The 55,695-nt window shown below is 73.9% G+C and carries 51 protein-coding genes and 1 pseudogene (2 of these 52 running past the window's edge); 36 read left to right on the plus strand and 16 right to left on the minus strand.

All coding sequences use genetic code 11. From position 1 onward, the window contains the following. The 12 genes from ACZ5FU_RS10225 to ACZ5FU_RS10280 all read left to right on the plus strand — a co-directional run. Positions 1-156, plus strand: the 3' end of a protein-coding gene (locus ACZ5FU_RS10225; protein ID WP_451527837.1) for a phage tail sheath subtilisin-like domain-containing protein. Its footprint begins 1,437 nt before the window's first position; the window shows 156 of its 1,593 coding nt (coding positions 1,438-1,593); its start codon lies off the left edge, out of view; its stop codon occupies positions 154-156. Between the two features lie 52 nt (positions 157-208). Then, positions 209-652 carry a phage tail protein gene (locus ACZ5FU_RS10230; protein WP_356773890.1) on the plus strand — a complete coding sequence of 148 codons (444 nt, stop codon included), beginning with the start codon at positions 209-211 and terminating at the stop codon, positions 650-652. After that, positions 652-1,122: a hypothetical protein gene (locus ACZ5FU_RS10235; RefSeq protein ID WP_451527838.1), complete on the plus strand. Its 471-nt coding sequence runs from the start codon at positions 652-654 to the stop codon at positions 1,120-1,122. Before ACZ5FU_RS10230 ends, ACZ5FU_RS10235 begins: the two co-directional genes overlap by 1 nt. Then, positions 1,119-1,271, plus strand: coding sequence for a DUF6760 family protein (locus tag ACZ5FU_RS10240; protein ID WP_167534914.1), 153 nt, complete (start codon positions 1,119-1,121; stop codon positions 1,269-1,271). Before ACZ5FU_RS10235 ends, ACZ5FU_RS10240 begins: the two co-directional genes overlap by 4 nt. Positions 1,272-4,451: 3,180 nt before the next feature. After that, the gene (locus tag ACZ5FU_RS10245) at positions 4,452-5,024 is read left to right on the plus strand and encodes an extensin (RefSeq protein WP_468834157.1); all 573 of its coding nucleotides are present in this window, start codon (positions 4,452-4,454) and stop codon (positions 5,022-5,024) included. Positions 5,025-5,120: 96 nt separating this feature from the next. Next, on the plus strand, positions 5,121-5,546 hold the full coding sequence (locus tag ACZ5FU_RS10250; RefSeq protein WP_451527840.1) for a phage tail protein: 426 nt from the start codon (positions 5,121-5,123) through the stop codon (positions 5,544-5,546). A 62-nt stretch (positions 5,547-5,608) separates the two neighbouring features. Beyond that, positions 5,609-6,334 carry a CIS tube protein gene (locus ACZ5FU_RS10255; protein ID WP_468834154.1) on the plus strand — a complete coding sequence of 242 codons (726 nt, stop codon included), beginning with the start codon at positions 5,609-5,611 and terminating at the stop codon, positions 6,332-6,334. Continuing rightward, positions 6,334-8,235: a VgrG-related protein gene (locus tag ACZ5FU_RS10260; protein WP_469045200.1), complete on the plus strand. Its 1,902-nt coding sequence runs from the start codon at positions 6,334-6,336 to the stop codon at positions 8,233-8,235. The genes ACZ5FU_RS10255 and ACZ5FU_RS10260 overlap by 1 nt, the downstream gene beginning before the upstream one ends. Before the next feature lie 49 nt (positions 8,236-8,284). Continuing rightward, positions 8,285-8,728, plus strand: a complete 444-nt coding sequence (locus tag ACZ5FU_RS10265; protein ID WP_451527843.1) for a GPW/gp25 family protein — start codon at positions 8,285-8,287, stop codon at positions 8,726-8,728. After that, the gene (locus ACZ5FU_RS10270) at positions 8,728-10,686 is read left to right on the plus strand and encodes a putative baseplate assembly protein (protein WP_451778355.1); all 1,959 of its coding nucleotides are present in this window, start codon (positions 8,728-8,730) and stop codon (positions 10,684-10,686) included. The genes ACZ5FU_RS10265 and ACZ5FU_RS10270 overlap by 1 nt, the downstream gene beginning before the upstream one ends. 64 nt (positions 10,687-10,750) lie before the next feature. Next, positions 10,751-11,308, plus strand: a complete 558-nt coding sequence (locus ACZ5FU_RS10275) for a phage tail protein (RefSeq protein WP_469045201.1) — start codon at positions 10,751-10,753, stop codon at positions 11,306-11,308. Beyond that, on the plus strand, positions 11,305-12,558 hold the full coding sequence (locus tag ACZ5FU_RS10280; RefSeq protein WP_468646040.1) for a zinc ribbon domain-containing protein: 1,254 nt from the start codon (positions 11,305-11,307) through the stop codon (positions 12,556-12,558). Before ACZ5FU_RS10275 ends, ACZ5FU_RS10280 begins: the two co-directional genes overlap by 4 nt. A gap of 287 nt (positions 12,559-12,845) precedes the next feature. On the opposite strand, the gene ACZ5FU_RS10285 is transcribed toward ACZ5FU_RS10280, so the two are convergent. Continuing rightward, on the minus strand, positions 12,846-14,156 hold the full coding sequence (locus tag ACZ5FU_RS10285) for an LCP family protein (RefSeq protein ID WP_451527847.1): 1,311 nt from the start codon (positions 14,154-14,156) through the stop codon (positions 12,846-12,848). A gap of 719 nt (positions 14,157-14,875) precedes the next feature. Between ACZ5FU_RS10285 and ACZ5FU_RS10290 the strand changes: the two genes are divergently transcribed. Beyond that, on the plus strand, positions 14,876-15,895 hold the full coding sequence (locus ACZ5FU_RS10290; protein WP_468834150.1) for a glycoside hydrolase family 26 protein: 1,020 nt from the start codon (positions 14,876-14,878) through the stop codon (positions 15,893-15,895). Positions 15,896-15,947: 52 nt separating this feature from the next. Further along, positions 15,948-16,898 carry a peptidoglycan DD-metalloendopeptidase family protein gene (locus ACZ5FU_RS10295; RefSeq protein ID WP_468834147.1) on the plus strand — a complete coding sequence of 317 codons (951 nt, stop codon included), beginning with the start codon at positions 15,948-15,950 and terminating at the stop codon, positions 16,896-16,898. A 50-nt stretch (positions 16,899-16,948) separates the two neighbouring features. Here ACZ5FU_RS10295 and ACZ5FU_RS10300 read toward each other — a convergent pair whose 3' ends face one another. Further along, positions 16,949-17,440 (minus strand): DUF7144 family membrane protein, encoded by a 492-nt coding sequence (locus ACZ5FU_RS10300; RefSeq protein ID WP_468834144.1) that lies wholly within the window; start codon positions 17,438-17,440, stop codon positions 16,949-16,951. Between the two features lie 180 nt (positions 17,441-17,620). On the opposite strand from ACZ5FU_RS10300, the gene ACZ5FU_RS10305 reads away from it, so the two are divergent. The 3 genes and pseudogenes from ACZ5FU_RS10305 to ACZ5FU_RS10315 all read left to right on the plus strand — a co-directional run. Then, the gene (locus tag ACZ5FU_RS10305; protein ID WP_451527851.1) at positions 17,621-18,151 is read left to right on the plus strand and encodes a hypothetical protein; all 531 of its coding nucleotides are present in this window, start codon (positions 17,621-17,623) and stop codon (positions 18,149-18,151) included. A 170-nt stretch (positions 18,152-18,321) separates the two neighbouring features. Further along, positions 18,322-18,795: a carboxymuconolactone decarboxylase family protein gene (locus ACZ5FU_RS10310; RefSeq protein ID WP_468834142.1), complete on the plus strand. Its 474-nt coding sequence runs from the start codon at positions 18,322-18,324 to the stop codon at positions 18,793-18,795. A gap of 10 nt (positions 18,796-18,805) precedes the next feature. Beyond that, positions 18,806-18,922, plus strand: a pseudogene (locus ACZ5FU_RS10315) (IS481 family transposase); the annotation flags it as partial. Here the strand turns inward: ACZ5FU_RS10315 and ACZ5FU_RS10320 are convergent. Then, positions 18,919-20,064 carry an FAD-dependent oxidoreductase gene (locus ACZ5FU_RS10320; RefSeq protein WP_451527853.1) on the minus strand — a complete coding sequence of 382 codons (1,146 nt, stop codon included), beginning with the start codon at positions 20,062-20,064 and terminating at the stop codon, positions 18,919-18,921. The pseudogene ACZ5FU_RS10315 and the gene ACZ5FU_RS10320 overlap by 4 nt on opposite strands. A gap of 241 nt (positions 20,065-20,305) precedes the next feature. Between ACZ5FU_RS10320 and ACZ5FU_RS10325 the strand changes: the two genes are divergently transcribed. Continuing rightward, the gene (locus ACZ5FU_RS10325; protein ID WP_468834138.1) at positions 20,306-20,899 is read left to right on the plus strand and encodes a TetR/AcrR family transcriptional regulator; all 594 of its coding nucleotides are present in this window, start codon (positions 20,306-20,308) and stop codon (positions 20,897-20,899) included. A 306-nt stretch (positions 20,900-21,205) separates the two neighbouring features. On the opposite strand, the gene ACZ5FU_RS10330 is transcribed toward ACZ5FU_RS10325, so the two are convergent. Then, complete coding sequence (locus tag ACZ5FU_RS10330) at positions 21,206-21,988, minus strand: MOSC domain-containing protein (protein WP_468834134.1); 783 nt, start codon at positions 21,986-21,988, stop codon at positions 21,206-21,208. 183 nt (positions 21,989-22,171) lie between these two features. Here ACZ5FU_RS10330 and ACZ5FU_RS10335 point away from each other — a divergent pair, with 183 nt between their 5' ends. After that, positions 22,172-22,927, plus strand: a complete 756-nt coding sequence (locus tag ACZ5FU_RS10335; RefSeq protein WP_451530401.1) for a DUF4142 domain-containing protein — start codon at positions 22,172-22,174, stop codon at positions 22,925-22,927. Between the two features lie 11 nt (positions 22,928-22,938). Here ACZ5FU_RS10335 and ACZ5FU_RS10340 read toward each other — a convergent pair whose 3' ends face one another. Next, a complete protein-coding gene (locus tag ACZ5FU_RS10340) occupies positions 22,939-24,639 on the minus strand; it encodes a glycoside hydrolase family 13 protein (protein WP_451530402.1) in 1,701 nt (566 codons plus the stop codon). Between the two features lie 280 nt (positions 24,640-24,919). On the opposite strand from ACZ5FU_RS10340, the gene ACZ5FU_RS10345 reads away from it, so the two are divergent. Beyond that, on the plus strand, positions 24,920-25,891 hold the full coding sequence (locus ACZ5FU_RS10345) for an LAETG motif-containing sortase-dependent surface protein (protein WP_469045202.1): 972 nt from the start codon (positions 24,920-24,922) through the stop codon (positions 25,889-25,891). A gap of 213 nt (positions 25,892-26,104) precedes the next feature. Here ACZ5FU_RS10345 and ACZ5FU_RS10350 read toward each other — a convergent pair whose 3' ends face one another. Together ACZ5FU_RS10350 and ACZ5FU_RS10355 are read right to left on the minus strand one after the other, a co-directional pair. Next, on the minus strand, positions 26,105-27,637 hold the full coding sequence (locus tag ACZ5FU_RS10350) for an AAA family ATPase (protein ID WP_469045203.1): 1,533 nt from the start codon (positions 27,635-27,637) through the stop codon (positions 26,105-26,107). Between the two features lie 92 nt (positions 27,638-27,729). Then, positions 27,730-28,692, minus strand: coding sequence for a nucleoside hydrolase (locus tag ACZ5FU_RS10355; RefSeq protein ID WP_469045204.1), 963 nt, complete (start codon positions 28,690-28,692; stop codon positions 27,730-27,732). Positions 28,693-29,425: 733 nt separating this feature from the next. Between ACZ5FU_RS10355 and ACZ5FU_RS10360 the strand changes: the two genes are divergently transcribed. Then, positions 29,426-30,196: a hypothetical protein gene (locus tag ACZ5FU_RS10360; protein WP_451778382.1), complete on the plus strand. Its 771-nt coding sequence runs from the start codon at positions 29,426-29,428 to the stop codon at positions 30,194-30,196. 40 nt (positions 30,197-30,236) lie between these two features. Here the strand turns inward: ACZ5FU_RS10360 and ACZ5FU_RS10365 are convergent, their stop codons facing one another. Next, the gene (locus ACZ5FU_RS10365) at positions 30,237-30,956 is read right to left on the minus strand and encodes a GAF and ANTAR domain-containing protein (protein WP_469045205.1); all 720 of its coding nucleotides are present in this window, start codon (positions 30,954-30,956) and stop codon (positions 30,237-30,239) included. Positions 30,957-31,174: 218 nt separating this feature from the next. Beyond that, entirely contained in the window at positions 31,175-32,518 is a 1,344-nt protein-coding gene (locus tag ACZ5FU_RS10370; RefSeq protein WP_468834124.1) for a helix-turn-helix domain-containing protein, read from the minus strand. Positions 32,519-32,695: 177 nt separating this feature from the next. Between ACZ5FU_RS10370 and ACZ5FU_RS10375 the strand changes: the two genes are divergently transcribed. Further along, positions 32,696-32,866: a hypothetical protein gene (locus ACZ5FU_RS10375; protein WP_451530409.1), complete on the plus strand. Its 171-nt coding sequence runs from the start codon at positions 32,696-32,698 to the stop codon at positions 32,864-32,866. 168 nt (positions 32,867-33,034) lie between these two features. Here ACZ5FU_RS10375 and ACZ5FU_RS10380 read toward each other — a convergent pair whose 3' ends face one another. Continuing rightward, the gene (locus ACZ5FU_RS10380; RefSeq protein WP_451530410.1) at positions 33,035-34,309 is read right to left on the minus strand and encodes a hypothetical protein; all 1,275 of its coding nucleotides are present in this window, start codon (positions 34,307-34,309) and stop codon (positions 33,035-33,037) included. A gap of 215 nt (positions 34,310-34,524) precedes the next feature. On the opposite strand from ACZ5FU_RS10380, the gene ACZ5FU_RS10385 reads away from it, so the two are divergent. Continuing rightward, positions 34,525-34,983 (plus strand): hypothetical protein, encoded by a 459-nt coding sequence (locus ACZ5FU_RS10385; protein WP_451530411.1) that lies wholly within the window; start codon positions 34,525-34,527, stop codon positions 34,981-34,983. Positions 34,984-36,269: 1,286 nt separating this feature from the next. Here ACZ5FU_RS10385 and ACZ5FU_RS10390 read toward each other — a convergent pair. Next, positions 36,270-37,718, minus strand: a complete 1,449-nt coding sequence (locus ACZ5FU_RS10390) for an aminotransferase-like domain-containing protein (RefSeq protein ID WP_469045206.1) — start codon at positions 37,716-37,718, stop codon at positions 36,270-36,272. Between the two features lie 91 nt (positions 37,719-37,809). On the opposite strand from ACZ5FU_RS10390, the gene ACZ5FU_RS10395 reads away from it, so the two are divergent. Beyond that, positions 37,810-38,610, plus strand: coding sequence for an alpha/beta fold hydrolase (locus tag ACZ5FU_RS10395; RefSeq protein WP_468834115.1), 801 nt, complete (start codon positions 37,810-37,812; stop codon positions 38,608-38,610). Positions 38,611-38,716: 106 nt separating this feature from the next. After that, positions 38,717-39,067 (plus strand): hypothetical protein, encoded by a 351-nt coding sequence (locus tag ACZ5FU_RS10400; RefSeq protein WP_451530414.1) that lies wholly within the window; start codon positions 38,717-38,719, stop codon positions 39,065-39,067. A 162-nt stretch (positions 39,068-39,229) separates the two neighbouring features. Here ACZ5FU_RS10400 and ACZ5FU_RS10405 read toward each other — a convergent pair whose 3' ends face one another. After that, positions 39,230-41,314 carry a PhoX family protein gene (locus tag ACZ5FU_RS10405; RefSeq protein WP_451530415.1) on the minus strand — a complete coding sequence of 695 codons (2,085 nt, stop codon included), beginning with the start codon at positions 41,312-41,314 and terminating at the stop codon, positions 39,230-39,232. 255 nt (positions 41,315-41,569) lie between these two features. Here ACZ5FU_RS10405 and ACZ5FU_RS10410 point away from each other — a divergent pair, with 255 nt between their 5' ends. The 5 genes from ACZ5FU_RS10410 to ACZ5FU_RS10430 all read left to right on the plus strand — a co-directional run bounded on the left by ACZ5FU_RS10410 (position 41,570) and on the right by ACZ5FU_RS10430 (position 47,747). Beyond that, the gene (locus ACZ5FU_RS10410) at positions 41,570-43,597 is read left to right on the plus strand and encodes a VWA domain-containing protein (RefSeq protein ID WP_469045207.1); all 2,028 of its coding nucleotides are present in this window, start codon (positions 41,570-41,572) and stop codon (positions 43,595-43,597) included. A 170-nt stretch (positions 43,598-43,767) separates the two neighbouring features. After that, complete coding sequence (gene metG, locus ACZ5FU_RS10415; RefSeq protein WP_451530417.1) at positions 43,768-45,498, plus strand: methionine--tRNA ligase; 1,731 nt, start codon at positions 43,768-43,770, stop codon at positions 45,496-45,498. A gap of 203 nt (positions 45,499-45,701) precedes the next feature. Then, positions 45,702-46,631 carry an RpnC/YadD family protein gene (locus ACZ5FU_RS10420; RefSeq protein ID WP_469045208.1) on the plus strand — a complete coding sequence of 310 codons (930 nt, stop codon included), beginning with the start codon at positions 45,702-45,704 and terminating at the stop codon, positions 46,629-46,631. A 169-nt stretch (positions 46,632-46,800) separates the two neighbouring features. After that, positions 46,801-47,289, plus strand: coding sequence for a hypothetical protein (locus tag ACZ5FU_RS10425; protein ID WP_363087625.1), 489 nt, complete (start codon positions 46,801-46,803; stop codon positions 47,287-47,289). 92 nt (positions 47,290-47,381) lie between these two features. Further along, positions 47,382-47,747, plus strand: a complete 366-nt coding sequence (locus ACZ5FU_RS10430; RefSeq protein ID WP_451530419.1) for a PH domain-containing protein — start codon at positions 47,382-47,384, stop codon at positions 47,745-47,747. Positions 47,748-47,760: 13 nt separating this feature from the next. On the opposite strand, the gene ACZ5FU_RS10435 is transcribed toward ACZ5FU_RS10430, so the two are convergent. Both ACZ5FU_RS10435 and ACZ5FU_RS10440 read right to left on the minus strand, forming a co-directional pair. Beyond that, the gene (locus ACZ5FU_RS10435; RefSeq protein ID WP_469045209.1) at positions 47,761-47,970 is read right to left on the minus strand and encodes a DUF397 domain-containing protein; all 210 of its coding nucleotides are present in this window, start codon (positions 47,968-47,970) and stop codon (positions 47,761-47,763) included. Next, positions 47,967-48,842 carry a helix-turn-helix domain-containing protein gene (locus ACZ5FU_RS10440; RefSeq protein WP_469045210.1) on the minus strand — a complete coding sequence of 292 codons (876 nt, stop codon included), beginning with the start codon at positions 48,840-48,842 and terminating at the stop codon, positions 47,967-47,969. Before ACZ5FU_RS10440 ends, ACZ5FU_RS10435 begins: the two co-directional genes overlap by 4 nt. 154 nt (positions 48,843-48,996) lie before the next feature. On the opposite strand from ACZ5FU_RS10440, the gene ACZ5FU_RS10445 reads away from it, so the two are divergent. The 6 genes from ACZ5FU_RS10445 (at position 48,997) to ACZ5FU_RS10470 (ending at position 53,917) form a co-directional block, all read left to right on the plus strand. Beyond that, complete coding sequence (locus ACZ5FU_RS10445; RefSeq protein WP_451530422.1) at positions 48,997-49,428, plus strand: ATP-binding protein; 432 nt, start codon at positions 48,997-48,999, stop codon at positions 49,426-49,428. 303 nt (positions 49,429-49,731) lie between these two features. After that, the gene (locus ACZ5FU_RS10450) at positions 49,732-50,691 is read left to right on the plus strand and encodes a helix-turn-helix domain-containing protein (protein ID WP_469045211.1); all 960 of its coding nucleotides are present in this window, start codon (positions 49,732-49,734) and stop codon (positions 50,689-50,691) included. An 89-nt stretch (positions 50,692-50,780) separates the two neighbouring features. After that, positions 50,781-51,128 (plus strand): hypothetical protein, encoded by a 348-nt coding sequence (locus tag ACZ5FU_RS10455; protein WP_451530424.1) that lies wholly within the window; start codon positions 50,781-50,783, stop codon positions 51,126-51,128. Next, complete coding sequence (locus tag ACZ5FU_RS10460) at positions 51,125-51,382, plus strand: hypothetical protein (RefSeq protein ID WP_451530425.1); 258 nt, start codon at positions 51,125-51,127, stop codon at positions 51,380-51,382. Before ACZ5FU_RS10455 ends, ACZ5FU_RS10460 begins: the two co-directional genes overlap by 4 nt. 5 nt (positions 51,383-51,387) lie before the next feature. Continuing rightward, positions 51,388-51,729, plus strand: coding sequence for a hypothetical protein (locus ACZ5FU_RS10465; RefSeq protein ID WP_468644885.1), 342 nt, complete (start codon positions 51,388-51,390; stop codon positions 51,727-51,729). A 235-nt stretch (positions 51,730-51,964) separates the two neighbouring features. After that, positions 51,965-53,917 (plus strand): pentapeptide repeat-containing protein, encoded by a 1,953-nt coding sequence (locus tag ACZ5FU_RS10470; RefSeq protein ID WP_469045212.1) that lies wholly within the window; start codon positions 51,965-51,967, stop codon positions 53,915-53,917. Positions 53,918-54,100: 183 nt separating this feature from the next. Here ACZ5FU_RS10470 and ACZ5FU_RS10475 read toward each other — a convergent pair whose 3' ends face one another. Next, the gene (locus tag ACZ5FU_RS10475; RefSeq protein WP_451530428.1) at positions 54,101-55,444 is read right to left on the minus strand and encodes a pectate lyase family protein; all 1,344 of its coding nucleotides are present in this window, start codon (positions 55,442-55,444) and stop codon (positions 54,101-54,103) included. Between the two features lie 131 nt (positions 55,445-55,575). Continuing rightward, positions 55,576-55,695: the final stretch of a hypothetical protein gene (locus ACZ5FU_RS10480; RefSeq protein ID WP_451530429.1), read on the minus strand. 315 nt of this gene lie beyond the right edge of the window; the window shows 120 of its 435 coding nt (coding positions 316-435); its start codon lies off the right edge, out of view; its stop codon occupies positions 55,576-55,578.

The following is a 55,695-nucleotide window of genomic DNA, read 5'->3' on the forward strand; positions in this document are numbered from 1 at the left end:
TACTACGTCAAGTGCGACGAGGAGACCAACCCGCAGGAGTCGGTCGACGTCGGCCGCGTCGTGTGCGAGATCGGCATCGCGCCGGTCAAGCCCGCCGAGTTCGTCATCTTCCGGCTGGCCCAGTTCTCCAGCGGCAACGGGGAGCTGGAGGAGTAACCGCTCCTCCCACCACCCCCATCGCAGTCAACTCCCTTAGAAGGAAAGCAAGATGAGTCTCCAGCCGGGTGATGCTCTCACTTCGCACAATTTCGGCCTCCAGATCGACGGCGTGATGGTCGAGTACCTCGCCGAGGTCAGCGGCCTCAGCCTGGAACAGGACGTCATCGAGTACCAGCAGGTCTCCGCGCAGGGCAAGCCGGTCACCAAGAAGCTGCCGGGCGTGAAGAAGGCCGGGACCTGCACGGTCGTACGCGGCATGACGCAGTCCGCGGCGTTCAACACCTGGATCACCGAGTCGATCAACGGCGTGATGGGCTCCGCCCGCAAGAACGCCACGATCATGGTGATGGACTACCAGAACAACCCGGTCAAGCGGTACAACATGCGCAACGCCTGGTGCAGCAAGATCGACACCAGCACGGTGAAGGCCGGCGAGGCGTCCGCGCTGACCGAGACGGTGACCATCACGTTCGAAGAACTGGTCATCGAGTAATGCGACGTACTGCTGTGCGGGCGGCGGCGCCCGCGGGCGGGGAGCAGGAGAACACTCCGCTCCCGCCCGCGGCGCCGGCGCCCGCGCCCGTCGCGCAGCGCCTGCGGACGGAGTTCCCCTTCGAACTGCCGAGGGGCTACGTCGACGAGGCGGGCACCGTCCACCGCGACGGCGTGATGCGGCTGGCGACGGCACGGGACGAACTCGTCCCGCTGCGGGACATCCGCGTCCAGGAGAACCCGGCGTACCTGTCGGTGGTCCTGCTGGGCCGGGTCATCACCCGCCTCGGCACGCTCCCGCTCGTCCACGACGGGATCGTGGAGAACATGTTCGCCTCCGACCTGGCGTTCCTCCAGGACTTCTACCGCCAGGTGAACGCGGAGGGCCACACCCGCGCGACCGTGGAGTGCCCGCACTGCGCGGAGCCCTTCGAGGTCGAACTCGGCGGGAGCCGCCTGGGGGAATCGTGACGTACGCGACCGACCGGCTGCACGAGGAGATCGCGTACGTCGCCTTCCACTTCCACTGGGGCCACGACGAGATCCTGGACCTGGAACACCACGACCGCCGCCGCTACACGGACAGCATCGCGTCCCTCGTGACGCGCGCGGAGGGCTGAGCGATGGGCTTCCTGGACCGCTTCCGCCGCTCCGAGGACCGTTCGGCGGACCGCCCCGAGGACCGTTCCGCGCGGGGCGGCGCACCGGAGCCGGGACCGGACGTGCCGGCCGCCGGTACGGCGTCGGCGGCCGGCGCGGGCTCCGCGCCGGTGCGTCCGCGCACGGCCGCCTGGTCCGCCCTGCCGCCCGTGCAGCGGGCGACGGGCGGCAGGGGCGCGGCCGGTGTCGCCGACCCCGGCTTCGGCGGCCGCCTGGCCACCTGGCAGAACCCCTCGTTCACCGGCGCGCCCTCACCCGCGGTCCTGGACGGCCGGTCGGGTGGCCTGCTGGACCACCTGACGTCGGTCCCGCCCCGGCAGCCGGCGTCACCGGCGCCGGCACCGGCCGAACGCCCCGCGCCGGTGGTACCGGTGGCGGCCCCCGTCGCGGGACCCGCGGCGGGACCCGCCGTGGGCGGGGCGCGGACGCCCGCGCCGGTGCCGGCGTCGGCGCAGCCCTCCGCCGTCCTGCCGGTGCCGTCCGCTCCCCCCGCGCCCGCCGCACCGGCGCGGGGCATCCGGGTGCAGCCGGCCCCCGCCCGCCCCGCCCCGGCGCAGGTGCCCCTGACGAAGGCGGCCGCGGCCGCCCCGGTACAGCGGCGCACCCTGCCCGCACGGGTCCCGCCGGCCCCGCGACCGGCCGCTGCCGCTGCCGGCACCGGTGCCGGCAGCGGTGAGGCCGGGGGCGCGCCCGCGGCACCGGGCAAGGAGCCCGTTTCACCGGCCGCGACGACGCCCCCGCCCGGCCCGGTCCCGTCGCCGGCCCCGGCCCGGACACCGGCCGGTGAGCCGACGACGCCGTCCGTGCAACGGGCGGTGGACGGGGAAGCCCGGGACCGGAGCGGTCCGGTGCCGGTGCCCTCGGCGAACCGGACGATCGGTCCCGGACCGGCCGTGAACCCGCCGTCCGACGCCGCGCCCCTGCCGGTCACCCGGCGGAGCGCCGCACCCGGCGCGGCCGCCGTTCCGCATGCCGGTCCGCCCGGCGGCCCGGCCCCCTCGGCACGCCCCGGCGCGGGCCCGGCCCCGACCGGCGCCGGTACGCCGGGCGGCGCTCCGGGTCCCGCCGTCGTGCAACGCGCCACCGGCCGGTCCGCGGCCGGCGACGGACCGGCGCCCGGCACCCCGCCCACGCCCGGCAGCGGGCCCGCACTCATGCCCGCGACCGGTACCGGTACGCCGGGGAGCGCGCCGCACCCGGTCGTCGCACAACGCGCCACCGGCCGGCCCGCCGCGTCCGGCGGCCGCCCCACGCCCGGCACCGCACCGGCCACCGGCGACGGGCCCGCGCCACGCACCGCACCCACACCCGCGTCCGGCACGGCGTCGGTCCCCGGCACGGGAACCGCGTCGCCCACCGGAACCCCGGGTGGCGCACCGGGTCCCGTCGCCGTGCAGCGCGCCGTCAGCCGGCCCGCCCCGTCCGGCGGCCGCACCACGCCCGGCACCGCACCGGCCACCGGCACCGCTCCCGGTGCCCCGGCCGCCCCCGGCACCGGGCCCGCTCCGGACGCCGGGACCCCGGGCACCGCACCGATCCCTGTGACCGTCCGGCGCACGGCAGGCCTGCCCGGCCTCTCCGGCACCCCGCCCACGTCCGGTGGTGCCGCACGGACCGCCGTGCCCTCCCCCTCCCCCTCCTCCTCGCCGGCCCGGACCGGCGTGTCCGGTGACCGGCCCGCGTCCGCCGCCGGGCAGGCCACCAGTGCCGGTCCCGCACCCGCGTCCGGCACCGGGTCCGCTCCGGCCGCCGGGACGCCGGGCGGCGCGCAGAGCCCCTCCGTCGTGCAACGCACCCCCGGCCGCCCCGCCCCGGCAGCACCCCGTCCCGCCCCCGGCGACGCCACGGGGGCGGCCGTCCCCGCACCGGGCCCGGCCGGCCCGCCCGCCGCCGCGCCGGCCCCCCGCACCGCTCCCGTCGTCAGGCCCGTGTCCGGTTCCCGCGCCGCGAGCGGCAGGGACGGCGGCGGCAGGGACGTGCGGCGCTCCGCCCTCGGCTCCCCTTCACCGCACGCCCCGCACGCCCTGTCCGCCTCTTCCGTCCCGGTGGTCGACTCCGAGGCCCGGCCGTCCTCGACCGGCACACCGACGCCGGCGCCGTCCGCCGCCGCGGGTCCCTCCGCCGTGCAGCGCTCGGCCGTACCCGGTGCGGGTGCGCCGGTGGCGTCGGGCCGCGACACCGCCGCCCCCGGCATCCCCGGCGCCCCCTCCCCCCTCGTCCACAAGGCCGCCCGGGCCGGCCGGCCGGCCGACCCGACCGGTGCGCCGCGGGCGGGCACGGACGGCCGCACCGCACCGGCGGCCCCCTCGTCGCCCACCCCGGGCGGCCCCTCCGGCGCCACCCCGGACGCCGCCCTGGACGGCCGGCGCCCGACCGCGCCCGACCGGCCCGTACCGACATCGCCGACGTCACCGACACCTCCGACGGTCCCCTCCGCCCCCCTGCCGCCGGCCGCCCCCGCGGCCCGCACCGGAGCGACGGCCCCGACGGCATCCCCCGTCCAGCGGAGCACGCGCCGCGCCGGTCTGGGCGCCCCCGCGCGCGGGAACCCGGACGGCACCGACCCGTCCCCGGCCGCCGTGCCGCCGCCCGCCGCCACCGCGTTCGCGCCGCCCACCGGCTCCGCCGTGCCGACGGCGTCCGCCCGCCCGGTGCCCCCGCGGCCCTCCGCGCGGCGCGCTCCCGGTGCGGCCGTCCCCGTCGGCCGCCCGCGTCCCGCCCTCGGCGCCCCGCTCACCGGCCGCCCCCCGGAGGCGGTGTCCCCCGGTGCCCCCGCGACCCCGCCCGCCGTGCAGCGCGCCACCGCGCCGCGCACCACCGCCGGCCGTCCGGCGACGCCGCCCACCCCGCTCCCCGGCATGTCCCTGCCCGACGCCCCCGCGTCCCCGGGGCCCGTCCCCGCCCCGGCGCCGGCGTCGAGCACACCGGTCCCGCCCGCCCCGCCCACCTCACCGGCCCCGTCGGCCCCACCGGCGACCGGCGCGTCCGCCCCGGCCCGCCCGGTGCCCGCCCCGGCATCCGCCGTCCCGCCCGTGCGGCCCGCCGTACAGCGCGCGACACCGCACGTGACACCACGGGCGACGCCCTCCACGACACCGCACGCGAGTGGATCCACGACCGCCCCCGCCCGGACGAGGCCCATGAAGACCACACCCCCCGTCGGCCCGCGGTCCCTCGGCCCGGTCCCCGTCGCCGTACCGCTGCGCCGTACCGCGCCCGGTGCCGGACCCCGGCCCGTCGTCCAGCCCCTGCGGACGACGCCCTCGGCGACCCTCCCGGCGGAACGCCCCGCCCCGCCCGCGGCCCCGGCGCCTCTCCCGCTGTCCCCGTCGGCTCCGCCCACCCCGTCCGCGCCGGTGATCCGACGCACCTCGGCGGCCCCGCCCGCCCCGGTGGCCCGCACGGCGCCGCCCGCCCCGGTGATCCAGCGTGCCCCGGCCGTCCAGCGCACCCCGGACGCCCACACACCGCTCCCCGCCGCGCACTCCGACGGCCCGCCTCCGTACTCCGACGACCCGCCCCCGTACGACCAGGGCTCCCCGCCGCCCGCCTACTCGGAGGTCCCGAAGGGCGGCTTCGACCCCCGCGCGCTCACCGACTTCCAGCTGGACGAACTCACCCACCGCCTGACGGGCCGCATCACCCGTCTCCTGCGCACCGAACTCCGCATGGACCGCGAACGCGTCGGCCGTCTCCGCGACCCCCGCCACTGACGGCCCCGCCACCGACGGCCCCGCCACCGACCGCTCCGGCACCGACCGCGTCCGCGCCCGCCGCCCGCTTCCCCGCTGAACCAGAAAGGCCCCTCGATGTCCCGCGATCTCGACCCGGGCTCCACCATCTTCTTCACCCTGACCATCGACGGGGAGAGCCTCGGTTACTTCAACGGGTGCGACGGCCTGTCCTCCAAGGTGGAGATCGAGCACCGGCAGGAGGGCGGCAACAACGGGTTCGTCTGGCAGCTCCCGTCCCGCGTCACCTTCTCCACGATCCGGCTGACCCGGCCCCTCACCCCGGACACCACCAAGGTCGCCAAGTGGATCTCGTCGGTCACCACCGGCGTGTCCCGGCCGACGGCCCAGATCGCGGCGCTGCGCGCGGACGGTTCCGAGGTGGCGCGGTGGGGCCTGATCGACGTGCTGCCGGTCAGCTGGCAGGGGCCGTCGCTGGATCCGGCGAACCCGGGCGTCGCGACGGAGGTCCTGGAGATCACCCACCACGGCTTCACCGACTGAGCCGACCGAGCCGACCGAGGGACAGGCAGAGGCACAGGCAGAGGGACAGAGGGAAGCAACTCATGGCCAAGGGAAGCAAAGGCGGCGCGGGCAAGAGCCTGGTGCGGGCCACGCTCGCCATCCACGAGCCGCCCGTCGGCTCCAGCACCACGCCGGGCGGGCTCATCAGGTCGTTCGGGTTCGACTTCAACCCGTCGCGGCTCCAGCTGGGCCGCCGCGCCCAGTGGAAGGTGACGCCGACGGCCGCCGTCCGCGACGGCTCCGTACCGGAGTTCATGGGTCCGGAGCCGCGCGAGATGACGGTCGAGATCTTCCTGGACTCGTCCGAGCGGCCGGGCAGCAACACGGTCCTGAAGAAGGTGGAATCGCTCCTGGAGTGCTGCGAGGTGACCACCAAGAGCATCGGCGCCAAGCAGCCGTCGCCGCCGTGGGTGGTGTTCCAGTGGGGCTCGTTCTCGACGGCCCGCTTCACGGCGTACGTCAGCAGCGTCGAGGTGAACTACTCGCTGTTCGGGACGACGGGCGTGCCCATCCGGGCCACCTGCCAGGTGCGGCTGCACGAGATCCCCAGCAAGACCAAGGGCCAGAACCCGACCTCGGGCGCGCTGACCGCGCAGCGCGTGCACCGGGTCGTCGCGGGCGACTCCCTGCAGTCGCTGGCCTGGCGGGAGTACGGCGACACGGCGGCCTGGCGGACCATCGCCGAGGCGAACGGCATCGACGACCCGAACCGGCTGGCCACCGGCACCGAACTGGTGCTGCCCGCCGTCGAGGAGGTGCGTTTCTGATGGTGCAGTCGGCGTACTCGAGCGTCATCCAGGTCACCCTCGGCGGCAGCCCGCTGCCCCCCGACTTCGCGCCGCTCCTCGTGGAGGGCTGGGTGGACCAGGGTCTGGGCGTGCCGGCGGCGTTCCGGCTCACCTTCCGCGACCCCTACCGCCAGGTCCTCGGCAAGCTGGGCGTCACGTTCGGCACCCCCGTCGTCCTCGCCCCGGTCGCCGACGGCAAGGGCGCCTCGGACCCCCTCCTCACCGGTGAGGTCTGCGGTCTGGAGGCCGACTACGACGGCACCGGCACCTTCACCGTCATCCGCGGCTACGACTTCGGCCACCGCCTGATGCGCCAGCGCCGGGTCGCCGCCTACCGCAACCAGAGCGCCTCGGACATCGCCCGCAAGCTGGCCGCGCAGGACGGCGTCCCGGTCGGGAGGATCGAGTCCACCAAGACCGTCTACGAGTTCATCAGCCAGGCCAACGTCACCGACTGGGACTTCCTCGCCCGGCTGGCCGACGAGAACGAGATGGTCATGTCGGTGGACGCCAAGGGCAGGTTCCAGTTCGTCAAGCCCGACCCGGCGTCCGGCGCGCCGCCCACCTCGACCCCCGGCGACAAGAGCCCCTTCGTCCTCGAGGCCGGCACCGACATCCTCCGGCTGCGCGCCGCCGTCACCTCCGCCGAGCAGGTCGCGACCGTCGAGGCACGCGGCTGGGACGTGACGACGAAGAAGAAGCTCACCGCGACCACCCCCGCCACCGGCAACCCCGGCATCAGCATCGGCACCACCCCCGGCGAGGCCGCCGCCAAGTTCAAGCCGGCCAAGCTGGTGGACGCGCAGACGCCGTACGACCGGCAGTCCGAGGTGAAGTTCGCCGCCGAGGCCCTCGCCGACGACGTGACCGGCTCGTTCGCCGAGCTGGAGGTCGCCGCGCGCGGCACCCCCCGACTGCGTCCCGGCCTGCCCGTCACCCTCGCCGACGTCGGCGCCCCCTTCGAGGGCAAGTACACCGCCACCTCCGTACGGCACGTCTTCGGCGACGGCAAGCACTACGAGGCGTGGGTCACGGTCAGCGGGCGGCAGTGGCGGTCCCTGTACGGGCTCGCCTCCGGCGGCGGCGGCACCGTCAACGGCCTCCACCTGCCCGGTACCGTCAACGCGCTGGTCACCGACGTCCGGGACCCCCTCCTCCAGGGCCGCGTCAAGCTCCAGTTCCCCTGGCTCGACGACGCCTACGTCAGCGACTGGACGCGCGTGGTGCAGTGGGGCGGCAAGCGCGGCGGTTCGATCTTCCCCCTCGACGTGGGCGACGAGGTGCTGGTCGCCTTCGACCGGGGTGCCCTCGACCACCCGTACGTCATCGGCGGCCTCTACAACGGCAAGGACAAGCCGACCCCCGTCAAGGACGTCCCCCTGCACGACGGTGCCCGCCAGCGCGCCTCCCGGCACACCCTGTCCGACCGCGAGGGCAACCGCGTGGACCTGCTCAGCCAGCGGGTCGGCGGCAAGCAGGGCGTGCGGGTGGCCAGCGGCGACGACAAGCTCGTCATCAACCTCGACCGGGCGCAGACCGAGATCACCGTGGACAGCAAGGGCACCGTCAGCATCACGGGCAGCCGCTCGGTGTCCGTCAAGGCGGGCACCGACCTCACCCTCAGCGCGGGCCGCAACATCGCCATCCGCAGCGGCGGCTCCCTCACCCTCCGGGGCAGCCTGGTCAACATCAGGTCCATGACGGGCATGGTGTCGATGGACGCGGCGGGCCTGCTGAACCTCAAGGCGGGCGCCGCCGCCACCCTGAGCGCGGGAGCCGCCGTCCAGATCAACTCCACCGCCAACGTGGGCATCCGGGCCGCGACCCTCATGCTCCAGGGCATGGTCATGGTCAACGCCAAGCCGTACCCGCTGCCGTGACGCGCGGACCGTACGCCGTGAGAACCAGGAAAAGGCAGGTGGCCCTCTGATGGCCGAGCAATTCGTCGGATCGGGCTGGGCGTTCCCGCTCCGCATCGGCCCCACCGGGGGCATCGCCCTGGTGAGCGGCGAGCGCGAGATCGAGGAGGCGATCCGGCTGGTCCTGGCGACCGCGCCGGGCGAGCGCCCGATGCGGCCGGAGTTCGGCTGCGCCATCCACGACCTCGTGTTCGCCCCGGTCAACGAGGCCACCGCGGGCCGCATCCAGCACGAGGTGTACACCAGCCTCGACCGCTGGGAGCCGCGCATCGAGGTCACCGACGTCGAGGTCACCGCGGGCGCCGAGCAGGGCGTGCTGTTCATCGACGTCCGCTACGCGATCCGCGGCACCAACAACCCGCGCAGCCTCGTCTTCCCCTTCTACGTCATTCCGTCCCACGACGAGCCGGACGCCCCGGCCTCCTCGGGTACGGCTCCCGAAAGCGACCGCTGATGGCCCTGCCCTCCCCCAATCTGGACGACCGCCGCTTCCAGCAGTTCGTCGACGACGCCAAGCGCTACATCCAGCAGCGCGCCCCGGAGTGGACCGACCACAACGTCTCCGACCCCGGCGTCACCCTCGTCGAGACGGTCGCCCACATGGCCGACCAGATCGTCTACCGCCTCAACCGGGTGCCGGAGAAGAACCACCTCGCCTTCCTCGACCTGGTCGGCATCCACCTGTTCCCGCCGTCCGCGGCCCGCACCGACGTCACCTTCTGGCTGTCGGCGCCGCAGGAGGAGACCGTGCTGCTGCCGGTGGGCACCGAGGTGGCGACCGTGCGCACGGAGAGCGAGGAGGCGGTGGTCTTCGCGACGGAACGCGAACTGTCCGTCATCCCGTGCGAGTTGCGCCACCTCGTGGTCCAGCACCAGGGCGAGCCGGTCACCGACCGGACCACCGACCTCGTCGAGGGCAAGGACCTGCTGTGCTTCTCGGAGGCCCCGCAGCCCGGCGACTGCATGCTGCTCGGTCTCAGCGCGGCCGTCCCGCACTGCGCGGTCGCCCTCGAACTCGACAGCCGGGTGGACGGCGTCGGCGTCGACCCGCGCCAGCCCCCGCTGGTGTGGGAGGCGTGGACGGAGGACGGCTGGCAGGCCTGCGAGGTCGACCGCGACGGCACCGGCGGCCTCAACCGGCCCGGCGAGGTCGTCCTGCACGTCCCCGCCGGCCACGTGCTGTCCCGCTCGGGCGGCCAGGAGGCCGGCTGGCTGCGCTGCCGCGTCACCGAACCGCTGCCCGGCCAGCCCTTCTACACCACCTCGCCCACCGTGCGCTCCGCCGAGGCCTTCACGGTCGGCGGCACCGCCCCCACGGTCCACGCCGAGACGGTGTACGACGAGGCGCTCGGCGAGTCGACCGGCCTGCCCGGCCAGCGGCTGCGCCTGGCCCACGCCCCGGTCGTCGGCGACGACCCGCCGCTGCTGCTGCAGACCGCCGAACACGAGGGCTGGACCGACTGGCGGGTCGTCCCGCACTTCGCCGCGTCCGGTCCCGCCGACCGCCACGTCACCCTCGACGCGGCGACCGGCGAGATCGCCTTCGGCCCGGCCGTGCGCGAACCCGACGGCACCCTCCGCCAGTACGGGGCCGTCGCCCCCAAGGGCTCCGTCGTCCGCGCCCGCCGCTACCGCACCGGCGGCGGCCGGGCGGGCAACGTGGCCCGCGGCGCCGTACAGGTGCTGCGCACCTCCGTGCCGTACGTCTCCGAGGTCGTCAACCGGGAGGCCGCGCGCGGCGGTGTCGACGGCGAGACGGTCGACGAGGCGAAGGTGCGCGCCCCCATCACCCTGCGCGCCCAGGAGCGTGCCGTGACGCTGCGCGACTACGAGGAACTCGCCCGCCGCGCCGCCCCCGAGACCGCCCGCATCACCTGCCTGGAGGGCGAACCCGACGAGCACGGGGCCTACGCCGTGCGGGTGCTGGTGGTCCCGCAGGCCGTCCCCGACCCGGGCGGGCGGCTCCGCTTCGAGCAGCTCGTCCCCGGGGACGCCCTGCTGGACCGGATCACCCGGCACCTCGACGAACGGCGCCTGATCGGCACCCGACTGGCCGTCGGACCGCCGTACTACCAGGGCGTCACCGTCGTCGCCACGGTGCACGCCTTCCGCGGCGTCGACACCGACCGGGTGCGCCGCCGGGCCCACGACGCCCTCTACCGGCACCTCGACCCGCTGACCGGCGGCGCCGACGGCCGCGGCTGGCCCTTCGGGCGGCCCGTCCAGTCGGGCGAGGTCTTCGCCGTCCTGCAGCGCGTCCCCGGCGTCGAACTCGTCGACCAGGTCATCCTGCACCCCGCCGACCCGCTCACCGGCAAACGCGGCGAGGCCACCGACCGCATCGACCTGTCCGCGCCCGCCCTGGTCTTCTCCTACGACCACCGCGTCCGGGTGATCGGGGACGGCTCGTGAACCCGGTCTCCGTCCACCCGGCCGCCGCACGCCCGGCCTCCGCGCGTGCGGAAGGGGTGTCGGGATGAGGGGCTCGATCGACGGGCTCGCCTCGTCCGCGCCGATCGGCGTCATGCTGCCCGCCGTGTTCGCCGACGACGACCTCGCCCAGCGGTTCGTCGCCGGACTCGACGAGGTGATCGCCCCGATCTTCAACGTCCTCGACTGTCTGCCCGCCTACTTCGACCCGGCCCTCGCCCCCGTCGACTTCACCCGGTGGCTGACCGGCTGGGTCGGCGCCGAGACCGACGGGACGGAACCGGAGGAACGGCTGCGCGCGGCGGTCGCGGCGGCCGCCTACCTGCACCGGGTGCGCGGCACCCGGCGCGGCCTCGCGGAGGCGGTCCGGCTGGCCTTCGGGGCGGAGCCGGAGATCTCCGAGAGCGGCGCCGCCGCCTGGAGCGCCCGCCCGCTCGGCCCGGTCCCCGGCGCACCCCGCCCCCACCTGCACGTCACGCTCCGCCTGCCCGACCCGGGTCCGGCGGACGAACACCGCCTCGACGCCCTCGTGGCGGCCGCCCGCCCCGCCCACATGCCGTACACGGTCAAGGTGACCGTCGCCGAAAGGACCCCGGAGAGATGACCACCCTGAACTGCGCCGAATGCGGCACCCGGGCGGAGCCGGGTCAGTCCTTCTGCGACGCCTGCGGTGCCGTCCTGAGCTGGACGGACCGCGCCCCCGCCCGCGCGGCGGCACCCGCCGGCACGGCCGCTGGCGCTCCGGGTCCCGGCGCCGCGGCCCCGTCCTCCTCCCCGGCGGCCTCCTCCCGGACGACCGGTTCCGACAGCGAGGACACGGCGGAGAACGTGCTCCCGCCCGTGCCCCCGTCCGACGACACGGCGGCCACCGAGCCCGTGCCGGCCGCCGCCCCCACGGTGCCGACGCCCACGGCCGGCGACGCCACCCGTTCCGACGCCGACGCCGAGGCCGAGGCCCTGAACGCCCGGGCCCGTTCCCTCCTGGTCCCCGTCGCCGACCCCGAGGCCCGTCCCACGCCGCCCCCGTCGGTCGTGCCGGTGCTGCCGGGGCGGCCGGTGGCGGACCGGCCCCAGGTGCGGGCGCCCGGTCCGCAGCAGGGCGACGAGAACGGGCTCCCGTGTCCCTGGTGCTCGACCCCGAACCGCCCCGACCGGCACTACTGCACGCGCTGCGCGATGCCGATGACCAGGGAGGACCACGCGGTCCAGCACCGCCCGTGGTGGCGCCGGGTGCTGGACTTCCGCAACCGCGAGACCCCGTGGGCGGGCGACCGGCCCCGGCTGCGGCGCACCTTCGACCGCGTCGTGACCTGGGTGGTGGCCGCCGCCGTCCTCAGCCTGCTGATCTGGGTCGGGGTGAGCCTGCCGGGCTGGATCCAGGCCACCCGCGACCACTTCGCCAAGCGTGCCCAGGTCGTCCCCGACCAGATCCTGGCGTCCCGCTCCTACCCGGGACACAAGCCCGACCTGCTCCTCGACAAGGTGAACAACACCTGGTGGGGGCCGGGCGTCTCGCAGTCGGGCGAGGGCGAGTGGGTCGAGGCCCGGTTCGCCGAGCCGACCCGGCTGCTGGACCTGATCATCACGCCGGGCACCTCCACCCGCGCCGACCAGCTGTCCCAGTCGGCCCTGCCGCATCGCATCAAGGCGACGATCACGACGAAGGACGGCGGGACGACGACCCGGGACATCGTCCTCGACCAGAGCGCGGGCGGCCAGCGGCGGTCGTTCCGCGTCGGCGAGGTGACGAAGGTCCGCTTCACCCTGGAGTCGGCGTACGGCGCCTCGGCGGCCAAGCAGGTCGCCATCGCGGAGATCGAGTTCTTCGGCCGGTCCAGCGCGAACACGTCCTGACGGCGACGGGGGCGGCCGCCGCACGGGCGGCCGCCCCGGACGCGCGGGAGGCGAGGGCGGGACGGGGCGGAGGCGGAAAACGACGAGTCCCACCCCGTTCGGCACGGGATGGGACTCGTTCAGCGGAGCGCCGGGCAGGCCTTGCACCTGCATTTCCCCACAGGAAGTGGGGCGTCTTTCCTTGGACCACCAACGCAGAACCGATTCGCCGCTGTTGTGGCGACCAGCTCAAGATCAATGTTACACGGTTGTCCGCGCCCCGCCAACCCGGGCCGCGGAGGACCCCGTCAGCCCATCTCGTCGACGTCCAGGTCCGGCCCGACGACCAGCGTGACGACCCCCGCCTGCGCGTCCGCCGCCGCGGCCGACCGCGCCTTCGGCAGCCGCGAGGACAGCACCGCGGCCTGCTTCTCCAGCCCGGCCGGGAAACCGACGGACGTACGGGTCACCGTCTCGGGGGCGTTGCCCGTGCCGCTCACGGTGAAGCCCATCGTGCGGAGCTTCTCGGCGACGGCAGCGGCCCGTCCGGACCGCCCGGTGCCGTTGAGGACCCGGACGCTGACCTGGGAGGCGTACACGAGGTCCTTCGCCGCGGCCTGCAGCCGGGCCTTGGTCGTCTCCTTGTCCTTGGCCAGGGAGGTGAACAGGTCGGCCGCCTGCGGGTACTGCCAGACCACGTTGGCCTTGTCCGTCGGGACGTCGGCCTCACGCGGGTAGTTGGGCACGGTGAGGAAGGCCAGCCGGTCGCTGGGTATGCCCTTGAGTTCGTCGGCCAGCCCGTAGATCTGCTTGATGCCGGCCAGGTCCGGGTCCGTGGTCAGCGACTTGGTCGCGGACTGCAGGAAGCCGTAGAGGGCGTTGGGGCTGGTCAGTTTCGACTGGGCCTTCTCCGCGAGGGCGTCCATGAACTCCTGCTGGCGGCCGATGCGGCCGATGTCGGAGCCGTCGCCGACGCCGTAGCGGACCCGGACGTAGCCGAGGGCCTTCTCGCCGTCGACCGTCTGGCAGCCGGCGTCCATCTCCAGCTTGGCCTTGTCGGACTTGATGGGCTCCTTCGGGCAGACCTCGATGCCGTCGAGCGCGTCGACCATGCCCTTGAAGCCGGAGAAGTCGACCGACATGAAGTGGTCGATGCGCAGGCCGGTGTGGGCCTCGACGGTCTTGATGCTGCACGCGGCGGCCTCGGCGACCTCGCCGCTGGTGCCGCCTATCGCGAACGCCTCGTTGATCTTGGCCTTGTGCGGGGTGGAGGTCTTGCCCCCGCCCATCTCGCAGGAGGGTATGTCCACCCAGGAGTCGCGCGGGAAGGACACCACCGCGGCCCATTCCCGGTTCGCCGGTATGTGCAGCACCATGAGCGTGTCCGACTGCATGGTGGTCAGGTCCTTGCCGTACTCGGCGTTCGCGCCGTCCCGGCTGTCGGAGCCCACGATCATGATGTTCTTCGAGCCCGGGCTGAGGTTCTCGGGCCGGTCGCCGCCCAGTTTGTCGTCCACGGCGGCGGAGTCGATGTTGTTGTTGAGGTCGTTGTAGACCCACGCACCGACACCGCCGACACCGAGGACGACCACGGCGGTCGCCCCGGCGCCCCAGGCCACGACCCGTCCGCGCCGGGTCAGCCGCGTCCCGCCGGGTCCGCCCCGGTCTCCGCCGCCGCGCCGCGCCCCGCTCCCGCGGCCGGTCGCCGCCGCCTGGATGTGTCCACGCCTTCTCGTCCCGCTCACCGGCGCTCGCCTCCGCCTCGGCCGTTCTTCACCCCGTACACCGTGCTCGGATCGTCCGGTGTTGGATCTTCGTGGACGACGAAACCCTACATGCGGGTAGACATACGTCCCGGATACCCCTGACGTCTCACCAGACTCCGGTACGGGCCGGATGGTTGCCCTCTCCCGTCAGGACGGGCACACGTGTCCGTCGCCCGGCGGTCCCGGCGATTGCGCCCGCGGCCGCACGGTCACCGGCAGCACCCGCCCGCGCCGGTGGACGAGCGTCTCCAGGTCGCCGTGGCCGTACGCCCGGGGCAGGCGCCCCCCGCGGAGCAGCTCGCGGGGGCTCGCCCGGGAGCGCCGTACGGGCGAGGAGGCCGGGGAGGGCCGGTGGCACGCGGGAAGCGTGGCGGCGGCCCGGGCCCGTCGTCCGTCACGGACCGGCGCGGGAGGACGCCGTCGAGGTGCTCCCGGTCCGGGGGCGGGGTCCGGTCCGGGGGCGGGGTCCGGTCCGGGGGCGGGGTCCGAACTGCTCTTTGGGTCCGTCTCCGTCCGGGTGCCGCGGGACCGGTCGTGCCTTCCGGGGTGCGTGCGGTCGTCATCATGAGCCGGTGCCTCAGCTCCTGCGTGTCGTCCTCGGGGCGGTCCTCGCCGCGGTCGCCCTGGTCGCCTGGCCCCCCTGCGTGCCGTCCGGGGGCGGACCGCCGGTGCCCGCGGGGGCGTTCGGGGCGTACGTCGGGTACGACGCCGACGGGGTGCGGCGGATCGCGGGGCTGGACGGGTGGGTGGGGGCGGCGACGCCCCGGGTCGGGCGGGCGTACCTGCCCGGGGACCGGTGGAGCAACATCGAGGGGGCGCCCGGCTACCTGGAGCACTGGGCGCGGTGGCGGACGGCCCGCGCGGACCGGATGTTCGTGCTGAACGTGCCCATGCTGGAACGCACCGAGGAGCCGCTGCCCGACGCCGTCGTCCGGGCGGAGCTGCGGGCGGGCGCGCGCGGCGCGTACGACGGCCACTTCCGGACGCTCGGCCGGCGGCTGGTCGGCCTCGGGGTGCCGGACAGCGTGCTCGTCGTCGGCTGGGAGATGAACGGGACCACCTACACCCACCGCTGCGGGCCGGACCCCGCCGCCTGGAAGGCCTACTGGGCGCGGATCGTGACGGTGATGCGGTCGGTGGCGGGGCAGCGGTTCCGGTTCGAGTTCACGCCGAGCCGGGGGCGGGACGCCGTCCCGTGGACCGACTGTTACCCCGGCGACGCCCACGTCGACGTCATCGGCATGGACGCCTACGACCAGCCGGCGGGCATGTCCTTCGCGGAGCAGGTGAGCGAGCCGTACGGGCTGGCGGCGCACGTGCGGTTCGCGGCGGAGCACGGCAAGCCGGTGTCGTACCCGGAGTGGGGACTGTTCCGCAACGGGGACGACGCCGCCTATGTGCGGGGCATGCTCGGCTGGTTCGCCCGGCACCGGCCGCTGTACCAGACCGTCACCGACTACTGCCCGCACGGGGTGTGGCGGTGCCGGGACAATCCGCGGGCGTCGGCCGCCTACCGTGCGGGTCTCGCGGAGCGGCGGGCCGGCCGTACGGCGGGTCGCGGCGACGTGTCGGCGGCGCATCCGTTCGGCTGAACGCCGGGCGTGCCGTTCCGCCCGTCGCGACCGGCGGTCCGATGATCCCAAGATGCGACGAGAACACCACGCGCGCCTTCCGCGGACGTGCCTCGCCCCGGCGCGAAAGCCCCTGGCCGCCCTCCCGTCCGCCCTGGTGGCCGCGCTGCTCGCGGGTGTGCTGCTCGCGGGTGCACTGGTGGCGCTCACCGCGCCGTCCGCCGGGGCGGCGGGCCGCACGGTCCCGGCCGCCGCGCCGCCCGGCGGGACGGGGAACGCGGTGCTCCGCGGGGGGACCGCCCGGGCCGTGCGCGCGCACGAGAAGGCCCGCGCCCGCGTCGACCGGCTGCGCGCGCGGGACGCCCTGCCCGAGAAGGTCAGGTCCGCCGAGCGGCGCCGCAAGGCGATCCGGGCCGGGTTGTGGGACGCGCTGTGGTCGGTGGCCCGCGGCCTGCGCGACCCCGTCGCCGTCGACCCCTCCGGACGCGCGGGCCACTGCCCGGCCGCCCACGGCCGCGGCCGCGCGCCCGGGGGCCGGGCCGTCGGGACCGACGGGACCGACAGGAACGACAGGAACGACAGGAACGACAGGAACGACAGGACTGAGAGCGACGGGAACTGGACGGCTCCGACCCGCCGCTTCCGCCTCTCCGCCGGTTACGCCGCCCGCGGCTCCCACTGGGCCCACCGGCACACCGGCCAGGACTTCGCCGTGCCCGCCGGGACCCCCGTGCACGCCGTCGGCCCCGGCACCGTCCGCGCGACGACCTGCGGCGACGGCTTCGGCAACCAGGTCGTCGTCCGCCACCCGGACGGCTACTTCACGCAGTACGCCCACCTGTCCCGCATCGACGTCCGCAAGGGCGAACGGATCGCGGCGGGCCGGCGCCTCGGCCTCGCCGGCGCGACCGGCAACACCACCGGTCCGCACCTGCACTTCGAGGTGCGGATCACGCCGTACATGGGGTCCGCGGTGTCACCGCTGCCGTGGCTGCGGAGGAAGTCGGTCGACATCGGCGGGTGACGTGCGCCCCTCCCGGCGCCTTCGGGCCCGCCCCGGCCGCCCCGGCGCCCTCAGCGCGCCCGCCCCGGCCGGTACACCGCGAGGGCCCAGATCACGAAGACGTCGATGGCGATCAGGACGATCGACCAGACGGGGGCGTACGGCAGGAACAGGAACTGCAGGACCAGGCTGACGGAGGCGAGGACGATGCCGGTGACTCGGGCCCAGGTCGCGCCCTGGAGGACGCCCCAGCCGGCCACCGCGGCCACCACGCCGACGATCAGCAGGATCCAGCCCCAGCCGGTGAGGCTGATCTCGTAGACGTAGTCGCCGATCCGGCCGTACACGTCGTCCTCGGAGATCGCGGCGATGCCCTGGAAGACCGCGAGGAATCCGTTGACCAGCATCAGCACGCCCGCGAAGGTGGCTCCGCCGGCGGCCAGGCCGCTCTCGGCGGACGGTCCCGAGGACCGGCCGTCCGCACCGGCGGGACCGGTGCCCTGGTGCGAGGGGTCCCAGACGGGGGAACCCCCGCGTTTTCCGGGCTGCGCCGTCTCGGCCATGGCCGTACCCGCCTCTCTGTCCGTCCGTGGGGTGTTCCGTCCCCCCGACGATCCGTCCGGGCGCGGGACACCACCACGGGGAGTGGGCCGCACGGGTGAGCCGGCATGCGCGGCGGGACGGTCCGGCCTTCACTGGGGGAGATCACGGGAACCCCGCCGACCCACGACGCCGGAGGCACCATGCCCGCCCACCGCACCCGCCCGGCCAGGGCGACCGCCCGCACCGCGACCTGCGCCGCCGCGCTGCTCGGCCTCACCGTCCTCACGGGCTGCTCGGACGGGGACAGCCCTTCGGGGGTGGCCAGCCGGGCCGCGTCCGCGGCGGAGTCGGCTCGCGACCGGGCGACCGCCGCCGCGTCCTCGCTCGCCTCCCGGGCCACGGAGGGCTTCGCGTCGGCGACCGCGGAGGCGGGCCGCAAGCTGGACGGGATCACGGGCGGGGCGGAGGCGAAGGACGACGTGAAGGCCGGCACCCCGAAGGCGGACGGCGACCGCACCGTGGTCGAGGTGACCGCCACCAACACCGACGACACGACGAGGTCCTTCGCCGTCCAGGTCGACTTCACCGACCAGGACGGCACCTGGCTCGACACGGTCGTCGTCACCGTCCCCGACGTCCCGGCCGGCAAGCCCGGCACGGCGACGGCCCGCAGCAACCGCCGGCTCTCGGGCGAGGTCGAGGCGAAGGTGCCGCGGGCGGTGCGGTACTGAGACGTCGCGGCCGAGGAGTCGACCGGGACCACCGGGCACGGCGCCGGGACCGCCACCGCGGTCCGGGTGACGCAGGTCACTTCCCTCTGGTGTCAGAACGACGGAGGCCGTCCGGTCAAGGGAGTGCGGGCACACCCGCCGCACCACCCACGACGACACAGGAGCCCACCATGGAAGCCCGGTTGAACTTCGTGGCCAGCCCGGTCGCGGCCAAGGCGATGAAGCACGTCGTCGCCGCCGCCATGACCCTCGGGGAGTCGACGCTGCCCGCCTCGACCCGTGAACTGGTCATGCTGCGCGCCAGCCAGATCAACGGCTGCGCGGGCTGCGTCGACATGCACACCAAGGACGCCGCGGCGGCCGGGGAGACCGCGCAGCGTCTCCACCTGGTCGCGGCCTGGCGCGAGGCGAAGGTCTTCACCGACGCCGAACGCGCGGCCCTCCGACTGGCGGAGGAGGGCACCCGCATCGCCGACGCGGCCGGCGGCGTCCCCGACGAGGTGTGGGCCGAAGCCGCCAAGCACTACGACGACGACCAGCTCGCCGTCCTGGTCGCCCAGATCGCCCTCATCAACGCCTTCAACCGTGCCAACGTGATCACCCAGCAGCCCGCCGGGGACTACGTGGTGGGCCAGTACCGCTGACGGGACCGGACGACGCGAAGCGTTCCCCGGCTGGCTCCACACCCACCATCACCACCGCGGACACACCGCGCTGAAGGGCCGACCACCCGCCGGCCGCGTCCCCGACCTCACAGGGCAATGCACCTAGCGCCGGGCGTCGTTGTCGCTGCCGACGTCGGGTGCGTCGGTGGACAACAGGTGTTCGGCGCCGCCTTCGAGGGCCTTGGCCGTCTCGGTGGAGCGGGGGAGCATGGTCTTCTCGTAGGTGCGGATCGCGTCGGCGACGGTGGTGGCGTTCGCGAGAGCGAGGGCGATCTCGCTGGCGTCGAGCATGGCGAGGTTGACGCCGACGCCGAGCGGGGGCATGAGGTGGGCGGCATCTCCGAGCAGGGTCACCGTCGGGTTGTGTTCCCACGTGTGCGGGACCGGGAGGGCGAAGATCGGACGGTCGACGTAGGGGCCGTCGTTCTCGGTGATCATCCGGCGCATGCGGGGCGACCAGTGGGCGTACTCGCCCAGGAGCAGGGCGCGGATGCCGTCGGTGTCCTCGACCGTCAGGCCGCTCGTGCTGATCCAGTCGACCGGGACGCGTCGGATGATGTAGACGCGGATGTGGTTTCCACTGTTGCGCTGGGCGAACAGGCCGCGCTCGCCGTCGGCTGCGTGGGCGCTGCCCTGGCCGACCAGCTCGGCCAGGTCCGGGTGCCGGTTCTCGACGTCTGAGAACCATGCTTCCAGGAAGCTCACCCCGGTGTATTCGGGGACGGCGGGGGACACGGCCGGGCGGACGCGGGAGGAGGCGCCGTCGGCGCCGATGACCAGATCGGTCTGGACGGTCGTGCCGTCGGTGAAGTGCAATCGCCGCGGACCGTCGTCGGGTCCACTGATCCTGTCGACGGCGCGGCCCCAGCGCACGGTTCCCGGTCGCAGGGAGTCGAGTAGCAGGTTGCGCAGCTGGCCACGGTCGATTTCCGGCTTGAAGAGTTCGTCGGGCGCCGGGACTTCATGGGACGTGATCGTGCCGGTCGGGTCCATCCGGCGCATTTCCTGCCCTTCGGGGCGGGCGAGCTGGAAGAACTCGTCGAGCAGACCGGCTTCGCGCAGGGCGATCTGGCCGTTGTCGGCGTGCAGGTCGAGGGTGCCGCCCTGGTTGCGGGCGTCGGGGCCCCGGTCGCGGTCGTAGACGGTGACCGCCATGCCGTGCTGCTGGAGGATGCGGGCGCAGGTCAGTCCGCCGGGGCCGGCACCGATGACGCTGATGCGTGCCCGGGCGGGTTCTGGAGAGTTCATGGTTGTCCCTTTCGGTCGGCGAGGAGAGGCGAGCAGGCCGGGCGTCGTCGACCTCGGCACCGACACCGGACGTGCCCCGCGGAGGGCCTCTCAGGTGAACAGGTCGGCGCGGTGCGGACGATGACCGGGCCGACGAGGACGTGCCGCCCAGGTGCTCGCGCAGATCCATGGAATCAGAGCGAGTAGAAAAGTGCAACGACTCTACTTAGCGACTGATTCGACTATCGAGTACGCTGTAGTCATGACTGTGCCCTCTGTCAGCCGCCGCGACCGCAAGAAGGCGGCCACCCGGCAGGCGATCGCCGACGCCGCACTGCGACTCTTCCTGGAGCGCGGCTACGATCAGGTGAGCATCCGTGACATCGCCGACGCCGCCGACGTGTCGACCGCTACGGTGTTCAAGCACTTCAGCGGCAAGGAAGCACTGGTGTTCGACCAGGACGACGACCGGGAGTCGCAGCTGATCGCCGCGGTGCGGCAGCGCCGCTCCGATCAGAGCATCCTCGATGCCCTTCGACAGCACGTCCTGGACACCTGGCCGTCGATCGAGGCACATCCCCAGGCGGCCGAGTTCACCGACCTGGTGAACTCGACGCCGGCGCTGCGCGCCTACGCCGAACGCATGTGGACCCGGTACACCGACAGCCTCAGCGCAGTCATCGCCGACGAGTCCGGCGTGGGGCACGACGACCTCGCATGTGTGGCTCTCGCCCGATTCGTACTCGAGATCCCGGTGCTCGCTCGCGGCCGGCAGGACCGCCGGGCCGCCGTCGAGGCAGTCTTCGACATCCTCACCCACGGCTGGGAGCCGCCGGGCAAGCCGCCCGCGCCGTAGCACCTGGACCGTTTCCCGGGCCCGTCCTCGACCAGCCTCGGCTTGCCCCACCCCACCTGTCGGTCGCACTCACCCCCTCCCTGACGAACGGGACCCGACACCCCGTCACTCCACAACGGCGAGCGCCTCGTTCCGATCCCGGTCCCAGGGTCTTTCGTTCGGACCAGGCCGGATCGGGGAGCGGGGTCCGGTGCCGTGCCTCGCGAGGCGGAGGAGGGAGTCAGGGCGGAGCCCTGGCGACCGACGACGACGCGGCGGGGTGCGGTGCCCAGGCCCGCGAGCCCGGCCTGATTCGAACGAAAGGCCCTAGGCCTCCGCGGCGTCCAGGACCTCCACCGCGTCCCCGACCGCCACCCTCCCCTCCCGCACCACCCTGAAGTACGCCCCGAAGACGGTGCCGCCGTCCTGCGCGCGGCGGTGGTCCGCCAGGGTGCGCAGGGGTTCCGGACCCGCCCTGCGGCCCGTCTCCTGGTCGACCATCGTGATCGCGCAGCGGACCGTCAGCTCGGTGAGGGCGAGTCGGGCGTCGCCGACCAGGAGGCGGGCGGCGGTGTCCTCCGTGTGCGGGGTGTCCCAGCCGTCCACGACGACGTTGGGGCGGAAGCGGTTCATGGGGAGCGGGGCGGCACCGCGCGCGGCCAGGCGCCGGTTCAGCAGGTCCAGGCTCGCGCGCGAGACCACGTGCAGGCGGCTGTCGTTGGCCGCGGTGCCGCCGGGGACCGGCCGCACGCGCAGCAGCCGGCTCGGACGGCCGAGGACCCCGCTCACCCACGCGGCGGCCTCCGCGCCCTGGTCGACCGCGCCGTACGGCTGTCCCGGCACCTCGACGACCTCCTCGTCCGCCTCGTCCTTCCCGGTGACCCGGAGTGCGTCCCGGCCCGGCGCGCGCAGGACCAGCCCGGCGCCGTCGTCCACGAGCCGGGGAACGATCAGCGCCATCCCCGGGTCGCCGCCCTGCCAGCGCGGTCCCCCCGCCTCGTCGGTGATCACGTAGGCCCGGTCGTGCGGCAGCCCGTCGGGCGTGATCCGCGTCCCGGACAGCGGGACCCCGGCGCAGCTCTTCACCGGGTAGTACGTCAGTGCGGTCACCCTCGCCCGTTCCGGCACGGCGACTCCCTCCCCCGTCGGCTGATACGACAAGTTTTGCCGGAAGCGGTGAGTTCCGGCGGCCGTTCGTCCGTACTCCTGGGTATTGGACCCCGCCGGGCACGGACGAGTACGGGCGGTGTTCCCGATCAGGCAGGAGGAACGGTGCGCTTTTCGCGGAACGCGATGGGAACTGCCTTCGTGGGCGGCGCCCTGAGCTTGACCCTCGCGGCTCTGGCCTATCCGTCGATGCTGGGGCTGGACACGGTGTCCACCTCGGGCGACCGGATCATCGCCAACACCCAGTGGGGGCCCCTGACGGAGGGCGACCGGGACTTCGTGGTCAAGGTGCGGGCGGCCGGGCTCTGGGAGTACCCCCTCGGAGTGATCGGACTGCAGAAGGGGCAGAGCCCGGCGGTCAAGACGGCCAGCGAGCACCTGATCGACGGTCACGCCGCCCTGGACACGACCTGCCGCAAGATGGCGCCCATGCTGAACATCACCCTGCCCAACGTGGCCAGTCCGCAGCAGGTGGCGTTCGTCAACCAGATCAACGCGAAGACAGGCAAGGACTTCGACGTCGACTTCGCGAACATCCTGCGCATGACGCACGGCTCGATCTTCAACACCATCGCGAAGGTCCGTTCCACCACCAAGAACACCCTCATCCGGGCCTTGGCCGACCAGGCCAACGACACCGTCCTGGACCACATCACGGTGATGGAGAAGACCGGTCTGGTCGACTTCGAGCAGACCCTCTTCCAGCAGACCACCCCGCCGAAGCTCCCCAGCTCCGACCTGACCCCGCCGCCACCGCCCGCGGGCCAGCCGATGGTCGTCCTCACCCCGCCGCCCACCGCCACGGCCGTGCCCGTGGACATCGACGCCGCGGCGGCGGGAGCCGGGGTCGCCCCGGCGCCCGCCCCCACACCGACGGGGTGAGACCGGCGGCCTCAGGCCAGCCACACCGTCGTGTCCGGGCCGATCCCGCCGTCCCCGGCCGGCGGGGCGCTGCTCAGCAGCACCTCGCCCGGCGGACACGGCACCGGCGCGTCCGACAGGTTGGTGACGCACCGCCAGCCGTCCGAGCGGGCGAAGGACAGCACACCGGGCGGGGTCTCCCGCGCCCAGGTGAGCTCCTCGCCGTCCAGCAGCTTGCGGCGCAGGCGCAGGGCGGTGCGGTACAGCTCCAGGGTCGAGCCGTCCGTGCCGTCCTGGGCCTGGACGGCGTACCGCGCGAAGGACTCCGGCTGCGGCAGCCACGCGCCGCCCGCGCCGAAGCCGTACGACGGGCCCGTGGTCGTCCACGGCAGCGGCACCCGGCAGCCGTCGCGGCCCTTGCGGACCCGGCCCGTCTGCTCCCACAGCGGGTCCTGGAGCACCTCCACGGGCAGGCCGGCGACCTCGGGCAGGCCGAGTTCCTCCCCCTGGTAGACGTACGACGACCCCGGCAGCGCCAGCATCAGCAGGGTGGCCGCGCGGGCCCGGCGCAGGCCTGCCTCCTCGTCGACGTGCGGGGCGCGGCCGCCGGACAGCAGCCAGGTGTTCTCGTCCGTGCCCGGCGGGAGCATCAGGCGCGAGGCGTGGCGCACGACGTCGTGGTTGGAGAGCACCCAGGTCGCGGAGGCGCCGACCGCGCGGGCCGTGGCGAGCGAGGACGTGACGACCTCGCGGATCGCCTCGGCGTCCCAGGGGGTCTGGAGGTACTCGAAGTTGAAGGCCTGGTTCAGTTCGTCGGGGCGGGCGTACAGCGCGCGGCGGGTGCCCGGCACCCAGGCCTCGGCGACCGCCGTACGGGGCGGGGAGTAGGAGTCCAGGACGCGGCGCCAGTCGCGGTAGACGTCGTGGACCTCGTCGCGGTCGTAGAAGGGGTGACTGCCGGGGGTGAGGGTCGCGAGCACGTCCTCGGCGCCCGCCCCCGCGGCACCGAGGTCGCGCAGCGGCTCGGTCAGGTCCTTGGCCAGGGCGTGCGCCACGTCCACGCGGAAGCCGTCGACGCCCCGGTCCGCCCAGAAGCGCAGGGTGGTGCGGAAGTCCTCGCGGACCTCGTCGTGGTCCCAGTTGAGGTCGGGCTGCTCGCGGGCGAAGAGGTGCAGGTACCACTGGCCGTCCGGGACGCGCTGCCAGGCGCTGCCGCCGAACACCGACCGCCAGTCGGTGGGCGGGAGTTCGCCGTGCGCGCCGCGCCCGTCGCGGAAGACGTAGCGGTCGCGGGCCGGGGAGCCGGGGGCGGCGGCGAGGGCCTCCCGGAACCAGGCGTGCCGGTGCGAGGTGTGGTTGGGGACGATGTCGACGATCACCTTCAGCCCGAGGCGGTGGGCCTCGGCGACCAGCGCGTCGAAGTCGGCCAGGGAGCCCAGGCGCGGGTCGACGGCGCGGGGGTCGATGACGTCGTAGCCGCCGTCGGCCAGCTCGGACGGGTAGAACGGGCTGAGCCAGAGCGCGTCGACGCCGAGCGCGCCGAGGTGCGCGAGGCGCCCGGTGATCCCCCTCAGGTCGCCCACGCCGTCACCGTCGGCGTCGGCGAAGCTGCGCGGATAGACCTGGTAGACGACGGCCTGGCGCCACCAGTGGGGGTCGTGGGCGGAGAAGTCGGGGGTGGACGGCTGGTCCGTCCCGGGTGCGGGCACGAAGTCGGGCACGAAGTCGGTCACGTCCACCAGCCTGTCCACTTTGCCGGGAAGGCGAACGTCCGCCCCTTGCGGAGTGGATCACTCCGTACGTGGGGGAGATGTGACGGAATCTTGAACTCCCCTGTGTTTGACGCAGGTTGACAGGCCTCCGCTCCGCGACCCACGATGAGCGCACGCCGTGGCGCATGTGACCGATGGGCCCGGTGTTTCTTCCGAACCGCCGAACTGCGCCGTCACCCGGGCATCGCCGTGCCGCGACGCCGCCGTGACGGGCACTCGCACTCGCCAAGATGGGAATCGCATGTCCATAGCGAGACGTGTTTCCGTACGCCGCCTGCTGGGGACGGGCGCCGTGTCACTCGCCCTGTGCACCGCGTCCGTCGCCGCCGCCTCCGGGGCCTGGGCCGGCACCGGGACGCCCGGCGGCGACGGCTGGAAGTCCGGCGGTCAGTACCAGCCGGGCACCGGGGCGGGCACCGAGACGGAGACCGACCGCTGCCAGTTCTCCCTCGACGGCGTCCGCTTCCACGACTCCGTCAAGGTCGACGACCAGAACCTGAAGCCGACCGGCGACGGCCAGGTCCACCTCACCGTGCGGGCCGCCGACAAGGCCACCACCTGCACCGCCTCGCTCGCCTCCTACCTGGCCCACGGCCCGGACTTCCGGACCTCGGGCAAGCAGGTCTTCGTCGACTTCGACACCGTGACGGTCCGGGCCGGTGAGACCGCCACCCTCGACATCGCCGTGCCCGACGCGGGCTGCCACGCGCAGATCGACCTCTACCGGGGCGCCGTGAAGTTCGACGGCAGGCTCGACGCGAAGGACGGCTTCGACCACGGCGACCTGCCCGAGGGCCCGGACCGCCCGGTCATCAAGGACAAGCTGATCGCGGCCTGGAACGGCGGCACGAAGGACTGCACCCCGGCCGGGCAGCCGCCGGCCGAGGAACCCCCGGCCGAGGAGCCGCCCGCCGCCGAGCAGCCGCCGGCCTCCCCGTCCACGGAGGCCCCGCCGTCGACGCCGTCGACGCCGTCCACCGGGACGCCCTCGGAGACCGCTCCCGCGGGGACCCCGTCGCCCTCCGCGCCGGAGCCCTCCGCCTCGGAGTCCACCCCGGCCGCGGCCCCCACCCCGAACGGCGGTGGCGGCGACCTCGCCGAGACCGGCGCCGACAGCAACACCCCCGTCATCGCGGGCGGCGCGGCGGCCCTGCTCCTGGGCGGCGCGGCGATCGTCGTGGCGACCCGCCGCCGCAAGGGCAGCCAGGCGTAGCGCCCCGACCGCCGTGCGGGTGACGGCGGCTCACCGAGTCGCCGTCACCCGCAGCAGCCAGGCCTGACCCTGCCGCGAACCGCGGTGGGCGATCTCGCGGACCGGCCGCCCCGACGCCTCCGAGGCGCGGGGCGGCCGGTTTTTCCTCCCGTCGCCCCTCGCCGTCGACCGGCGCGGTTCCCGCACGAGGCTCCCTGAGCCCGGTCCCACCCGTCAGGACGGCATGGCCGTCGGCATCGCACGACCGTAGAGTTCGTCGAGCCCGATCAGCAGGGCATGGCCTCGCTCCGCTTCGGCCCTGAGCGCGTCGCTGAATCCCGCGGCGCTGAAACAGGCCAGTCCGCATCGCGTGGTGTCCATGCCTCGTCCCGTCAGGAGATCCTTCGCCCGGCGGAGCCGCTCCAGGTGGTTCAGACCCATGACCGTCCCCCACTTCGCCTCACCGAGCAGGGTGACGGCGGCCCTGGTCCCCCCGGATCCCGGTTCGACCGCGGCCACGTCGACCTGGATCTGCCGGCGTTCCCTCGGATCGGTCACCACCCCGTGGCCGACCTCTCCCAGTGACGTGCCGAGCAGAGAACGCCCCGGCCCGAGCACGTACTCCCGGCACACGGCCTCGAAGTGCGGACCGGCCACCTGGGCCGCGAAGCGCTCGGACGACTGCGCCCACACCTCTGCGGCCTGTCCGCTCTCGAGGCGTGCCCAGGCCGGGCGCATGACGGCCTCATAGAAGTTGATCAGCGGCTCGGTGATGCGGTACTGGGACTTCCCGGCCCGGAAAACGTCCGTCTCCCGCGCCAGCAGGTGGCTGTCCTCCAGGACATTGAGCGGATGAGAGATGTCCACGGACTTGCGCCCTATGTAACCGGCGATGCCACCTCGCGTCGTGTTGCCCTGCGCCACAGCGGCGAGCACCGAGTGATAGAGCGCGGTGTCACGGATGTCCGCCTCCTCGGCAAGCAGATACCGCGCTTCCCGGAACAGCGGGCTGAACGGTGCGAGGACGGTGCGGCAGACCCAGTCGTCGAAGTCGCCCATGCTCACCGGCACGTCGTCCGCCAGGAACTGACGACGGTATGCGGGAGTGCCTCCGAGGACGGCGTGCAGCCGTACGGCGAGCGCGGGGTCGTCGCCGACGCTCCAGAAGTCCGCAGCGGCCCGGTATCCGAAGGGCCGTACGACCAGTTCCAGCTGCGCCCGGCCACGCAGAGGAGCGGTACTGGCCAGCAGCCCGCCCATGACGGACATGGCCGAACCGCACAGGAGCAACCGCATACGGCTCTCCTCCACCTGGTGACGGTCGATCTCACGCTGGATGAGTGAAGGCAGTTCCGGAGCCACCTTCACCAGGTACGGAAACTCGTCGATGACCACGAGCAGCGGGGCGTCCGTCGTCGCCCCACCGGCAGCCCGGCGTTCGGGGGCGGCGACCCCGAAGAGATAGGAGACCGCATCGTCCCAGGTGGCGAAGGAGAAGGACACGGGAGAGCCGGTGAACTCGGCCAGCGCGGAGCTGAACTGCCGCAGGGACTCGGCCTCCGTCGCCGCCGTGGCACCGAAGTAGAAACCGCCGTACTGCTCGACGAGTGCCCTTAGCAGATACGTCTTGCCCATGCGCCGTCGGCCGCTGACGATCCCGAGCATGGCGTGCGGGACCGGTCGTCCCGCGAAGGCGGCCAGCGCGTCCCACTCGGTACCGCGGTCGAACACGCGCGACGGCTTGTCCCGCCGATGCTGAAAGGGCAAGAGGACTCCTTAGGACCACACCCCTAAGGAGTGTAGTCCTAAGAAATCCCCCCTGTCCGTTCCTTTCTCGGCACGCGGAGGTCAGTACACCCCTAAGCCCCCTCGACGACCGTCAGCCACAGCTTCACGTACCGCTCCGCGTCCACGCCCAGCCCCACGTCCACCAGGGTCTGTTCGCGGGTGCCGTGGTGGATCTCGGACTCGCCGTGGCGGGGGCGGCGGTCGACGACGGTCTGCCCCCGAGTGGGACCCGGGGCCAGGCTCACCTCGACGGGGAGCGGTTCGGTGGTCAGGCCGCCGGGGTCGACGACCGCGCAGACCGCGCCCGCGTCGCCGAGGCCGCCCGTGGGGGTGGGGTCGCCCGAGGTCGCCGGGTCGCGGTGGGCGAGGAGTTCGCCCGCCATCCGCAGGCGCGGCTCCGCACTGGCCCGCAGCCGCTGGACGTCGGCGGCCGGGACCAGGACCCTCTTGAAGACGTCCAGGCCGTACATCGTGATCGGGACCCCGGCCGTGAGCAGGATCGCGGCCGCCTCCGGGTCGTGCCACACGTTGAACTCCGCGACCGCCGTCGCGTTGCCGGCCGCCACCGCGCCGCCCATGAACACGATCCGCTCGATGTTGCCCACCACCTCGGGGTGTGTGCGCAGCAGCAGGGCGATGTTGGTCAGGGGCGCGGTGGGGACCAGCGTCACCGGCCGCGGCGAGGCGAGGATCTCGCGGCGCAGCAGCGTCACCGCGTCCACGTCGACCGGGCGGCGGGTGGGCGCGGGCAGCCCGAGGTCGCCCATCCCGTCCGCCCCGTGCACGTGCCGTGCCGTGCGCACCGGCTCGATCAGCGGGCGCTCGGCCCCCCGCGCCACCGGGACGTCCCCGGCCCCGGCCTGCTCCAGCACCGTCAAGGTGTTGCGGACGACGCCGTCCACGTCGGTGTTCCCGGCCACACAGGTGATCGCCCGCACGTCCAGCCCCGGATGCCGTACGGCGAACAGCAGGGCCAGGGCGTCGTCGACCCCGGTGTCGCAGTCGATGATCACCGGAATGGGCTGACCGGTCACGGCGGTGCTCCTCTGTGGGCGGTGTGCGGTGGGCGAGGCGGTTACCCCGGTGACCCTACGCAGCGGGCCGCGGTCCGGCCCCGCGTTCCGCGACGGGCGCGGCGGGCCGGGGACGGCGGGCCCTGATCCGGCGGGCCCCGGCCCGGTGGGCCCGTCCCGGCAGCTCCGGGCAACGGTTCCGGGGCAACGGCTCCGGCCCGGCGGCACCCCGGAAGTCCGCCGCCCACCACCGTCCGTCGCCCACCACCGTTCGTCGCCCGCCGCCGTCGGCCGGTGCGCCGCCGGGACGCACTGCGGCGGTGCCGGAAGGAAGGTGGACTCGGCGGGAAGCCGGCCCCGGGCTGCGCTCCCGGTCGGGCGCTCCCGGCCCGGCGGTCCCGGTCCGGCGGTCCCGGTCCGGCGGCTCCCTCCGGCCCGGCCGTCCGCCGTCCGCCGTCCGTCGGCCGGTGCGCCGCCGGGACACGCCCCGGCGGCGGCATCGGCGGGAAGGCGGCCGGGCGGGTGCCGGCGACGTCGTGAGGAAGGCGGCCGGGGGGTGCCGGCGGGGCGGTGGTTGCCCCGGACGGACCACCGCGCTGGTCGGCCGGGGGCGGCGGTGGTGCCGTGGGAGGGAGCACTTCCGCGAGCCGGGGCGGGGACCCCCACGGGCCCCAGGGCTCCCGTCCCCCTCCCCCCTCCCCCTCGCCCCGCGTCATCCGATCCGGTGCGCACCGGCCACTCCAGGAGGCCCCCGATGACCCGCCGCACCCTCCTCGCCTCCGTCCTCGCCGTCGCCGCGCTGGTCGCCGTCACCTCCTGCGCCACCCTCGGGCTGGAGCACCCGCCGACCGCCCGGCGCGCCCTGCCCACCGTCGAGAAGTCCGCCCCGGCCCGGCCCAGCGTGCCGGCCGCCGCCTCCGTCCTCACCGACGCGCAGGCGCACGCCGCGCTCCTCACGGGCACCGACCTCGGCGAACCCTGGACCCCGACACGCGGCGCCGCCACCTGGCGGGACGGCATGCTCAAGGCCACCACCCCCACCGCCGACTGCCAGAAACTCCTCGACGGCCTCTACAGCGACGAACTGCTCGGCGCCCCGCCCCGCGCGGTCGTCGCCCTCGACGACGCCGACACCGGCGCCCAGCTCCGCTACCAGGTCTCCGACCGGCGGCCCGCCGACGCGGACCGCGCCCTCGCCTGGCTGGAGACCCTGCCGCGGAAGTGCGCCCGGTTCACCGCCAAGGCACCGGACGGCACGGTCCTCGACGCCACCGTCACCGGGCAGTCGCTGCCCGAGGTGGGCGACGTCCGCCAGGGCCTGCGCGTCACCCTCACCGACTGGGGCACCGACGGCGACCCCGTCGCCCTCGCCCTCGACGTCGCCGCCGTCCGCGCCGGCCAGGACACCTTCGCCCTCACCAACGGCGGCCTCACCGACGTCCCCAACGAGGCGACCCAGATCGCCGTCCAGCTGGGCGTGCAACGCCTCACCGAGGTGCGCCGGCAGGGGCGGGTGCAGGTGTGAGGGGCGGGTCCGGAAGGGGCCGGGACCGTCGGGCGCCGGCTCAGTCCGGGTCGAAGCGGGCCGTGCCGGCCACGACCTCCTGGGCCACGTCCATGACCGTGCGGCCCTGCGCGAAGGCGTGGGCCCGCAGCAGGGAGAGTGCCTCGTCGGGGTGGACGCCCCGCTGGGCCATGACCATGCCGACCGCCTGGTGCACGCCGTCGTGACCGGTGGCCAGGGGGCTCAGCCAGACGCCGTCGCCGTACCGGCCGGCGTCCTCGTCGTGGGGCAGGGCCATGAGGGCCGTCGTCAGCAAGTCCGCCACCAGCCGCGCCGTACGGACCTCGTCGGCGGCCAGCTCGCCGGGGACGTCCCGGTAGAGGTCCAGGGTGCCCACGCACACCGCCGGGTCGCCCAGGGGCAGCGCGTACACCGCCCGGACCCCGGCGGCCGCCGCCTGCTGCGCGAAGACCGGCCAGCGCGAGGCGTCCCGGCCCGCCGTGAGGTCGGCGGCGAACACCGGCGCTCCGGTCTCCGCCGCCGCGAGGCAGGGGCCGTCACCCAGCGTGGCCTGCACCTCCATCAGGTGCGCGGCCCGCTCGCTGCTCGCGCTCACCGGCACGGGCACCCCCTCACCGCGCAGCGAGACGCTCGCGCCGATCACCGGCAGCAGCCGTACCGCCGCGGCGCACAGCCGCTCCGGCACGTCCCGGGGTTCGGCGCCCCGCACCTCCCGGGCGATCACCTCGGCGGCCCGTTCCCGGTCCCGGTCCTCCGGCACGGCGTTCACCTCCCTCCGGGAGTCCGGCTCCGGACTGCTCACAACCCGCCGGGTACCGCCCGACCGGCGCCGGAAACCGACCCGGCTCAGGCCTCCCCGGGCCTCCTCCCCCGTCAGCCGGACGGTGCGGCCCGTCGGCGACGCCGCCGGTGCGGGAACCCGGCTTCGGCGGAGAGCGTCCCGTGCGGGCCGGAACCCGGCGGGAGGCCCCGCGGGGGTCACAGGGGCGGCTGGGCCGGTGCCGGTCCCAGGGTCGTCGTGCCGGGGGCCGTACGGTGGCCGAGGCCCGTGCGGTAGGCGTCCAGGGCGGCCTCCACCCGGCCGTTGCGGCGCAGCAGGTCGCCGAGGAGACGGCACAGGTCGGCGAGGTCGCCGGCGGCGCCCGCGCGTTCCAGCAGGCTCAGGGCGCGGACGTAGTGCTCCTCGGCCGCGTCGGTGTCGCGGGCGTCCTCGGCGATGATGCCGAGCAGCCGGTGCGCACCGGCCGCGTGCACGGCGCCGCGCTCCGAGGACAGGTCGTCGAGCACCCCGTGCAGCAGGGCGGCGGCCTCCTCGGACTTGCCCCGGCGGTGCAGGACGTCGGCCAGCTCGACGGCGACCTGGCTGGTGTAGAGGGCGGCGCGCTGGGCCGAGAGCATGGCCTGCGCCTGCCTCAGCTCGTCCTCGGCCCGCTCCAGCTCGTCGTTCTGGGCGTAGACGTAGCCGCGCATCCAGTGGCAGTTGGCGAGTTCGGTGCGCAGCTGGAGCCGGCGGTACAGCTCGGCGGCCTTGGCCAGGGAGGCGTCGGCCTCGGCGAGACGGCCCTCGGCGAGGAGGGTGCGGGCCACCGAGCGGTGCATCCGGGCGACGAGGGCGGGATCGCCCGCCTGCGGCGCGAGCGCCAGGGCGAACTCCGCGGCCTGGGCGGCGCGGGCCTGGGCGCCCATGTCCATGTAGGGGCCGATGACGGAGGCGTAGAGCAGCAGCAGCGCGTCGGGGTCGTGCAGGCCGCCGCGGTTCAGCTCGTCGAGGGTGGACTCCAGCAGGTAGACGGCGTAACGGAGTTCACCCGCCAGGTAGTGGGCGACGGCCCGGCCGCGCAGGGCGGGGACGCGGGCCGGGAGCGGGGCGTGCGCCAGACACCGCTCCGCCCGCTCGAAGTGCCCGCGGGCCGCCTCCAGCTCGCCGGTGTCGATCCCGCACTCCCCGAGCCCCAGCAGGGCGGCGGCCTGCTCCTCGACGAGACGGTGCTCCTCGGTCTCCGCGAGCAGCTCCGCGAACTGCCGCGCCGCCTGCTCCGCCTCCCCGGTGGCCAGGGCGCGCTGGGCCTCGGTGAGGCGCATCCGCAGACCGGTGACGAGCCGGGCGGAGCGGCCGGTGGCCAGCTCCTCGAAGTCGACGCCGAGCCGCTCCGCGATGTGCTTGAGCGCCTCGTCGGAGGGCCGCACCCGGCCGGCCTCCAGGGTCGAGACGTAGGCCGGGGTGTAGGTCGGCTCGGCCAGCTGGCGCTGCGTGAGCCCCTGTTCGACCCGCAGCCGCTGCACCCGGCGTCCGATGACCTCCGGTTCGTCCCGCTCGCCCACGGCCCGAATCACCCTCAACTACCCCTGACCCTCTTGCCGTTCGGCTTGCGCAGCCCCTAGGTTAAACGGCGTGTTAAGCATGCTTAATACACGGTTGACGCGACGGCCGCTGCCGTTCCCGCTTTTTGTCCACCGTCGCTTTTCGCCCCTGGTCGCCGCCGACGTTGCGAGGTTGCCGTGCAGGAACGCACATCCGCACCCCACGGGCGCCCCTCGTGGCGGTACGCCAGGGCCCTCGCGGCGGCCCTCATAGCCGTGGCGGCCCTCGTCACCGCCGCCAACGCGGTCCCGGCCCCCGCCACGGACACCCCCCGGCTGTCGACCGGCGCGGAGCAGGCCGGCGAGTGAGGCACGCGGACACGCCACGGCGGCCCCGGCTGCCGGAGGCGGGACGCGGCTGACGCCCGGCCGGACCGGACCCGGCCAGGAGACGGTGCGGATCCGACGGTCGACGGGCCCGGCAGCCGGCCGGACCAGCCCCGGATACGGGCCGGTCCTGACCGGCCCTGACCGGTCCTAACCCTGCGTCTGGAGCTGGCGGAGCTGCTCGCGGACGTGGTCGAGGGCGCCCTGCCGGCGGCCCGGCACCCGGCCGCGCAGCTCCGCGAGCGCCGGGCCGAGATCGCGGGCCCGGCTCCGGTCCGTGATGCGCCCCCACTGGTGGTGGGCCCGGTCCACGGCCGCCTCGACCGGCGCCGCGTCGGCGGGCTGCCCCGCGCTCAGCCTCGCCTCCGCGACCGCCATCCAGGTACGGCAGCTGCGCTCGGCGTCGCCCGCGAACATCGCCAGGTCAGCCCGCACCTCGGACCAGTGCAACGCCTCCTCCGACCCGGCCCCGTGCGCGACGAGCGCGGCCTGCTCCCGACCGGCGGCGAGATCGTCGGCGGCGGGATGGTCGCCGGCCTGGACGGCCGCCGCGATACGGGCGTGGGGGTCGTCCGCCGGCTCGTCCGCCGACCCGTCCGGCGTCCGAGGGCGAGACCCGTCCGGGACCGGCGGCAGGGGGCCGATGGCACCGCCCCCGGGGACGGGAAGGGGAGGGCCGACGGGAGCGAACTCACCCGGGGCACCCCCACCCGCGCCCGGCACGGAGCCCGCACCCGGCACGGGGCCTCCACCCGGCACGGGACCCGCGGGCACGGAGACCCCGCCCGGCACCGGCCCCGCACCCCACAGCACCAGGTCCCCCACCTCCCCCTCTCCCGCGATCCGCGCCAGCGCCGTCTGGTGCAGCTGCTCCGGCGTCGGCCGCCCTCCGCTCCGCAGCACGGTGGCGACCGCCTTCATGTACGTGGGCGCGGCCACCCTCCGCCGCCCCGCCGGCGGCGCGACCCGCCCGTACACGGCGACGCCCGCCCCGCACTCCAGCCCCCGCCCCCGCAGCCATCCCCAGGTCTCGGCGTCCGCGTGCAGGTCGAGCAGCAGCGTCGTCGTCCCGGCCGCCCGCAACCGCAGCTCCTCGCGGAACCAGTGCCAGGGGAAGCCGGTGTAGCGCACGGTCGACGGCGTCGTACGGGCCAGCGCCAGGTGCGGCAGCCGCTGCCTGCGGTCGAGCTGGAGCTGTCCGGCGACGAACACGGTCAGCGGTCCGGGCGCCGCCGCCGCGGCCCGCAGCCGGGTCAGCACGGCCTGCGGCTCCAGCGGATCGGCGAGTTCGACGACGTTGGCCGTGTCGGTGCCGGCCAGGACGGCGGGCGGCACGGCCGCGAGCACGGGGAGCACGGACGCCGCGTCCACCAGACACCCCTTGCCCACGGGTGAGGCCGCGAGCAGCAGCACGGTTCCGGGCATGGTCCCTCCCCCTCGATCACGTACGTCAGCACCGTAACCGCTGCTGCTGCAAACGGGGGCCTCAGGTCAGCAAACGTCCCCCTACGGGGCCTTCGTCTCCGTCCGCGGGCGCCGCCTCCCGGCGCGCCCCGCGCGGAAAGCGCCTCCCACCGACTTGCCGGGGCCCCCGCCCAGGTGTGCCCTGGAAGCGGGGGCCGGCAGAGAGGAGTGCTCCCATGGCTCATGCGGCACCCACACCGGGCACGCGGGCACCGGCGCTGACGGAGTCCCGCGCGGGCGGCCTGCCCGACGTCTTCGGCGCACGCACCCACCTGGTCATGAAGTGGGCCATGCCCGTCGGGCTCGGCCTGGTCTACGGCTACTGGGCCGCGGCGAACCGGCGCAGCGGCGGGCCGATCACCGGCTGGAACGTCCTGTTCGGCCTCGTGACCGCGCTCGTCTTCATCGCGCTGTACGTCGCCGTCCGCGCCGTGGCCCCGAAGCTGCCGCGCGAAGTGCACGCCCTGCTGTGGGCGGTGTTCGCCGGCTGCGCGGTCGGTTTCCTCGTCAACCAGAGCGGATCGAGCACGGTGTACTCCGCGGGCGTCTCGCTCGCGGTCGCGGCGGGCTTCTTCGCGGTGATGTTCTACCGCTACTACACGCACGAGGACGCGGAGGGGCACCGCATCGGATAGCCACCCGTCCCCTGCCGTACGTGGGCCCCGGCGGTTCTCGCCGGGGCCCACGTCTTCCCTCATCCCTCCACTCACCGGAGGGGCGGGACCCACTCCCGCTCCTCCGAGGAGGTTCCGGTGGCGCCTCCGGCGACGCTCCACGGAGCCGGTGTCCGCAGGGCGGCCGTCCTGCGGGCGGCTGTCCGCGAGGCCGGAGTGACGCGCATGATCGCCTCTCTTCTCCCCAGATCCATGAGACACCCGTTCGGGTGAACACTCCACCGGAGGGCGGAATCCCCAGGTCCGGCCGGGTCCGGCCCGACGCGACCCGGCGCGACCCGGTCCGGGCCCGGTCCCGGCCGAGACCCACCCGAGCGACCGCCGCGGTCCCGTCGCCGTCCCGCCGCCGTCCCGCCACCGTCCCGTCGCGGTCCACCCGAGTGGCCGCCCCCGCTCGCGCGTCCGGCGCGCACGGCCTTGCCTGGAGGCGTGTCCCGACGTCCGCGGACCGCCGTGCCGGCCGCCCTCATCGCCCTGTCCTGCCTCCTGACGCCCTTCGGCGCACTGGCGGCCTGGGCGGCGTACGGCCTCACGGACACCGGCCGGTACGGCACCACCACGGCTCCGCTCGCCACCGACCCGGCCGTGCGGGACGCCGTGGTCGACGCGGTCGGCGACGGCGTCCCGCGCAGGGCGGCCGCCGAACGCGGCCCGCTGCGCCCCGGAGACCACCCCCTTCGTGCACGACGCGCCGCGCTCCTTCACCCGCACCCGCGCCTGCCGCACCGCGTGGGTGGCGGGCGACGAGGCCGCGCACAGCGCCGTGATGCCGGCCCCGCACGACGACCGCGACCGCGACGTCACCGTCGACCTGGCCCCGGTCGCCCTCCGCGTCCGCGCCCGACCGGCCTCCGACCACGTCGCGTTCGCCGACCGGGTGCCGCTCGCGCACACCCGCGTCGCACTGCTGCCGGCCGATGAGCCGGCCACCCTCCGAAAGGGCTACCGCGTGCTCGACCTCGCCGGTCTCTGGCTCCCCCTGGCCGCCGCCGCCCTCGCCGTGACCGGCGTCGCCGTCGCGGCCCGCCGCCGCCGCGCCCTCACCGCGGCGGCGCTGGGCACGGCGCTGGGCGGCGCGTTGCTCGGCCTCGCGATCGCCGTCGCCCGGCACCTCACCCTCACGGGGCCGGCCGGCGGGGCGGGCCGCCCCGCCGCGGCCGCCGTCTACGACGCCCTCACCGCCGGCCTGCGCACCGCCTCCTGGTCCCTGGTGGGCGCGGGCCTGGCGGTGGCGGCGGGGGTGCGGCTCACGCGGTACGTGTGGGTGGCACTCCTGGTCCGCCGACGCCGGGTGACGGCCGGGGCGGCCGGGGCGGTTCCGGCAGCTCCGGCCACCCCGTCGGCCCCGGCGACTCCCGCTGCCCCGACGGCACCGGCCATTCCGCCGCGATCCGGGCCAGCCGCCGCAGCGCCCGCTCCAGCTCCCCCTCCGTCGCGGACGCCAGGCCGAGTCTGACCGCGTCCGGGGTGCGGTGCGGGTCGACGGTGAAGGCGGTGCCGGGGGTGACGGCGATGCCGTGCGCGGCGGCGGCGGCCGTGAAGGTGTCCGCCCGCCACGGCGCGGGCAACTCCCACCAGGCGAAGTAGCCGTACGGATCGGTCCGTACGGCGAACGCCCCCAGGTGGTCCGCGAGGATCCGCTGACGCCGGGCGGCGTCCGCCCGCTTCGCCGCCACCAGCCGCGCGACCGTCCCGTCCCCGGTCCACCGCACGGCCGCCTCCAGCGCGAACCGCCCCGCGCTCCACCCCCCGGACCGCACGGCGGCGGCCACCGCGTCCGTCCGGTCCGGCGGTACGACGAGGAAACCGGCCGTCAGCCCCGGCGCGACCCGCTTGGACAGGCCGTCGACGACGTGGGTCAGGCCGGGCGCGTGGGCGGCGAGCGGGACGGCGTCCGGCCGGAGGAAGGACCAGACGCGGTCCTCGATGACGGGCAGCGCCAACTCCTCCACCGTGCGCGCGAGTTCTCGCAGGCGGCGCTCGCTCGTGGTCAGCGACGTCGGGTTGTGCAGGACCGGCTGGACGTACAGGGCGGCGAGGGGGGCGGTCCGGTGCGCGGCGCGCAGGGCGTCCGGCCGCGGCCCCTCGCCGTCGCCGCCGATCGGCACGAGCACGATTCCCAGCCGGGCGGCGATCTCCTTGACCAGCGGATACGTCAGCTCCTCCACGCCGACCCGGCCGCCCGGCCGGGCCAGGGAGGCGAGGGCCGCGGCGACGGCCTGGCGGGCGTTGCCCGTGAAGAGGAGCCGCGCGGGTTCGGGGCGCCAGCCGGGGACGGCGAGCAGCCGGGCCGCGGCGGCACGGGCGGCGGCGGTGCCGTCGGCCGCGGCGGTGCGCATCGCCGCGGTCAGCACGTCGGCCCGCAGCAGCGGTGCGAGTCCGGGCGCGAGCAGCTCGGACTGGCCCGGCGCCACGGGATAGTTGAGCTCCAGGTTGACCGGCGCGGCCGTGGCCGGTTCGACCAGCGCGCGCCCCTGGGGGACGGGCGGCGCGGCCCGCACGAAGGTGCCCCGGCCGACCTCGCCCACCACCAGTCCGCGCCGCACGAGTTCGCCGTAGACCCGCCCGGCCGTCGAGGGGGCGATCCGGTGCGTGCGCGCGAACCGCCGCTGCGGCGGCAGCCGTTGGCCCGGCGCCAGCCGTCCGCACGCGATGTCGTCGGCGATGCGGTCGGCGATCGCCCGGTAGTCCCCCACGTTCCCTCCCCGTCCTCCCGGCTCCTCCGGCATTGCACCGAGGGCAAAGATCTTATTGCACCGACGAGTTGAGCGGACCTAGGGTCGACGCATGCCCCCCTTCCTCGCGTACCAGGACGAAGGAGCGGATACCGCCGGACGTGTCCCCCTGGTCCTCGTCCACGGCCATCCCTTCGACCGCACGATGTGGGCCCCGCAGCTGGAGTCCTTCGCCCCCTCCCGCCGCGTCGTCGCCCCCGACCTGCGCGGTTACGGCGCCTCCCCGGTCACCCCCGGCACCACGCCCCTCTCCCGCTTCGCCGAGGACGTCGAGGACCTCCTCGACCACCTGGGGGTGGACGCCCTCGTCCTCGCCGGGCTGTCGATGGGCGGCCAGATCGCGATGGAGTGCCTGGCCCGCCTCGGCGACCGGGTCCGGGGCCTGGTCCTCGCCGACACCTCCGCCGAGCCCGAGACCCCCGCCGGCCGGACCGCCCGCAACGCCCTCGCCGACCGCCTCCTCACCGAGGGCATGCGCGGCTACGCCGACGAGGTCCTCCTCAAGATGGTCGCCCCGCACGCCCCGCCCGCCGTCAAGGCCCACGTCCACCGCATGATGACGTCCGCACCCCCCGAGGGCGCCGCGGCGGCCCTGCGCGGCCGGGCCGAACGGCCCGACCACCGCCCGCTGCTCCGTCGCGTCACCGTCCCCGCCCTCGTCGTCGTCGGCGCGGACGACGAGTTCACCCCCGTCCGCGACGCGGAGACCCTGCACGCCCTCCTCCCCGACGCGGACCTGCGGGTGATCGACGGCTGCGGCCACCTGCCGAACCTGGAGCGCCCGGCCGCTTTCGACGCGGTGCTGGGGGAGTTCCTGGCACGCGTGGACGGGGACCGGCACGACGAACGGTGAGGCGACCGGCACGGCGGGTGACACGGCCGGTGACGCGACGGGTGACACGCCCGGCGGGGCCGCAAACCCTTGGCCCGCCGGCCGCCCCCGCCTCTACCGTCACCCCATGAGCAGCACGACGACAACGACCCTCTGGCGGCCCACCGGCCCGGAGGAACTGGCGCTGGTCGAGGCCTCCGGATGGCGGGGATGGCCGCCGCGCCTGCCGGAACAGCCGATCTTCTACCCGGTGCTGAACGAGGACTACGCGATCCGCATCGCCCGCGACTGGAACGTCCCCGCGTCCGGGGTCGGCTACGTGACACGGTTCGAGGTGGAGAGCGACTTCCTCGCGCGCTACCCGGTGCGACAGGCCGGCGGAAAGACCATCCTCGAACTCTGGATCCCCGCGGAGGAACTGGACGACCTCAACGCGCACATCGTCGGGACCATCGAGGTCGTGGGGGAGTTCCGCTGACGTACGGCCGGGGACGGGGCGCCGGGCCGCCGTCCCCGGCGGAGGGACCGGACGACGCGCCGGCCCCGTCTCTCTTCCCCCCGCCTCACGACGGTGGCGGTGAGGACGACCGTCCTCACCGCCACCGGCCGCGTGCGTGCCCCTCGTGCGGGGCGGGGTGTCTCAGACGCCGATGTCCTGGCCGTCCTCGCGCCACACCGACACGACCGCCGGGCGGACGATCCGGCCGGGCCCGTCGGGCCAGGTGCTCTTCGGGTTCTCCACGGAGGCGCCGTCCAGCTCGCCCGGGTGCTGCACGGCGATCAGCACGCGCCGCTCCTGGATGAGCGGACCGCAGGTCTCGGCGCCCGACGGCACCGTCAGGAACTGCTTCAGCTCACCGCGCCGCGAGCCGCGGGTGGCGACCCCGAACAGCCCGTCGTGCGAGCCGAGCTGCGCGCCGTCCGTGGAGATCCACAGGTTGCCGTGGGAGTCGAAGGCGACGTTGTCCGGGCAGGAGATCGGGCTGACGGCGTCCTTCGGGAAGCCCGCGAAGTACGTCGCCGGGTCCGCCGGGTCACCGGCCACCAGGAACAGCGACCAGGCGAACCTCGTCGACTCCGGACGGTTCCAGCGCTCGGTCAGCTCCAGGACGTGCCCGTGCTTGTTGGCGTTGCGCGGGTTGGCCTCGTCCGCCTTGGCGTTGGAGCCGACCCCGCGGTTGCTGTTGTTGGTCAGGGCCACGTACACCTTGCCCGTGACCGGGTTCGGCTCGATGTCCTCGGGGCGGTCCATCTTCGTCGCGCCGACCTTGTCACCGGCGAGGCGGGTGAAGACGAACACCTCCTCGGCGGTCATGCCCTCGACGTGCGAGACGGCGCCCTTCGCGGTGGCGGTCGCCAGCGGGATCCACTCGCCGGCGCCGTCGAACTCGCCGTCGGCCGGGAGCTTGCCCGTGCCGTCGATCTCGATCGCGGGGGAGTCGCCGGTGAGCCTGGCGACGTACAGCGTGCCCTCGTCCAGCAGGGAGAGGTTGTGCTCGCGCACCGACCGGCTGCTGCCGTGCCTCATCCGCTTGCTGCCGACGAACTTGTAGAAGTAGTCGAAGCGCTCGTCGTCACCGGAGTAGACGACCGGACGGCCGTCGTGCGTGAGCCGGACGGTCGCGGCCTCGTGCTTGAAGCGTCCCAGCGCGGTGTGCTTGCGGGGCGTGGACGTCGGGTCGTACGGGTCGAACTCGACGACGTAGCCGAAGCGGTGCACCTCGTTCGGCTCCTGGGCGACGTCGAAGCGCTTGTCGAACCGCTCCCACTTGCGCTCGGTGGCCCCGGTCCCGATGCCGTAGCGCTTGTCCGTCGCCCGGCCGCTGTTGGCGAAGTACTGGTTGAAGTTCTCCTCGCCGTGCAGCGTCGTGCCCCACGGGGTGGTGCCGCCCGAGCAGTTGTTGAGCGTGCCGTACACCTTGGTGCCGGTCGGGTCGGCGGAGGTCTTCAGCAGGTCGGACCCGGCGGCGGGCCCGGTCAGCCGGAACTCGGTGGTGGCGGTGACCCGCCGGTTCAGCTGGTGACGCGGAACGGCGACGAGCTTGCCGGTCCTGCGGTCGCCCTCGACGACGACGGCGGACAGGCCGTGCGCGGCCCAGGCCACCTCGACCTGCTGCCGGGTGGGGTTGGCGGCGTCGTAGCCGCGGAACATGAGCACCTCGTCGGTGTACTCGTGGTTCGCGACCAGCAGCTGCCGGTTCCGCTCGCCCGGCAGCGGCAGCAGCGCCAGGAAGTCGTTGTTGTACCCGAACTGGCCCGCCTGGGCGGCCGCCGTCTGGTTCTCCGGGTCGAAGGCCGGCGCCCCGCGCAGGATGGGCTCGCCCCAGCGGATCACGACGTTCTGGTCGTAGCCGTCCGGTACGACGACGGCGTCGACGGTGTTCGGCGCGACGCTGCCGTAGCGCAGCCCGCGCGCGCCGGACGGCTTCGACGGCTTCGAGGGCTTCGACGGCTTCCCGTGGCCGGGGACAGCCGCGTCGGCCGGACGCGCCCCGGCGACACCGGCCGCCCCGGCGGCACCCGCCACCGTGACGACGGCGGCGGCGCGCATCATCGAGCGGCGGCTGAGGGCCCCCGCGATGACGTCACCGACGTACTCGTTGTCGCTGGTGTTGGGCACCTCGTGGAAGCAGGCGTCACCACACCGGAAACGACAGGTCATGGCGGAACGTCCGCCCGGATGCGACTGGGACGGCGTTCCGATCAGCGGCAGCAGCTTGCGCACCTTGAATCTCCCCTTGCGTGCCCTTGGGTGTGAGCGTGACGGTAGGGGCACGTATGTGCGCAGGCGCTGACGCTGAGTGAACGGCGGGTGAATCCCCGGCTGCCACCAGGGGGTCCACCGGACCGGGAGGCGGTGTTGACACACCAGCCCGACGCCCACTCACCCCTGCCGAAGATCACCCCCGGGGGCCGCTAACCTTACGTGTCCGTCCTGGCCAGGGATCGACGGGAACAACTCACGCGAAGGGTTGCGCACATGGGCATTCTCACTCTCCTGCGGAACGCGTTCGGCCGTTCACGCAAGGAGCGGACCGCCGAGGCGGAGGGTGCGGCAGGGATTCCTTCGCAGTCCGAACCCGCGAACCACCCCGAGCCGCAGCCGGCCGAGCCGGCGGCTCCCGCACCGGCCGCCTCCGCCCCCGCGCCCGAGCCGGCGGCCCAGGTCCCCGAGCCCCGCACGGCGGCCGAGGAACACGAACTGGTCGCGGCGGCCTTCGACAACGTCACGGTCCCGGACCAGACGACCCCCCCGAAAACCCCCACCCCGACCTCGGAGGAGCCCGCGACTCCGACCTCGGAGAAGCCCGCGACTCCGACCTCGGAGAAGCCCGCGACTCCGACCTCGGAGAAGCCCGCGACTCCGGAGGAGCCTGCGGCTTCCGAGGGGCCCGAGGCGTCGGAGGAGCCCGCAGCTGCGGAGGAGCAGCCGGCTGCGGAGGAGCCCGAGGCGTCGAAGGAGTCCGCAGCTGCGGAAGAGCCTGCGGCCTCGGAGGAACGGGAGCCGGAGGCGGAGGCGACGACGGAGCCGGTCGCGGAGACCGCGGTCGAGCCCGCGGCCGAGCCGGAGCCTGAAACGGCCGCCGAGCCGCTCACGGAACCGGAGCCGGAGGCCACGGCCGAGCCGGTCGCGGAGACGACCACCGCATCGGCGGAGGAGACGGCCGACCCGATCACGGAGACGCCCACCGAGCCGAAGGCGGAGGCCGCAACCGAACCGGAGGCGGAGACTGTCACCGAGCCGGAGGCGAAGGCCGCCACCGAGCTGGAAACGACCACCGAGCCGGTCGCGGAGAAGGACGAACCGGCTGTCGTGGAGCCGGTCACCGAGGCGGCCGCGCCTGCGGTCGAGGAGCCCGTCGCCGAGGAGCCGGCCGAGGACGTGACCGAGCCGGCCGTCGAGGAGCGGGCCCCGACGGCGACGGAGCCCGCGGAGGCCCCCGAGGTCGCTCAGGAGCCCGAGGCCGCGGCAGCACCCGAGCCCGCGGCAGAAGACGAGACCAAGGCCGAAGACGCGCCCCAGGTCGAGACCGAGGCCGCATCCGAGACCGAGGCCGCGCCCGGCCCCGAGGCCACGCCCGGGGCAGAGGACGAGGCCGCGTCCGAGACCGAGGCCGAGGCCACGCCCGAGGCCGCGGCAGAAGACGAGCCCGAGCCCGAGGCCGCGTCCTCGGCCGAGGCCGAGGCGCCTGCCGCCGAGGCCGACGCGGCAAAGGACACCGAGCCCGCGGCCGCCGACGGCGAGGACGCCCCACAGGGGGCACCCGCGGACGACGTCGAGACCCGCACGGGTGGTGCGGGTGGGAACGACTCCGCCGAAGGCGAAGCCGAGGCGGACGTGACCCCCGCCCCCGTCCCCCCGCACCTCACCACCGCCCACAAGGCCGCCGCGGCCACCCTCACCAAGCTGGACCTCGCCGCCGCCGAGGCGGACGTCTACCTCGTCCTGGACCGCTCCGCGTCCATGCGCCCGTACTACAAGGACGGCTCCGTCCAGGCCCTGGCCGACCAGACCCTGGCCCTCGCCGCCCACCTCACCGGCGACGAGGAGGCGGCCGTCCACGTCGTCTTCTTCTCGACCGAGCTGGACGGCACCGCCGACCTCACCCTCGCCGACCCCGAGAGCAGGATCGACGACCTGCACGCGGAGCTGGGCCGCATGGGCCGTACCAGCTACCACGCCGCCGTGGAGGCCGTGACGGCCCACCACGAGAAGCGGAACGAGGAGCACGCGTCGTCCCCCCGCCGCCCCGCCCTGGTGGTCTTCCAGACGGACGGCGCCCCGGACGCCAAGACCCCCGCCACCCAGTCCCTCGCGGACGCGGCGGAGAACCACCCCGCCCTCTTCTTCTCCTTCGTCGCCTTCGGTGAGCACGACAACAAGGCGTTCGACTACCTCCGCAAGCTGAAGACCGGCAACACGTCGTTCTTCCACGCCGGTCCCACCCCCCTGGAACTCACGGACCAGGAGCTGTACGAGGGCGTACTGGCCACCTGGCGCCCGTAGCCCCACCGGCGGGAGCCTCCCGCCCCACCGGAGGGAGCCCTCGCGGGGCTCCCCTCCCGCACCGCCCCGACGCCGCCCGCTTCTCACCCCGTAAAACGGGAAGCGGGCGGCGTACCCGTGTCGGCTACGATTTGAAGGATCCGTACATAGCAACCTGGGAGCAGCCCCCGATGGCTCGACACCTCATCACCAGCGCCCTTCCGTACATCAACGGAATCAAGCACCTGGGCAACATGGTGGGGTCCATGCTCCCGGCGGACGTGTACTCCCGGTACCTCCGCCTGCGCGGCCACGACGTCCTGTACATCTGCGCGACGGACGAGCACGGCACGCCGGCCGAGCTGGCGGCGAAGGAGCAGGGCCTGCCGGTGGCGGAGTTCTGCGCGCAGGCGCACGACGCCCAGAAGGCGGTCTACGACGGCTTCGCGCTGGCCTTCGACCACTTCGGCCGCAGCTCCTCGCAGCAGAACGTCGAGATCACCCAGCACTTCGCCCGCCGCCTGCACGAGAACGGCTTCATCGAGGAGCGGGCGATCCGTCAGGTGTACTCGCCCACCGACGGCCGTTTCCTCCCGGACCGCTACGTGGAGGGCACCTGCCCCCACTGCGGCTACGACAAGGCCCGCGGCGACCAGTGCGAGAACTGCACCCGCGTCCTGGACCCCACGGACCTGATCGACCCCCGCTCGGCGATCTCCGGCTCCACGGACCTGGAGGTCCGCGAGACCAAGCACCTCTTCCTCCTCCAGTCCAAGCTCCAGCACGAGGTCGAGGAGTGGGTGTCCCGGCACGAGGCGCAGTGGCCCCAGCTGGCCTCCTCCATCGCCCGCAAGTGGCTGACGGAGGGCCTGCACGACCGCGCCATCACCCGCGACCTGGACTGGGGCGTCCCGGTCCCGGCCGACACCTGGCCGGACCTGGCCGCCGAGGGCAAGGTCTTCTACGTCTGGTTCGACGCCCCGATCGAGTACATCGCGGCGACGAAGGAATGGGCGGACGCGGCGCCCGACGGAGAGGTCCGCGACTGGAAGTCGTGGTGGTACGAGGCCGACGCGGGTGAGAACCCCGTCCGCTACACCGAGTTCATGGCCAAGGACAACGTCCCGTTCCACACGGTGATGTTCCCCGCCACCGAGCTGGGCGTGCGCGAGCCGTGGAAGATGGTCGACTACGTCAAGGCCTTCAACTGGCTGACGTACTACGGCGGGAAGTTCTCCACGTCCCAGAAGCGCGGCGTCTTCACCGACCAGGCGCTGGACCTCCTGCCCGCCGACTACTGGCGCTACTTCCTCATCGCCAACGCCCCCGAGTCGGACGACTCGTCCTTCACCTGGGAGCACTTCACCGCCACGGTCAACAAGGACCTCGCCGACACCCTCGGCAACTTCGTCAACCGCGTGCTGTCGTTCTCGAAGAAGCGCTTCGGCGAGGAGGTCCCGGCGGGCAGCGCGCCCGGCGAGGCCGAGGCGAGGCTCGGCACGGAGATCGCGCGTCTCCTCGCCGAGTACGAGGAGCAGATGGAGGCGCTCCAGTTCCGCAAGGCGGCCGCCGCGCTGCGTGCGCTGTGGTCGGCGGGCAACTCCTACCTGGAGGAGAAGGCCCCCTGGCTGGAGATCAAGACCGACAAGGACGCCGCGGCCCTGACGCTGCGCACGGCGATGAACCTGATCCACCTGTACGCGGTGGTCTCGGAGCCCTTCATCCCGGCGACGGCGAAGGTCATGCGCGAGGCGTTCTCCCTCCCCTCCGACACGGCCACCTGGGTCACCGAGGCGGAGGCGAAGGCCCTCACCGCGGTCCCGGCCGGCACCCCCTTCACGGTCCCCCCGGTCCTCTTCGCCAAGCTCACGGACGAGGACCTGGAGACGTACAAGGAGCGCTTCGGCGGCCAGGAGGCATGACCTCGTCGACGACGTAGTACGTCCCGACGCCCCCGGAGCAGTCACCAGACCCGCTCACCCACCGGCACCGCCGACGGGTGAGCGGGTCTGGTTCTTCACCGACACCGACGAGCAAGGCCGTTGAACGTTTCTTCGCTCCTCGAAAGGGTGAACTCCTCTGTATCAGCCCGATAGTCGCCCATAGGTCGATCTACGGTGCGCACATGGTCACATCAACCCACGAGGCCGCACACCGGATCTTCCAGGACCATCCGGAAGCCCTCGACCTCGTCTTCGAGACGCTGGGGGTCCCTCCCCCGGCCAAGGAGGACTACAAGGCGCTCAGCCCTGACGCCACGGAGATCCGACCGCTGGAACGCCGGGTCGACACGGTGCTCAAGGTCGAACCGCCCGAGGGGGAGAGCTATCTGCTCGCCATCGAGTCCCAGACCAAACAGGACCCGGACAAGGCGACGAGCTGGTCCTACTACGTGGCGTACCTGAGCGCGAAGTACGCCATGCCGGTGCTGTTGGTCGTGGTCTGCCGGGACCGGCCCACGGCGAACTGGGCCGCGGGCCCCTTCCCGTGCACCGTGGGCACGTGGACCACACAGGTCACACACCCCTTCGTGCTGGGGCCGGACACCGTCCCGGAGATCACCGACGAGTCGACGGTGGCCCGGCAGCCGGCGTTGGCAGTGCTCTCCGCGATCGTCCACAGCGAGAGCCGCAGGGCCCCCGCCATACTGGAAACGCTGGCCCGCGGATTCCAGTCGCTCGGCCGGGGCCCCACGAAGTACTGGTGCGAGGCAACCGAAGTCGGCCTGGAGAACACTCCGGTCAAAGTGAAATGGAGAGAGCTGATGTCGAAGGTCATCACCTACTTCCCGGGGCACGGGACGCTGTTCGAGGAGACGTACCTGGAGGGCAAGGCGGAAGGCCTGACCGAGGGCAAGGCCGAGGACCGTGCCTCGCTCGTCCTGCGCGTGCTCGACAAGCGGGGCGTCGACGTCCCGGAGGACACGCGCGAGCGCATCACCTCCTGCACCGACCTCGACACCCTCACCCTCTGGTTCGACCGGTCCCTCACCGCGACCACGGCCGAGGACCTGTTCGCCGACGCTCCCGGGGACGACTCGCCCCAGGCTTCCTGACCGCGAAGCCGCGGCACGCGGGCGAGGGACCGGCCGTGTCCCTCGCCCGTGTCCGCGCCCGCGTCCGCGTCCGCCCGGAGCGGAGGCCAATCCGGACAGGGTGTGGCGGAACCGGCGCAGGGGTGTCCCCCGCTCCGCCATGTTCTTGCCGAGCCGTATGGTTTCCGCCATGGCAGTTCCCGAGGTCGTTCCGATCGCCTACCGGCCGAAGCACCGCACCGAGTCCATCGGGCGGTACGCGGACGGCCAGTTCCTCGCGTCGGTCACGTACGCCTTCCCGCAGGGCTTCCGTCCCGACGACGGCTGGGAGGAGCACAAGCGCCTCTACACCGTGCTGCACACCTTCGACGCCGAGGGCCGCTACCGGGACTCGGACATCTGGTGCGCCGGCACCTGGGCGCAGCAGCAGCGCGACCCCCACGGCGACGACTCGCCCCTGACCCGCGCCCGCGTCCGCCTGGCCGGCCTCCTGCGCAGCCTGCCCCGCCGCTCGTACACGGACATCGCCGTCCGCCCCTTCCAGGTCACCCACGAGGACGTCCTGTTCGGCCTGGTGGTCCGCAAGGACGAGGACGGCGACGAGGACGAGGACTGGGCGGAGCTGTACCCGGACCGGCTCGGCTTCGGCGCCCCGTGGGACGGCACCTACGACACCTGACGGGAACCCCCGCCCGACACGGCCGCGCAACTGTCCGGCATCCCGGCGGCGTCCCTCACCACGACAGCGACGACACAGTGGGGGACACCTTCATGGCTCTGTTCGGCAACGCGCACACCATCGACTCCGGCACGGCCCAGCAGGACTACGCGCGGCTGCTGGGGCAGGGGGAGCGGGTGCACGCCGCGTACCTGCTGATCCGCGACACCATCCTGTTCACCGACCGGCGGCTGCTGCTGGTCGACAAGCAGGGCATCACCGGGAAGAAGGTGGAGTACCACTCCGTCCCGTACCGCAGCATCACGCACTTCGCGGTGGAGACCGCCGGCACCTTCGACCTCGACGCCGAGCTGAAGATCTGGGTGTCGGGCACGGCGACGCCGATCCAGAAGACGTTCACCAAGGGCGTGGACATCTACGAGGTCCAGGCGATCCTGACCCAGTTCGTGGCGGGGTAGCCGGACCCGTACCTCAGCGTACGGAGGCGTACCCCACGAAGTCCGCCCAGGCGCCGGGGGAGAGCGCGAGACGGGGGCCTTCGACATGCTTGGAGTCACGCACATGCACTGCGTGGTGCGTGACGGCAAGCTCGACGCAGGAGTTGCCGTCGTTTCCGCCGCTGTAGCTGCTCTTGAACCACGCCAGTTCTGAGCCGTCCCCGGCAGTGGTCTTGCGGATCATGTCTCTCCCAGCAGTTGCTCGACGAAGGCCAGCGACTCCCGTGGTGAGAGCGCCTGAGCCCGGATGGTGCCATACCGCAGCTCAAGGATGCGCAAGTGTTTGAGTTCGTGGATCGGCCGACCGTTGAAGGCGCCGTCGGAGCGGCCCACCGCCGTACCGTCTGGGAACTTCAGCAGCTCGATCCGACCGTCCAGGCCGGAGTGGGTGTCGCAGTCCATCGGCATCACCTGAAGCACGACGTTGTGCAACCGCCCCACCTCCAGCAGATGTTCAAGCTGCTGACGCCACACCATTCTGCCTCCGATGGGACGCCGCAAGACCCCCTCTTCCAGGACGAAGCTGAGCGCCGGCGCGGGCGAGCGCTCGAAGACCGACTGCCGGGCCAGACGCGCGGCCACCATGCGTTCCACATCGTCCGGCGAGTACGGCGGCTGCGCCGCCCCGATCACCGATCGTGCGTGCTCCGGCGTCTGCAATAGCCCAGGGACGATGTGGCACTCGTACAACGCGATCTCGACAGCCTTGGCCTCCAGCTTCCCCAGCTCTCGAACCTTCTTCGGATACCGGACCTTCTTCACGTCCTCCCAGGCCGCCGCGAGGAGTCCGCCCGCGCCCAGCACCTCGTCGGCCCTGTCCAGGTACTCCTGCCGGGGGATCCGCTTGCCGCCCTCGACCTTGTAGACCAGGTCCTCCCCGTACCCGACCGCCACCGCGAAGTCGGCGGCCCGCATCCCCACCGACTCCCGCCGCAGCCTCAACTGCCGCCCCACCGTGGCGAGTACGGCCACACCCCACTCGTCGTCGGGGTCCACCTCCCACCCCGGCTCGTCCGCCTCGGTCCGGAGCCGCACCGCCTCGCCGTCCACCGACATACCGCACCCCTCCGTCGTACCGCCGTGCCGTGACGCCCTTGTCCGCGGGCCCGTCTCCGACGGTCCGGACAGCGGCCGACAAGCTCCGGACAGTCACCCTACGTATCAGCACTGTCACTGTTCACGGTAAGCACGTGCGGCCACGCTCGGTCACGTGAACAGCGAAAAGTCCACCCAACTTCTGCCGCCTGCCGACCACTTCAGCGTGCTCCTGTCACCCACGCCCCGCGGCGCCCGCCTCGCCCGGCTGCTCGCCGTGGACTGGATGCGCGACCGGGACCTGCCCCACCGCGTCGCCGAGGCCGCCGAACACCTCGTCGCCGAACTCGCCGCGAACGCGGTCGTCCACGGCCGGCTCCCCGGACGCGACTTCCGCCTCGCTCTGCTGGCCCGTGGCGCGGTCCTCCGCGTCGAGGTCACGGACACCCGCGGTGACGACCTCCCGCACCGCCGGCGGCCCGCCCCCGACGCCGAGTCCGGACGCGGCCTGCTCCTCGTCGAGGCCCTCGCCGACCGCTGGGGCGTGCGGCTCGGGCCGGTCCCCCGCAAGACCGTATGGGCAGAACTCGACCTACCGCCACTCTGACCAGCGGAAACGCCACCGGCACCGGAACCCGATCGCGCGGGTTCCGATGCCGTCGGCCGTCTTTTTCAAGGACCACCGGGGAGAAAGAAACCCCACCAAGCCCCACCCCTCCCGCCCACGGCGCAGGCTCACTCTCGCGAGTGAACATCACCAACTGGAGTGGATTTGTGACGGGTTGCCTGCCCTACGCTCAGCGCAGTACGGCACACCAGCGCACGTACCGCCCCAGACACGCAAACGGCCCCCGCCGGGACTGGCATCCCACGGCGAGGGCCTGACCACCAAGGAAGAAGCACCTTCCCGATGGACACCGAAAACCCTAGCGTGCACCCGCACGCCCAGTCTCGTAACAGCGGGAAAAACCACCCTTACCGGCGCGCTCACGCCCAGGGGCACCCCGGTGGCGTCACCCACGACAACAGCCGCCACACCACCCGCTTCACGGTGATCGGCAACCACCTCACCCAGCACCCGGACCTCTCCCTGCTGGCGATCGGACTGGCCTGCCACATCCAGTCCCTCCCCGCCGGCGCCCCCATCGGCATCAAGACCCTGGCCGCCCGCTTCCCCGAGGGCCCGACCCGGATCGCCGCCGCCCTGCGCGAGCTGGAGACCCACGGCTACCTGCGGCGCACCCGGGAACGCACCCCGGCCGGCCGCATCGTCACCCGCACCGTCTCCTGCAACCAGCCCGGCCGAGGCGACGCCACGTCCGGAGCGGGCCAGGCGACCGAGCCCAAGCCCAAGCCCCCCGCCCGCCGCGCGGCCGACGCCCCGCAGCGGGAACCCGCACGCCGCCGCGCCCTCCCCGCCGTACCGAAACCCTCGTACAGCTCCCCCGCCCTCCTGCGGACGGCCACCGACGTCCTCGCCGGCCTGCGCCGCGAGGACCCCCGCCTGCTGCTCTCCGCCACCGACGCCGAACACCTCGCCCCCGGCGTCGTCGCCTGGCTGGAGCGCGACCTCACCCCCACCGCCGTACGCAAGGCACTGGCCCGCGACCTGCCGCTGGAGCCCCTGGTCCGGCCCGCCGCCTTCCTGGCCCACCGCCTGACGGACAAACTGCCGCCCCTCCCGCCGTACCGCGCTCCCGAGCCACCACCGCCCGTCCGGCACCCCCTGCGCTTCTGCGACACCTGCGACCTCGGCTACCGAGGCCCCGACCCCCACCACTGCCGGGGCTGCGCCTCAGCGGGTGTCGGTTCCGGTGTCCCCGACACCAAAACCGACGAGCCGTCCCTCGGTGAACAGGGCCGGCCGTGACAGGCCGCTCGCAGCCTGCCCGGTTCCCGGTCCGGCTCCTCCGTGGCCCCGTCCGGATACCCTGGCCAGGGCACCCTGTGGAGGACACCATGAGCACTCAGGCCGATCACGGACACGAGCTGATCCCACGTCCCGAGCAGACTCCTGACGCCCTGCGCACGGCTCTCGCCGTGGTCGATCCGGGGCGCCTGGACGAGATGCAGGCCACGAAGGACGACGCCTTCACCAAAGCCGTGGAGTGGCAGTCCCTGAGCCCCGTGCGGAGCTGGGTCCTCACCTGGGCCCGAGACATCGAGATCGCCCGGCGTCCTGCTCTGTCCTCCCGCTTCGCGCAGGCACAGAGCAGGCTGGAGCACGAGAATCCCGTCATCGCCGAGGAGGCTCTGCGAGAGCTGAGCGCTGTCCTGGACGAAGCCATGAAAGCAGTGCGCGGTTGAGCTGGAAGTGGGAGTACGCCTTCGGTGCGGAGGAAACCGCCCGCACCGCACCCGCCGACTTCCTCGCCGGTGTGAAAAGGAAGGCGGACGAGCTGGTCGGAGCCGCCGAAGCCGTCCACCTTCACGGCCGGGCCCACGAGGGCATCGACCCGAAGGGGGGCGACGTCATCGTCCCCGGCGGTATGTTCAGATACCAGGTCGTCGTACGCAGCGAGCGTGTCTACATCGTCCAGATCACCTACCTGGGGTACTGAAATCGATGACGACCGTTCTACGGGATGCGCCGCAGAGCATCACCGACCCGATCGTCGAACTCGTCGCACAAGGCCTGGGCAAGCAGCCGGCCGCACACCTGCGGAGGAACCCGGTGGCCGTGGACCTCTCCTTCTACACGTCACCCCTCTCCGAGGAAACCCGCGACGAGGGCCGAGCTCAGCGCGCCGCCGAGGACGTCCTGGACATCCTGGAGGTGCGCGGCATCGACGTCCCCGAGGCGGTCCGGGAACGCGTCACCGGCTGCGGCGACCCCGAGATCCCGCGCCGCCGGCACCGGCGTGCGGTCACGGCCCCGACGGCCGAGGACGTCTTCACGGACGAGTAGGCCCGGCCCCCGCTCCCCCTCACCGGCGCCGGTCGCGGCCCGGTGACGCCGCCCCGTACCGGCAGGACCGGTCCGCACGGCCATCTTCACCGTTCCGGGGACTCGCGCGGCCCGCCACGGGCATACTCCACGGGCAGCCGGCCGGGGGGCCGGCCCGTGGCGGGGACGGCGGGGGGCCGGCACAGTGGATTTCACGTCCTGGGGGGACTGGGCACGCGCATGCCTGGGTGCGGCGGTGTCGTACCCGCTGCTCATGGCGGGCTGGTGGGCGGTCGCCCGCGCGGCCGCCTTCGGTGATCCGCACCGGCACAGCGGCCGCCGCGTCGCCTTCGTGCCGCGCCGCGCCGTCCGGCCGCGGACGGAGGCCCTGCGCCGGCGGCTGCACACCGCGCTGGCACTGCGCCGGCACCAGGGCGTGACGGGTTCCGTCCCGGCCGCCGAACTGCTGCGGCGCCTGGTGGAGGCGGACCGCTCGGCGCGCGTGCTGGCGGCCGGCCGCCGGGTGTGGTGCCTGGCCGTCCCGCTCACGCTGCTCGCGGGCGCCGTCCTGCTCGGGACGTGGCTCCTCGTGTTCGAGTACGTGATGGCGGGCCCCCTCGCCGCGGTCGACGGCCCTTACCCCTACCTGGCCAGGCTCTTCGGCACGGACGGCTGGTACATCGCGAACGACGAGGCCTGCTCCTCGTGGTCCGTGCTGAGCGGGTGCGACCCGGACGTGCGGCCGTGGTGGTACGGCACGGAGTCGGGGCTGCTGTTCGGGCTCGCGTTCGCGTCCCTCGTCGCCGCGTGGCGCGTACGGCGGGCGGCCGCGCGGAGTTTCGCCCTCTGGGCACGGCAGGAACCACCCCTCCTCGCCTGCCTGGACGCGCTGACGGCCTGCCGCGACGCCCTGCGCCCGGCACCGCCGGAGGCGACCGTGCTCGACGAGCGCACGGTCGGGCTCACCGCCGCCCTGCGCGCCTTCGCCCGGGAGGGCCTCCCCCTCGCGCGGGAACGGCGCGCCGAACTGGAGGCGCACACCACGCGCGTGACCGAGACCCTGGAGGAGGCGACGGGCCGGTACCTGCGCGACGGCGCCACGGCACTGCCCGCCCTCGTCGCTCTGCTGGCCACCCTCCAGGACCGGCTGCACGCCTCCCGGTGGTTCGCCCTGCTCGACCCCGCCCAGCTCATCCCCACCCCCGCCCCCGGCCCGGTCCCGGCCGCCGCCCCGGCGGCCGCGCCCTCCGCCGACGCGGGCCGCTGGCAGCGCTACATGTGGGTGGCCACCGCGATGCCCGCGGTACCGGCCCTGCTGGCCCTCGTCTTCACCGCCATGACGATCAGCCAGGCCAACCAGAACCTCGGTCTCACCGAACGCAACCAGGTGGCGTCCACGTACAACGAGACCGTCGCCAACCTGGGGGACGAGTCCATCGACGTGAGGTCCAGCAGCATCCACGCGCTGGGACGCATCATGCGGGAATCACGCAGCGAACAGCCGACGATCGTCAGCATACTGAGCGCCTACATACGGGAGCACGCGAAGATGCCCGGCACGGCGGCGGCGGAGCGCCTGCGCAAGAACGACAAGACGCGCGCCCCCGGCGACGTCCAGGCCGCCCTCGACGTGCTGGGCTCACGCCCGGAGGCCCCGGAGGGCGAACCGACGATCGACCTGCGCGACACCTTCCTGGTGGGCGCCGCCCTCTACGGGACCTTCGACAACGCCGACCTGCGGGGCGCCGACCTCACCCGGGCCGACCTGCAGAGCGGCCGGTTCGCCCTCGCCTGGTTCGACAACGCCCGCATGAACGACGCCTACCTGAGCGACGGCACCTACACGGAGGCGGACTTCCTCGGAACGGACCTGAGTGGTGCCTGGCTGGATGGCGGGCAGTTCCAGAACGCGGATCTGACGCAGGCGAAGCTCGTCGGCGTCCACGGCAACTACGAAGGCCGGTCGGCCCAGTTCTTCAACGCCGACCTGACGGCCACAGACCTGACGGACGCCGACCTGAGGGGGGTGAACCTGGTGCAGGCCGATCTCGGGCGGGAAACCGCCCAGGGCCTCCCGGCCGCGACCGTCACCGGCACGGTCCTCATCGGAGCCGACCTCACCGACGCCCTGCTCGACGGTGTCGACGTCGACGCCGCCGTGCGGGAGGAGGCGGACCTGGCGGAGAAGGCGTCGGCCCAGGGCGGCTGACGCGACCGCGGTCCCGGACGGCCGGCGCGCGGCCCGCACGAGTACGCCGCGCGGGCCGCGCAGGGGTACGGCCCGCACGGGCCGCGCAGGGGTACGGCCCGCACGGGTACTCCCGTGCGGGCCGCGTGGGTACGCGAGGGCCGGGGGCTCGTGGTCTCCCGGCCCTCGCGCGTCTCGGGTGCCCTACTTGAGCACGCCCGCACCCGTCGTCGTGGCCAGCGACGTCGGCAGACCGGAGGCCGAGGTCTCCAGGCCCGAGGTCAGGGTCGGGGTCCAGTTGACCGTGGTCTTCAGGTCCTTGGAGGAGGCGGCGTTGTAGGCGGCGACGAGGTCGGTCACCGTGCCGTTGACCTGGTTGCCGGAGCCCTTGATCGAGCCGGTGCCGTCGCTGCTGAGGAGCTTGGCGGCCTTCGCGCCGGACGGGAGCTTCCAGTAGTTGTTCTCGGCGACGACCTGGGCCTTGGCGCGCGAGTTGATGCTGTACTGCGGCGCGTAACCGTTGAGGGTCGTGACGTCGTAGTAGTTGTTGTAGATGTGGATCTGGCCGATGCGGGCCAGGGGGGCGCGCTGCATGATGCCCTTCCACACGTTGTGGTGGAGGGAGACGCGCAGCTTGCCGACGCTGTCGGTGTCGCTGCTGCCGATCAGCATCGTCTTGTCGTGGTTGGTGAACTGGTTGCGCGAGACGGTCACCAGGTCGGAGCCCTTGGTGATGTCGAGGGCGCCGTCGTGGATCTGGTACTCGCGGCCGAAGTACTTCGGGTTGGCGCTGTCGAAGTGCGGCGCGTCGGTGAACGTGTTGTGGTCCGCCCACACGTGGGTCGCCCCGCGCAGGGTGACCGAGTCGTAGTTGGAGTTCCAGTTGCCGTCGTCGCCGTCGGTCGGGTCCCACTGCGGGAAGCAGTCCTCGGTGGCGGCGAAGGTCAGGTTGCGGACGATGACGTTGTCCACGTTCTGCACCTGGAGCATCGCCCCGGTCAGACCCGCGTTCGTGCCGGGGACGCCCACGATCGTCGTGTTGGCCGGCACCTTGAAGGTGACGTTGAGCGCCTGCTTCTTCTGGGCGGCGGCGCGGGCGCTCTCCTGGGTGCCGGAGGGCAGCTTGGAGCGGCCGTAGGTGGCCGGGTCGTAGGCCTTGAGGTAGGCCGACAGCGAGTAGCCGGTGCCGGACGCGTAGTCGGCGCAGGTCAGCTTCTTGCCGGAGTCATTGGTGTTGGCGTCGATGGTGCCGCTGACCTTGATGATCCGGGGCGTGGTGTCGGTCGCGGAACCGAGCGCCTTCACGAGCTGGGCGCGGGTGGAGACGGTGAAGGTGTGGGCGGCGTCGGCCTTCGTACCACCGGTGGTGCCCGTACCCGACGACGCCCAGCCGTCCTTGGCGGCCAGCGTCTGGTGGTACAGGTCGGCGGTCCCGGCGTTGGCGTTCATCACGACGACACCGGCGCCGACGCCCGCGGCCACGACGGCGGCGCAGAGCCCGAGGGTGCGACGCGAGCGGAGGGACCGGCGGTGGGAGGGAGCAGCCACGGGGGATCCTTACGGGGGAGGAGCGGGGTTACGTCCTGTCAGTGGTCGCCGCCGCGGAAAGGGTTGCCGCGCGGCGAGAAATTTTTCTCCGCCCGCCCGAACCGTCCCCCGGAGCCGCCCTCCGCCCGTGTTCAGCTCACCGCTGGTGGCACCGGGGCCGGGGCCGGAACCGGAACCGGAGTCGTCCTCCCGTCCGGCTTTCCGTCCAGTTCCGCCCGTGCCCTGTGCAGGTGGTCCAGTCCCTGCCGCGC

It is taken from the genome of Streptomyces sp. NPDC031554, assembly GCF_055580685.1.

Excerpts from the sequence above, each read along its gene's own strand:
- ACZ5FU_RS10260 (WP_469045200.1), top strand. The coding sequence starts at position 6,334 with ATGGTGCAGTCGGCGTACTCGAGCGTCATCCAGGTCACCCTCGGCGGC.
- ACZ5FU_RS10320 (WP_451527853.1), bottom strand. The coding sequence starts at position 20,064 with ATGAACTCTCCAGAACCCGCCCGGGCACGCATCAGCGTCATCGGTGCC.
- ACZ5FU_RS10325 (WP_468834138.1), top strand. The coding sequence starts at position 20,306 with ATGACTGTGCCCTCTGTCAGCCGCCGCGACCGCAAGAAGGCGGCCACC.
- ACZ5FU_RS10360 (WP_451778382.1), top strand. The coding sequence starts at position 29,426 with ATGACCCGCCGCACCCTCCTCGCCTCCGTCCTCGCCGTCGCCGCGCTG.
- ACZ5FU_RS10430 (WP_451530419.1), top strand. The coding sequence starts at position 47,382 with ATGGCTCTGTTCGGCAACGCGCACACCATCGACTCCGGCACGGCCCAG.
- ACZ5FU_RS10265 (WP_451527843.1), top strand. The coding sequence starts at position 8,285 with ATGGCCGAGCAATTCGTCGGATCGGGCTGGGCGTTCCCGCTCCGCATC.
- ACZ5FU_RS10395 (WP_468834115.1), top strand. The coding sequence starts at position 37,810 with ATGCCCCCCTTCCTCGCGTACCAGGACGAAGGAGCGGATACCGCCGGA.
- ACZ5FU_RS10245 (WP_468834157.1), top strand. The coding sequence starts at position 4,452 with ATGAAGACCACACCCCCCGTCGGCCCGCGGTCCCTCGGCCCGGTCCCC.
- metG (WP_451530417.1), top strand. The coding sequence starts at position 43,768 with ATGGCTCGACACCTCATCACCAGCGCCCTTCCGTACATCAACGGAATC.
- ACZ5FU_RS10335 (WP_451530401.1), top strand. The coding sequence starts at position 22,172 with ATGGGAACTGCCTTCGTGGGCGGCGCCCTGAGCTTGACCCTCGCGGCT.
- ACZ5FU_RS10300 (WP_468834144.1), bottom strand. The coding sequence starts at position 17,440 with ATGGCCGAGACGGCGCAGCCCGGAAAACGCGGGGGTTCCCCCGTCTGG.
- ACZ5FU_RS10250 (WP_451527840.1), top strand. The coding sequence starts at position 5,121 with ATGTCCCGCGATCTCGACCCGGGCTCCACCATCTTCTTCACCCTGACC.
- ACZ5FU_RS10380 (WP_451530410.1), bottom strand. The coding sequence starts at position 34,309 with ATGCCCGGAACCGTGCTGCTGCTCGCGGCCTCACCCGTGGGCAAGGGG.
- ACZ5FU_RS10255 (WP_468834154.1), top strand. The coding sequence starts at position 5,609 with ATGGCCAAGGGAAGCAAAGGCGGCGCGGGCAAGAGCCTGGTGCGGGCC.
- ACZ5FU_RS10310 (WP_468834142.1), top strand. The coding sequence starts at position 18,322 with ATGGAAGCCCGGTTGAACTTCGTGGCCAGCCCGGTCGCGGCCAAGGCG.
- ACZ5FU_RS10305 (WP_451527851.1), top strand. The coding sequence starts at position 17,621 with ATGCCCGCCCACCGCACCCGCCCGGCCAGGGCGACCGCCCGCACCGCG.
- ACZ5FU_RS10455 (WP_451530424.1), top strand. The coding sequence starts at position 50,781 with ATGAGCACTCAGGCCGATCACGGACACGAGCTGATCCCACGTCCCGAG.
- ACZ5FU_RS10385 (WP_451530411.1), top strand. The coding sequence starts at position 34,525 with ATGGCTCATGCGGCACCCACACCGGGCACGCGGGCACCGGCGCTGACG.
- ACZ5FU_RS10270 (WP_451778355.1), top strand. The coding sequence starts at position 8,728 with ATGGCCCTGCCCTCCCCCAATCTGGACGACCGCCGCTTCCAGCAGTTC.
- ACZ5FU_RS10275 (WP_469045201.1), top strand. The coding sequence starts at position 10,751 with ATGAGGGGCTCGATCGACGGGCTCGCCTCGTCCGCGCCGATCGGCGTC.
- ACZ5FU_RS10420 (WP_469045208.1), top strand. The coding sequence starts at position 45,702 with ATGGTCACATCAACCCACGAGGCCGCACACCGGATCTTCCAGGACCAT.
- ACZ5FU_RS10230 (WP_356773890.1), top strand. The coding sequence starts at position 209 with ATGAGTCTCCAGCCGGGTGATGCTCTCACTTCGCACAATTTCGGCCTC.
- ACZ5FU_RS10410 (WP_469045207.1), top strand. The coding sequence starts at position 41,570 with ATGGGCATTCTCACTCTCCTGCGGAACGCGTTCGGCCGTTCACGCAAG.
- ACZ5FU_RS10425 (WP_363087625.1), top strand. The coding sequence starts at position 46,801 with ATGGCAGTTCCCGAGGTCGTTCCGATCGCCTACCGGCCGAAGCACCGC.
- ACZ5FU_RS10280 (WP_468646040.1), top strand. The coding sequence starts at position 11,305 with ATGACCACCCTGAACTGCGCCGAATGCGGCACCCGGGCGGAGCCGGGT.
- ACZ5FU_RS10345 (WP_469045202.1), top strand. The coding sequence starts at position 24,920 with ATGTCCATAGCGAGACGTGTTTCCGTACGCCGCCTGCTGGGGACGGGC.
- ACZ5FU_RS10235 (WP_451527838.1), top strand. The coding sequence starts at position 652 with ATGCGACGTACTGCTGTGCGGGCGGCGGCGCCCGCGGGCGGGGAGCAG.
- ACZ5FU_RS10465 (WP_468644885.1), top strand. The coding sequence starts at position 51,388 with ATGACGACCGTTCTACGGGATGCGCCGCAGAGCATCACCGACCCGATC.
- ACZ5FU_RS10400 (WP_451530414.1), top strand. The coding sequence starts at position 38,717 with ATGAGCAGCACGACGACAACGACCCTCTGGCGGCCCACCGGCCCGGAG.
- ACZ5FU_RS10435 (WP_469045209.1), bottom strand. The coding sequence starts at position 47,970 with ATGATCCGCAAGACCACTGCCGGGGACGGCTCAGAACTGGCGTGGTTC.
- ACZ5FU_RS10440 (WP_469045210.1), bottom strand. The coding sequence starts at position 48,842 with ATGTCGGTGGACGGCGAGGCGGTGCGGCTCCGGACCGAGGCGGACGAG.
- ACZ5FU_RS10295 (WP_468834147.1), top strand. The coding sequence starts at position 15,948 with ATGCGACGAGAACACCACGCGCGCCTTCCGCGGACGTGCCTCGCCCCG.
- ACZ5FU_RS10450 (WP_469045211.1), top strand. The coding sequence starts at position 49,732 with ATGGACACCGAAAACCCTAGCGTGCACCCGCACGCCCAGTCTCGTAAC.